This window comes from Pectinatus haikarae (assembly GCF_015732185.1).
Taxonomy (GTDB): Bacteria; Bacillota; Negativicutes; order Selenomonadales; family Selenomonadaceae; genus Pectinatus; species Pectinatus haikarae.
On sequence record NZ_WIQM01000016.1, the window covers coordinates 230,686 to 288,356 of the forward strand.

A 57,671-nucleotide genomic window follows, 5' to 3' on the forward strand; every position below is an offset into this window, starting at 1 on the left:
GCTTTAACCCACGCAGAGTCTTATTTGTAGCACACCGTGAACAGATATTGCGCCAGGCTGAAAAAAGCTATAAAAAGATTTTAGGCAATAATATTTCTACCGGTTTTCTGACAGGAAAGCAAAAAGACATTCATGCTGATTTTACTTTTGCCAGTATAAGCATGCTAATGAAGGAACATATTATAAAACTTTTCTCTCCCATAGATTTCGACTATATAATTATTGACGAAACACATCGAGCCGGTGCAGATGGATATAAGCATTTTTTAGCTTATTTCAAACCTGCTTTTTTGCTTGGCATGACAGCCACCCCAGAACGCACGGACGATTTTGATATATATGGTTTGTTTGATAATAATATTGCTTATGAAATACGACTTCAGGAGGCAATGCGTGAAAACATGCTCTGTCCCTTCCATTATTTTGGCATAACCGATATTCAACTGAACGGAAAACCTGTCAGTGATGATATTTCCTTCAGTAAATTAACCTGTCACGAACGCGTCAATCATATAATAAAAAAAGCTTCTTTTTATGGCTGCAGCGGTACACGCGTGAAAGGACTCGTGTTTTGCCGCACCAGAGAAGAAGCTTATACGCTTTCCTGTTCATTTAATGAAAAAGGCTTCCACACACTCGCGCTTTCTGCAAGAGATTCGCAGAAAACCAGATCTGATGCAGTAAAAAAATTAGCCCAGAAAGACAGGATGACCGGCATAGACTACATTTTTTCCGTGGACATCATGAATGAGGGAATTGATATACCTGAGGTAAATCAAATAATTTTGCTGCGTCCTACCCAATCTCCCATTATATTCGTTCAGCAGCTGGGCAGAGGCTTAAGAAAATGCACAGAAAAAGATTATGTGGTTATTCTTGATTTTATAGGTAACTATACTAATAATTTTATGATTCCGATAGCTCTTTTTGGCGATAATTCTTACAATAAAGATAATCTTCGCCGTTGTATAAACTACGGTAAAAACCTTTTGCACGGTCCTTCCACTGTCAGCTTTGATCCGATAGCACGAAAAAATATTTATGCAGCTATTGATACAGCACGCTTCAATGATACAACCCTTCTCCGCAAAGCTTACGATGATTTGAAAAATAAGCTGGGGAAAATTCCGTTGCTCAGCGATTTCAGCGCTTTCGGAACGATTGACATATTGAAATACATGGAAAAATTTGGTTCATATCATTTTTTTCTGAAAAAATATGAAAAAAAATATACAGTGAATTTTTCCACTGAACAGGAAGAAATTCTTCTTTTCATTTGCAAACGTTTTGCTCATGGTAAACGGATTCATGAAATAGAAATGCTGAACCTTCTTTTAGAAAACACTGGCATCCTCTCTGCCAAATTCACGGAACGATTACGATCAAAATATGGGATAAAGCTAACTATGAACGAAAAAAAATCTGTGATCAGAAATCTGACCAATATGTTTACAATCAGCAATGAAAGGAATAAATATAAGCATTGTGTTTTTATAAAAAGCACAGGCAATAACTATATAATTTCCGATGAATTTTCTTATTATCTGCAAGATAAAATTTTTAAGGACAAACTTAAAATGCTGCTCCATTTTGCAGAAGCACGCTTTGAAAAATATTACACAAACAATTATAAAAATACCTGTCTTTGCCTCTATCGAAAATATACTTATGAAGAAGTCTGTTATCTGCTCAACTGGCCGCAAAAGATTAATCCCAATGCCATGGCAGGATATTTCTATGAGAAAACAACCAAAACCATGCCCGTTTTCATCAATTATGTAAATTCTGACAAAAAACGTGTTGCTTACGCAAATAAATTTACGGCAAATAACTGCATAAATGCTTACTCAAAATCGAACAGGAAAATTGATTCTACAGATGCCTCACACGTTTACGACACCACAGAGGGTAACCATCTTTATTTATTTGTCCGCAAATCTTATGATCAAAAGGAAGGTAAAGAATTTTATTTTCTGGGTGAAATAAAAGCTGCGGGCGGCCCCATTCCTGCACCTCAATTTAATGGCTTTGAAGTTAACTATAAATTGGAGACGCCTGTACGTACAGATATTTTTGATTATCTTACTGATTGAGAATCTATTACAGTCTTTTTTGCGCTATAACTTTTCTCATTTTGCCAATGTTTTTCATATATGAATCATGATTTTTTATTGCTATTCCTGTATATAGAAGATCAATAATCGCCATATGGATCAATCTGGATGCCACAGCCTCAGATCTGTAATGCACTTCGCGTCCCATACCATTCAATGATATATCGGCAAGCTTTGCCAGCGAAGAACGCGCGTAACTTGTTACAGCAACAATTTTTGCCTTGCTTTTTCTGGCTATCTTAACTGACTCCAGCAGCTCAATTGACTCTCCCGTATGAGATACCGCTATTACGGCATCATTTTCATTGAGGAGAGACGCCGATGTAAATTGCTGATGCGAATCACAATAAGCCTGTACGGGTATGCCAAAACGAATAAATCTTGTTTCAATATCGCGGCAGACAGTAGCTGAATTGCCAAAACCATAAGTGACTATACGTCTGGCTTTGCTCAGCAGCTCAACGGCACTTTCCACATCTTTGAAATTCAACAGCTTCAGCGTATCCTGCAGCCCATCCGAGATGTTCTTAAAGATTTTACCGGCCAGTATATCATAGTTGTCGTCAACACTTATATCCTGATATACAGTCTCGTCAGGAGAAAATATTTCTCTGGCAAGTGCTATTTTAAGCCCCTGCAGACCACTGAAACCAAGTTTTTTACAGAATCGAGATACCGTTATTTCTGAACTGCCGGTATTGGCTGCTATGTCGGATACCGTTTGTTCTATAAAATTTTTTGCATTGGCCAATATATAATCGGCTATACGCCGCTCAGATTTAGTAAGGTTATCATAGGAACTGCGCAGAATCGGCAATTGTATCTGGTTCTCTTTTTTCATTTATATCTCTCACTTTAAAGTAAATTGTATTTTTATTGTACTATAAAAAATAAAAAAAAAGAAATCCTTAAACAAATAATACAAAATAATTGAATTGCTTAAGGATTTTACATTTTAACCGACTATTATATTTTTATGCTTTTTTATATCTTCATCTACTGCACGCATATCCGGTATGACTGCGACTCTCAATCCGGCGCGTTTCTCAACCAGCTCCATCCCTCTGCAAATATCATCCAGCGCAACTATATGTGTCAAAAGTTTATCAGCATCAATTTTCTTACTTCTTATCATTTCAATGGCCAGTGCATTATGGCGTGGTGCGGATGAAAATGTTCCATACAATGTAATCTGCCGATAATGGATAAAATTAACATCAAAATTCAACAAGGGTTTATCTTTAGGAAGTCCTGCAAACAAACATACCTTTCCCATTTTACCAGATATTCTTATTCCCATGTTTTGAGCATCTGCACTTCCTGCCGTTACTATAGCAGCGTTTACACCTAAACCTTCAGTCAGATCCATTATCTTTGTTGCTGCATCTTCTTTACTTGTATCAATATATGCATCATATTTAAAATTTTTTGCACCTTCCAGTCGCTTGCCGCTGCGATTAATCAAAAAAACTTTTCCTGCTCCGTGTGCTCTGGCAAGTTCCGCATGCATTAATCCTATAGGACCTGCACCAATCACTGCTACTGTATCTCCAAGCTGTATATTCATGGCCTCCTGACCATTTATCACACAAGCCAGCGGTTCCGCTAACGAAGCGCTCAAATAATCCACCTCATCGGGAATAAAATTAACATTTCCCGCTCGTACTGCATTTGCCGGTATCTTCACATATTCGGCAAAACCACCATTATAAATATGAGCAATTGTTTTTCTTGTCGGACATAAGTTTTGGTGACCCGATAAACAATAGGAACAACTGCCACAGCCAATTCCGGGCGCAACAATTACTCTGTTCCCTGTGTGATATCGTTCTATTCCTTCTCCTGTTTCGACAATGGCACCGGCAAATTCATGTCCCAATACAATGGGAGGCTTTATGGAATTATGTCCATGTTTAAATGTTCGTAAATCTCCTCCGCATATAGCGCAGGCTTTGACTTTTACAAGTAATTCCCCATTTCCGACCGATGGTTTTTCAATATTTTCCACACTTATATCATTAATGCCTCTGTATATCGCTGCTTTCATATTTTAAGTCATTCCTTCCGCCTCATTCAATATAATTAAATATTTTTCTGTTGAAAAATTTATTTAAATTCATCGAGAATAACATTCACTTCATCTGAGTTGACAAACCAGCGCAGATCTCCTTGCCCGGCCGCTCTTTTAATTTCCTGCAGCAATATATATGGTGTTCTATTGAATGTATCTTTTGTAGAACCCGCCAGATGAGGTGTAATGGTTACATTTGGCAATGACATGAACGGATGATCAGCCGCTGGAGGTTCCACCCAATATACATCAATGCCTGCGCCGCCAATTTTCTTTTTTTGAAGAGCATCAATAAGTGCCTGTTCCTCGATCAATCCAGCTCTGGCCGTATTTATAATATAAGCTGTCGGTTTCATAACGGCAAATTGATCGGCCCCCATAAGCTCTTGTGTTTCATCTGTCAAACGTGCATGCATACTGATAAAATCAGAATTTTTACACAAGTACTCCAATGTTACCTTGTTCCCTCCGCAAGCTTTAATATCGTCATCTTTTGCATATGGATCATATACTAAAATTTTCACATCAAATCCGCTGAGTTTTTTTGCCACTAAATGTCCAATATAGCCAAAACCAACGAGACCAATTGTTTTTTCATACATATCTCCTACAAAAGAAACATTAGTATACTCTTTTTTCCAATTACCTTTTTTTAGTTCAGCATGAGCACGTGCTATATTGCGCATTTCAGCAAGCATCAATCCCACCGTATAATCAGATACAGCATGCGCGTTGCGTCCCATTGTTCTTGAAACGGCGATCCCCCTTTTAGTAGCGGCATCTACATCGATATTTTCCACACCGGCACGACATACGCCAATAATCTTGCACTTTTTTGCTGCTTCAATAATTTGTGCATTGATTGGCGTATGCTGCGTAATAATCATATCCACCTCAGACACAAAGTCAAATATCTCCCGGGGCGGTTTTCCTACAGACGGACCTTGCTTTTCTACAATGCTGCGCAAATACCAAAATTCTTCATTACTGGCCGGCTTCCAATCTACACAATGAACCTTTATATTTTTTCCCAAAACATCATAAACAGCTTTTGCTAATTTCTGTGAAGATAATAATGGATCACCTATTACTAAAATTTGCATTAATAAAACCTCCAAATATTTTTATTCAAATCTTATTGTATCTCCGATCATTACACGCGGAAGGCCGTTCCCCTTCAGCATTATATGTCCTGGTTGCTCAACCTTATCCATACCCTTGAAAACCAAAGTACAATGTCCTTTTTCTTTCAAAGTACGCATGGCCTCATCACCAACGGCTGTAACCGCATACTCCATACCTGCTATATGCAGTTTATCACCTGCTGCTATTTCTCCATCTATTTCACCCTTGCTATGTGCTACTACCATATTCATGTATTCATAGGGAACATCCTTATCAAAAAGGATCATACTGTCACGTGTCTGCATAAATTGCAGTACAAATTCACCTATATTAGTGATCACAACTTCATATTTCACTATAAATTCCTCCTCAAGGATAAAAACTTGGTCTGTATTTCAGTAACTTTTTTATTGAATTCTATAAGCGCAGGATACATCTTAGAATTTAATGATTCATAAAGCTGCATATACCTTATATGTTTTTCTGCATCAGGACTATATATTTTTTCTGGGAACGCAACTTTAGAGACCGCATCTTCAGAATTTTTGTAAATCCCCGCTCCAAGACCTGCCAACATAGCCGCTCCCAGTGCTGCAGCTTCAGGGACCTGTTTGCTTTTCACCGGAATACCCGTAACATCGGCTTTCATCTGCAGCCAAAAATCACTTTTTGTTGCTCCTCCTATAGCATAAATAGAATCAATATTTTTACCTGACATTTTCTCAATTTCTATAATGATACTATGCATTTCAAAGCACAGCCCTTCTAATATGGCTCTGACAAAATCTCCTCTTTTAGACGCTCTTGTTACTCCTAGAAACGCTCCTCTGGCACATGGATCACTGCCTAATGAATACCTGCCTGAAAAATACGGCATCAGCATGCATCCATTAGAACCGATCGGTTGTTTTTCAGCTTCCTCAATGAGTTCTTCAAAAGAAGCACACTTAAATTCTTTTTTAAACCATTCAAAAATTCCGCCTGAAGAAACAATCATACCCATAATATAATATTTATCGTCTACAACATATGATACTGAAGTAAAGTTTTTACCAATAAATTCAGGATCATTTTTAGGTTCATCAACAATCGCCACTATTTGTTCACTTGTTCCGGTAGAATCTAGCATTTGACCTGATTTGATTATTCCTGTAGCGAAAGTCCCGCACGCATAATCTATTCCTCCGGCATAAACAGGCGTGCCTTCCGGTAATCCGGTAATATCTTTTATTTTTTTTGTAGTACACCCTACCAATTCTCCAGGACGGATAGGATCAACAAAAATTTCTCTGGGCAGACCTGATGCTTCGATTATTTCTTCAGACCATTGCCGTTTTCGCAGATCAAAAGCCATCGTACGGCAGGCATTTGTCCAGCTTGTTTTAGCTGTCCCTGTTAATTTATAACTGATAAAGCCCTGTATTTGTATATAGTATTTTGCTTTTTTCATAACTTCCGGCCGATTCTTCATAATCCACTGCAGCTTCGTGATTCCGGCCACAGGATTAGGATTGATACCGGTTATATCATAAACTTTATCTACACCAAATCGGCCCCATTCTTCAGCTATTTTATCTGTACGCGTATCAAACCAACGTATCGTCGGATGAACCGGATAACCTGCTTCATCCAACAGCACATCTTCTCCGTTTGCAGCTACACCTATACCTACACATTTATCTTCTGACAATGCATCACTTACATCCTTTATACAGGCAGCGATATTTTCCCACATCTTTTGAGGATCCAATTCGGCCCACCCGTTTTCTTTATAAACCGTATTCCCCGGGCGAGTAGATACGGATAAAAAGTTGCCGTCATAGTCACAGGCAATTACTTTATAATTTGTTGAACCCACATCAATACCCATTAAATATCCCATGGTATTGTCTCTCCTTTTATAACCTTAAGGTTACACAAACATTGAAATCACCAGTACACCGATAAGTCCCATAACTGAAATTATGGTTTCCAGTGCACACCATGTCTTTACAGTTTCCTTAACAGTAAGGCCAAAGAACTCTTTAAAAAGCCAAAATCCGGGATCATTTGGCGGACTTATTATCAAACTACCCGCACCTGTAGCAAGAACCATAAGTTCAGGACTTACTCCCGTCAGAGCCACAAGAGGTGCCGCAATTCCACCGGCAGTGAGTGCTGCTACCGTAGCAGAACCGCAGGCGATACGGATGACAGCTGCAATAAGCCATGCCAGAAGCAGCGGAGACATATTCGAACCCGACAATAATTCTCCTATGTATTTGCCGACACCGCTGTCTATGAGTATCTGTTTCAGCGCTCCCCCGCCGCCGACAATCAAAAGTATCATAGCGATGGCCAGAACAGCGCTTTCCACTGTCTTCATTATTTCAGTCATTGATTTTCCGCGGCTGAGTCCAAAAGTATATATAGCAATACTCACAGAAATTGCAAGTGCCATATCAGGTGTTCCTAAAAATGTCAGAACATTGAACAGTAATGAATCCTTAGCAAGTGTCAATTTAGCTATCGCAGCGGCAGCCATCAAAACAACGGGAATGAGTGCCGTTAAAATACTGGTTAGAAAACTCGGCATTTCGTCATCCTTAAATACTTTTGGATTATATAATCCCTCTGGTATTTCCGGATTCAAACCTTTTACACAATTATAAAACAGCGGCCCGCTTACGATTGCAGTAGGAATAGCTATTATCGCACCGTACACAAGAGTAAGCCCGATATCAGCATTGTAAATAACGGCAATAGCCGTAGGTCCGGGATGCGGCGGCAAAAAACCATGTGTTACGGAAAGAGCCGCTGCCATCGGTATCCCTACTTCCAAAAGAGGGATCTTGGCTGAGGCGGCAATAGTGAATACCAGTGGTATTAACAGTACAAAGCCAATTTCATAAAATAATGCTATCCCTACAATAAATCCTGTAATACATACGGCCCATTTTACGTTCTTCCGACCGAATACATTGATAAGCGTGGTAGCGATTCTCTGCGCTCCGCCGCTTTCTGCCATAAGCTTACCGAGCATTGCGCCAAAGGATACGACTATTGCCAGCCCCCCCAGAGTCCCCCCCAGCCCCTTTTCGATCGTGGGGATGATCTGAGTAATCGGCAGTCCTTCTGCATATCCCACAATGCCTGCTACCAATACTAACGACAAAAAACTATTGAGTTTAACTTTAACGATTAAAAAAAACAAAATGGCTATTCCAATTGCTAAAATAATTAATGGCATAAATTTCACTCCTTTAAAAATGTAAATATCATTAGCAAATAACTGGTATTATATAGAACATAGTAACTCTGAACAAAATTTATATATTTAAAGTAAATACACAAATTTCCAAATATAAAATTAATTATAAATACGATTTTGTATTGCAGTTAATTTCTCTGCAGACTTACCTTACTAATCCGCAGAGAAATTATCCTTGCAATATAACTGCAAAGCTTTCACAGTTTATTTATAGTGCTCCTGCCACTCATGATGAAATACGCCTTCCTTATCAGTTCTTTCATATGTGTGCGCGCCGAAATAGTCTCTTTGCGCCTGAATCAGATTAGCACCGATCTGCGGACTGCGATGAGCATCTAAATATTGCAGCGCATTTGACAAAGCCGGTACAGGAATTCCTTTATTTATGGCAAGACAAATTATATTACGTAAACTTGACTGATTTTCATTTATATTTTCAAGAAAAAATTTGTCAAACATTAAATTCGGCAGATTCTTATTTTTCCCATAAGCTTCCGTTATCTTATTCAGAAACTCAGCCTGTATTATACATCCGGCACGGAAAATAGAAGCTATTTTCCCAAAATCAAGATCCCATCCGTATTCCTTACTAGCCGAATTATATAGAGAAAATCCTTGAGCATAAGCAATTATCTTAGCCGCATACAGACTTTTACGTACTTCCTCTATAAAAGAATCACTCATTTTTTTGTCATATACGGGTGCTTTTATTTCAGCAGAAGCTTTTTTCCGTTCTTCCCGTAAATTGGATAAGACACGTGTATTGCACGCCGCAGTGATCATGGAAATATCAACGCCCTGCTTTAAAGCCTGAATACTGGTCCAGCGCCCTGTTCCTTTTTGTCCTGCACTGTCCAATATTTTGTCTACAAGTTGTCCATCTTGATTGTTTTCGTCATTTTCAGCAAAAATATCTGCCGTTATACCGATAAGATAGCTGTGCAGCTCACCTTTATTCCACTCATGAAATATTTCCGATAATTTTTTATTATCAAAACCACCTACATGACGGAGCAGCAGATAGGTCTCTGCGATAAGCTGCATGTCGGCATATTCTATACCATTATGAACCATTTTTACGTAATGGCCGGCACCATTATCACCGATATAGGTGCAGCAGGGTTCTTCACCCACATGCGCTGAAATAGCCTCAAAAACAGGCTGCACATGTTTATATAGATCTTTATTCCCCCCCGGCATTATGGATGGTCCGAATCTTGCACCTTTTTCGCCGCCGGAGATTCCAACACCAAAATAGTTTATCCCCTTTTCCTTTAGATACGAATAGCGCCGTATAGTATCTTCAAAAAAGGAATTGCCTCCGTCAATTACTATATCGCCCTTATCAAGCTGCGGGATCAATTCTTCAATTACTGAATCAACTGGTTTGCCCGCTTTGATCATAAGCATCACTCTGCGCGGACTTTTCAGCGAATGCAAGAATTCCTGCATACTATAGAATCCTTCTAAATTTTTGTGCGGTGTATTCTTAATTACTTCTCTTGTAAGATTGGCTGTACGATTATACGCAGCTACCTTAAAACCATGATCCGCCATGTTGAGAGCAAGATTGCTTCCCATGACAGCCATTCCGATTATGCCTATATCCATTTCCGGCATTGTCATCACCTGTCCCTTTTTGTAATAAATATTATACTCTTTAATTATATTTCATGATGCGCAAAAAATATCCTTTTAACCAAAATTTTTAATGCAGTTTAGTCTGGTAAGAAACAATATCTGCAAATTCATCCTGCAAATTGAAATATAATCTGCTGAATATGTCATATAATCGCTTGTACACTTCCGTATTTTCGGCAATTGGTGCAAAAATTTTTTTTGAATTAACCAGTGCTGCCGTTTCATTTATATTCTTTAAAGTACCGTCAGAAATAAATCCAAGAACAGCTGCACCAAAGGCGGCACCTTCACTATTGCCCGGTAATATCAGCTTTTGATCGAGAACATCCGCAAGTATTTGCAGCCATAGCGGAGATTTAGTAAAGCTGCCGCTTACTCTTATATCTTTGATATTGCCAAAATCCTGCAAGGCCATAAATACACTATTCAGGCAATAGCAGATTCCTTCCATTGCGGCCCGAATCATATGCGAGCGTCCATGATTTAAAGACAATCCAAAAAATATACCACGCAGTTCCGAATTCCAATAAGGTGCCCGTTCACCTGTGAAAAACGGCATTAATATCAGTCCTTCAGAGCCCGGTGCTACATGTCCCGCTTTCAACGTCATCAGATCGTACGGATCTACATCTATGTTTTCCATTTGATTTTTGCTGTAATGGCAAACCTTGTCACGCAGCCATCGCAATATCATACCGCCGTTATTTATCGCTCCTCCGGCTACCCACATTTCATCTGTCAGGTTATAGCACCAAGTTCTCATATGCTTATCGACCATCGGTTTGGTCGTCAACATACGCAATGCACCGCTTGTACCTATAGTAGCGCTCAATTGCCCCGGATTTACTGCACCTATCCCCACATTGACAAGCACGCCGTCCGTTGCGCCGATGACTACCGGCATTCCACTTTGCAGATGAAGAAATTCGGCTGCCCGCCTGCTTAAAAATGAATGATAAGTGGTAGAAACTATGGCCGGCAGTGCAGTTTTTTTTACACCTGCATACCTTAAAATTTCATCATCCCAATCCATTTTTTTTGCATTGTACATTCCGCTGGTACTGGCGGTAGAATGATCAATAACCCATTCACCCGTCAGATTATAAAATATGTAATCTTTTAATGAGCCTATATATTTAGTTTTTTTGAATATATCTTCAGCATACTTACGCAGCCATAAGATTTTTGCTAAAGGATAACAAGCATGAATGGGGCAACATGTTCTGTTATAAAAGTCCCTTGACAGCTCAGTATCTTTTTTCAATTCACGTACTATATTCAGGCTGCGGCTGTCTGCCCATGTCTGCATATTCATCAACGGTTTTTTAGCCTCATCCAGACCTGCAAAACTATGCATAACTGTACTCAGAGCTATTCCCGATGCTTTTATATTTTTATACCGAAGCTGATCGGCGGTATTTTTTATCACTTCTTGAACAGCCTCATAAATTTGCAGCGGACTTTCCTCAGCCCAATCAGGCCGTGGTGTCAGCAGCGGATAAAATGCCTCCGACGAACCTATATTTGTAGAATCAGCCATATATGCTATAGCACGCACTCCCGTAGTGCCAATATCTACACCTATCCATACTTGATCAGGAGGATCTTTTTTCATTGGAATACCTACCTTCCTTTCGTCCTGAATATATTTTATTTTCTGAATAAATAATACCACATGATTATATTTTTTGCAATAAATAAATCATTTTAAATATTTTTTTTTGATATAAAAATATCATATCTATTATTTCATATGTTTTGAAACATAATAAAAGCCCCTGTTAAAATAACAGAGGCTTCTTGCTTCCCAATCGGAAAACATGTTTTCATTCTTATTTAGTTCAACAATTCTCTGACGACATCATTTACCAATTTTCCATCAGCTTTGCCCTTTACTTCCGGCATTATAAGTTTCATGACTTTGCCCATATCCTTAGCCGTTGATGCCCCGGTCTTTTCCACAGCATCTTTTACTAAAGCACGCAACTCGTCTTCTGATAACTGTTTTGGCAAATAAGGCATTATAACAGCAATTTCTGCTTCAGTTTTTTCAACCAAATCAGCTCTGCCGCCTTTTTGAAATTCAGTGAGTGAATCATGACGCATTTTAAGTTCTTTGCTTATAATGCTGATCACCCCATTGTCGTCAAGATCAGTCTTGCCGTCAATCTCAGCCTGACGCACTGCTGAACGCATTGAACGGATAACAGTAAGACGATCTGCCTGTCTAGCCTTCATGGCTTCCTTCATATCAGCCATAAGCCTATCCTTGATTGACATTTCTTTAACCTCCGCGTTCTTTAAGCTCTGAATCTACGTTTACGAGCAGCTTCAGATTTTTTCTTACGTTTTACGCTAGGTTTTTCATAATGCTCACGTTTTCTGACTTCAGCGAGGGTACCTGCTTTTTGGCAAGTGCGTTTAAAACGACGAAGCGCACTGTCAATTGTTTCGTTTTTTCCAACTTTAACTTCTGACATTTATATCTTCCCTCCCCTCCACACGCAATGGGAGTGTATTGTTCGCTACACCAAGTAATTATAACTGACAAACAGTACAATTGTCAATAATAATTAACCCGGTGGCCATTGCATGGATCTACCGCCGATAAGATGAAAATGAAGATGATCTACAGTTTGACCGCCCTTGACTCCTGTATTCACTACAAGACGAAATCCGTCATCCGCGATCTTAAGCTTCTTTGCCAGCTCTGGAACAACATCAACCATTATATGTGATACGATATCTTTATCTTCCGGTATGGCAGTATTAAGATTTTTGATGTGCTTTTTCGGTACGATCAATATATGCACAGGTGCCTGAGGCTCCAGATCTTTAAAAGAAACGACCATATCATCTTCATAAATGATATCAGCTGGTATATCTCTGGAAACAATTTTACAAAAAATGCAATCTGACATAGCTGCACCCCCGTTCGAGGAAAAATCCTATTTTATAATAATTCGTTTTTTATTTTGCAATACCTTCTTAAATCTCAAAATAAATTCTCAGCCCACAGCCCGTCTTTATATAATTTTGTCATTTTCATAGATTGTATATTTCCTCTGTCTATTTTTTCTCGTGTATATACTTTGATATAATTGCTTGTGTGTCCGTCGGCCGTTCCATCCTCCATAGTCTTTTCAAACAATACTGACAGCGTTTTTCCCAGAAAGCGGCTGCAGTATTGTCGTGATTTTTCATCACTTAGTGCCTGCAGGATGTGCACCCGCTGCCTTTTCACAGCATCGTCCACTTGCTGCGGCATATCTGCGGCAGGTGTTCCTCTGCGTTTCGAATAGGGGAACGCATGTATGCGGCATATGGGCAGTGTTTTAATATATTCTATACTGTTGATAAATTGTTCATCCGTCTCACCGGGGAACCCTGCTATCACATCTGTAGAGACGGCAATATCCGGCACTTTATTTACAATTTTATTCAGCAGTTCCGCATAATCTTTTACCGTATAGTGTCTGTTCATTCTCTTCAAGATAACATCATTGCCTGCCTGAAGCGGCAGATGCAGATGATGGGCAAAATTATCATTGCCCGCCAGCAGTTCCAGCAGCGGTTCTGAAACTTCTATTGATTCTATTGATCCTAATCTCACTCGTTTTACTCCATCGATAGAAAGTACTGCTCTAACTGCATCTGACAGGGAACTCCCATCTTTCATATCCCGTCCATAGGAGCCAAGATGTATGCCGCCAAGAACAATTTCGTGGAAACCATTGTTTATAAGTTTTTGGGTCTCTTTCTTTATACTTTCTATCGGCCGTGAACGCAGCGGCCCTCTTGCATAAGGAATAATACAATAGGAACAAAAATTTGTGCATCCATCTTGAATTTTTAAAAAAGCTCTTGTCCTGGATTGCATGCCAAACATTGGTATATCTTCAAAATCATGGTCCTGCATAACATTTTTTACGCTTGTCACGAACTCATGCTTCTGAGCAGCGCGTTCCACTATTTCCACAATATTTTTTCTTTCATTAGTGCCTATTATCGCCTTTACGCCTTCAATGTTTTCTATTTGCTCCGGTTCCAGCTGCGCATAGCAACCTGTAACGGCGACAACAGCTTTTTCATTGAGGTGTATAGCCCGTCTTATCAGCTGACGTGATTTTCGCTCTCCCAAGTGCGTTACCGAGCATGTATTTATTATATAAAAATCGGCCATTTCCGTAAAATCAACTATTTCATAGTCTTTCTTCCGAAAAAGTCCCATCATTGTTTCTGTTTCAAACTGATTGACCTTGCAGCCAAGTGTAGTAAATGCAACTTTCGACATATAAATCCTTTCTTCGTACAACTATCGTCACTATAGTTAAATATGCAATTTCATATTCAAGTGCCGAGATCACCTTTTTCATACTGCAATATCGTTAACGCGGCTATTGCTGCTGTTTCCGCACGCAATATTCTTTTCCCCAGTGATACGCTTGTTATTCCTGCCCTTCTGCATTTTTGCACTTCTTCAGCAGAAAAACCGCCTTCAGGTCCTATGATAACGGCATACTTACTGCCGTTTTGCTGTTGTAAGTATTGTTTAAATGGTAAAGTATCCTCATTTTCATAACAAATGCAGGTGATATTCTTTTCAGCCGTTTCAACAGCCTCTGCAAAATTTATCACCGAACATATTTCCGGTCGCACATCTCTGGCGCATTGTTTAGCAGCTTCATCCGCAATTTTCTGCCACTTTTTCTGCCTTTTTTGACGCTTGTCAATGTCATATTTTACAACGCAATTTTGACTGGCTACAGGAATTATTTTGCTGACGCCCAATTCAACTGCTTTCTGGACGATATAATCCATCTTGTCAGCCTTCGGCAGACACTGCAGCAGAATTGTCTTTATCGGCGATTCCTGTATATTTTCCATCAGTCCCAGAACATTTAAAATTACTCTCTGCGGTTCGCATGACTCAATCTGTGTATTTGCCGTTTTGCCATTCTTATCGGATATTACTATTTTTTGTCCTGGTTTGGCACGCATAGCATAAAGCAGATGCAGCGCATCTTCACCTTCGATCACAATGCGTTCTGCCAATTCAGCTTCTATAAATAATCGGCGCATCAGTTATTTTCCCTGTACTTTATTATCAATGCTGCCCAACCGCCTTTTTCCTTTATATCAACAATATGCATATTATGTTTTTTTGCCGCTGTTTTTATATCGGGTAAACGCTCTTCTATTATTCCGCTGGCTAAAAGTATCCCTTTTTTATCAAGCTTGCCTGAAATTTCGTCAAATAACCGAATTATTATATCGGCTATAATATTAGCCGATATAAAATCAGCTTTACCTTGAAAGTTTTGCAGCAGATCGCTTTGAAAACAGTTGATTTTATCTGATACATTATTTTTTCTTATATTTTCACTTGCAACTTTTACTGCCACATTATCATAATCTGCCGCCTGTATATCTTCGACACCGAGTTTTGCAGCACATACAGCTAAAATACCGGAACCTGTTCCTACATCAAACACTTTCATATCTTTCTGCAGATATTTTTCCATAAATTTTACACACATAGAGGTCGTAGGATGAGTCCCCGTGCCAAAAGCACATCCTGGATCCAATTCTATTACCAATTCATTTTCCGTTTTCTCATACTTTTCCCAGGATGGTTTCACAACCACTTTTTCACCAATTTTTACAGGATGAAAATATTTTTTCCAATTATTTGCCCAGTCCTCTTCCTTTATATCTGAGTATGTCATTTCGCAGGGAGCAGTATTCACTGTTTTAGACAATTTTTCCAACCGAACATTCAAAGCTTTAATTCTTCCATCAAGCAGCTCATCTTTTGGCAGCCAAGCATCCACTATAACGATTTCGACATTTTGCTGCAGCGGAATATCCGTATAATCCCAAAGCTTAGAATTTATATAATCATTTATGATAGCAGGGTCTTCCATAGCTACCCCATTTGCACCAATATCGTCAAAAACAGAAGCGATAAGATCCATTGCTTCGTGCGAAGTACGAACAGAAATTTGCATCCAATCCATTTTATTGCTCCTCATATCCGAATCATTTTTATTAATTTATTATCCATTATAGCGGATTTCAAAATACTTGTCATTCCAGTCCAGTTTATTTTCACCTTTTATCGTGTCTTTATCCTCAGTCCCTCAGCATACCAGACTGCATTTCACAAAATAAAAAAGAAGAAACTCAGCTGAATCTTCTGCTGGCTCTTCTTTTAAGGAAAATCTACTAAATAATATATCTGCTGATAATACTTCATCCACTGCTAAAAAATCACTCTATCTCATATATACTTTTTGTTTCATTCAGTATCTTATCCCGCATTTCCTTAGCTACAGTAAAATAATCATACAGCTTTTCTCTGTCTTTACTTTCTATCGCTCCTGTCACTTCTGATAATATTTCCTGCAGAATCTGTAAGTTGTTCACGATGGCTGCAGAATTAGACAAGCATATATCCGCCCACATATCCGCATTGGATGAGGCAATCCTGGTCGTGTCTTTGAAACCGCCCCCCGCGAGCTTTATGCACTCGTCAAGATCGTTATAATTACGGTTCAAGAGACTCACTAATGCAGCTGCGGTGATATGAGGCACATGGCTTATCAAAGAAGCGCAGCGATCATGGCTGGCCAGATCAAGTTCAGTTATATTTGCGCCTGTCATCTTGATAAGAGCGCAGATTTTTTCCACGGCATCTTCAGAAACCGGCATAGCCGGGTCTTTAATTATCACGTAGCATTTATTTTTAAATAAATCTTTTGATGCTGCGGACACACCGCTCTTTTCTCTTCCGGCCATCGGGTGTGCCGACACGTAATGAACAGAATCCGGCAGTATCTTGCGCAAAGCATTTGCCAAATATTGCTTGGTGCTGCCCGCATCCGTTATTACAGCCCCGTTTTTCAGATAAGGTCTTATTTGTTTGACAATAGGAACCATCTGCAACACAGGTGTGCTCAGATAGATTATATCAGCATCCTTAACAGCCTCCGCATTGCTGAGAAAGCATTTATCCACTGCCCCTATTTTTTCGGCAGTCAGGCAGGATACTTCGGTACGGGTAGTCCCCGTTATATAAATATCATCTTTAAGCTTATCTTTTATTGCCATTCCAAAGGACCCGCCGATAAGTCCCACACCCAAAATCGCCAGTTTCATTTTTGCCATGTCATCTTTTTCCCATCATGGCTGCTATTGCCTTGACTTCAGTCATAGTCGATTCAAAATTCTGCGGTGTCAAGGATTGATCTCCGTCACTTAAAGCACATTCCGGATGCGGATGAACTTCTATTATAAGTCCGTCTGCTCCTGCTGCTATTGCCGCCCTTGCCATAGGCCGCACCATCTGCCATCTGCCTGTTCCATGACTGGGATCAGCAATAACGGGCAGATGCGACAGCTCTTTAACGGCAGCTACAGCACTCAGATCCAAAGTATTTCTGGTAAAAGTTTCATATGTCCTTATACCGCGCTCGCACAATATAATATTATAATTTCCTTCATTAGCTATATATTCAGCAGCATTGAGCCACTCGCTTATAGTCGCTGACAATCCTCTTTTCAAAAGCACAGGTTTGTGTGTTTTTCCCACTTCCTTGAGCAATTGGAAATTCTGCATATTTCGCGCACCAATCTGCAATACGTCCGCGTAATTACTGATCATATCTATATCATTTTGATTTACCACCTCAGTAACTACACGTAAATCAAATTTTTCACCGGCTTCTTTTAGCATAGCCAGGCCTTCCTCTGCAAGCCCTTGAAAATCATACGGAGAGGTGCGCGGTTTAAATGCTCCGCCGCGCAGGAAGGCCGCTCCTCCTTTTTTTACACATTCTGCGGCTTCCATAAGCTGTTCTCTGCTTTCCACTGCACAGGGACCAGCCATCACTGCCAAATGAGGACCACCTATCTTTACTCCATTGACATCGACTATAGTATCTTCCTGCCGAAATTCACGGCTTACTAATTTATATTTTTCTGTAATACGAATCGTTTTTTCCACCCCTTGAAAAGCATTCATCTGCAAACCAGAAATAATTTTCTTGTCGCCTATCACACCCACAATCGTCCTTACAGCACCTTCAGATAAATGATAAGATAATCCCTCTGCCTCTATTTTTTCCTCAACTTTGTTCAAATCTTCCCGCGAAGCGTCAGGACTCATTACAATAATCATCTTAATTCCTCCAAAATCATCAAAATATAAAATATGCGATGAATGCAAACAAAAAAACCCGTCCCCAAAAAGGGACGAGCAATTACCCGTGGTACCACCCTACTTGCTTATGCAAGCCGCTTATTTCAGATACTAACATATCCTAGCCCAAGATAACGGGGGCAATCCGGCACAGCCTACTGCAATTTCAGCCTGCTGCTCACAAGTGTATTTCCACCGGCATATTTATCATGTTTCACCACCCCATGACTCTCTGCAAAATACCATCCAGTGTACTTTTCCTGCTCACTGCATTTCATCTTGTATAGCAATATACCAACATTTTTTATATTTGTCAAGCAATCTTTTTGTAAAACTGTTATATGCAACGATCTTATTTAGCCGCAACAAAAAACACATTCTGTTTATTTTTACATTACAAAAAGGCAGATAAATATCTGCCTTTTTTATGCCAGTCTATCACAATATCAGCGGCTTGGCTCTATCAAACCATAGTTGCCATCTTTACGCCGATATACTACATTTACTTCTTCTGTTTTTGCATCCCGAAATACAAAAAATTCATGATTTATCAAATTCATCTGCATGATAGCTTCCTGTACATCCATCGGTTTTACTGCGAAGCGTTTTGTTTTGACGACAGGATACTCATCTTCGCTGCCGGCTGATTCATCTGCCGATATCGGCGGTACTGCTTCAATTTTAAAGCTGCCATTTCTAAAACGGCGTTCTAATTTTGTTTTATGTTTGCGTATCTGACGTTCCAATTTTTCTATAACAAGATCTATAGACGTATACATATCCATTGTCGATTCTTCGCCCCGCAGTAATATGCCCTGCACAGGAACAGTGACTTCGACAATATGCCTGCCTTTTATTACCGTGAGCAAGACTGTTATTTCTCCAACGGTGTCAAAATATTTCGTTACCTTGCCGACCTTTTTTTCCACGTAATCGCGCAAAGCTGGAGTGATTTCAATATTTTTTCCTCTAATAGTAAATGTTGCCATATAGCTTCAACACCTTTCTTATGATTCGTGGATCTTTATATACTATATTCTCTGACAATAATCAAAAACCTTTAAAAAATAATATTTTTAAATATTTTTTAATAACAAGATCGTAATTTTATAAATAGCAAAGCTTACTTTACAAATTTTTTTATGATTATCGATATTTTTGCAATTATTCTTTTACGTGTGAGAAAAATCACAAAAGTTTGACAGTTAAATAAAAAGATCATATACTGAAAATGTTTATATTCATTTTTTAGAGGAAGTTATTATGAAAATGCTCTTTAAAACTCATCTGCCTCTGTATAAAAAACGAAAAATAATACTTTTTTCATTTCCGGCAGCAATTTTTGCTGTCTATCTTTTCCTTGAAATGGACACGCGGGAATTACCAACACAGCCATTTCAATCAAGCTATGACGCAAATGCCGCTGAAAAGCTTCCACTTTATAATTATCCTCTTCATCGCACAGAGCCGCTTCGTGATCCTTTTTCTGCCGTCCACTCTGAAAAGCACACCATTTCCAAAGCTTCAAAGGAGCTTGACTCAGCTATTGTCCCTAAAGAAGAAATTACAATTTCTTCTTCGCCTGCTGTCGCCTCCCCTCCTCCGCTGCCATTACTGGCAGGTACTTTTCTTGATCAAGATAAATATTCAGCAATCATTATCCTGGATAATAAATACTCTACAGTGACCGCAGGCAGCCATTTTTCAAACTATGAAGTAGTATCTATTGACAGAAACAGCATACATATAAAAAATATCAACGGTGAAATATTTATTTGTCGCTTAAAAGGGTTTTAATATAATTATGCGGGTGAAGATTATGATCCACAGACTATTTATATTTATTATTGTATTCATCATATGCAATTTTCCCTCCCGCGCATCAGCCATATCATTGCACTTAGCCGATGCGGATGTACGCTATATTTTAACTGTTCTTGCCTCATCAGATAATATAAACCTTATTATGGATGATAATGTATCAGGTTCCGTTTCAGTCAATATTAATGATGTACTGCCTATAGACGCAATAAAAATGATTGGTAAAATAAAAGGATTAGCTTTTGCAGAAGACAAAAATATTCTTTTCATCGGCAGTCCTAAAAATATACGCAGTAATTACGGGCAATTGCATATTTTCAAAGTGCAGTACTGCGATCTTAATACGTTGGCCAACGCCATACGTCTTTCTTTCAACACACAGCCGCCATCTGCAAATAACAAAAAAGAGAACGCTGCCGAAACAGATCAGGGAGAAAAGAATATTCTTACCGATCAAGAAAATAATACACTGCTTTTTTACGGCACCAGCAATGAAGCAGAAAAAATATCAAATTTTATCCAAAATTTTGATATTCCCAGCAAACAAGTGATGCTGGAGGCAAAAGTTATAGCCATTCAGAAAGACGCTTCTGAAAAGTTGGGCATTGAGTGGAATTGGTCACAGCTGCCCCAGTACCCTGATTATGAAAAATCCTACGAAACGATAAAAAGCACTGTAAAAAATGACGACGGCAGCTACGCAGCTGTCAGCGAAAACATACCAGTTACTAAAATAAACCGAAAAGCAGCCGGTTTTGATAATATTCCAGGTATAATCCAATTTGGTAAGGGGCCCGAGGGAATACCATTCGAATTCTATTACGGAGCAACATTAAATGCCCTTATAACAAACGGCAAAGCCAATGTTTTAGCCAAACCCAATATTATGACACTTAATAATCACAAAGCCATCATTCGTATAGGCGGCAGTGTTCCCGTTCCCAAGACAAGTGTCACTGACTCCACGACAACAACGGCTTATGAATATCATGATACCGGCATAATTCTTCAATATACGCCTTTAATAAACGATAATGGTGATATAACGGCTGATGTCCACACAGAGGTAAGCAGTCCTCTATACGTAGAGGATCTGAAAGCCTACAGATTTCAAACAAGATCAGCAGATACTGTCGTTCGTCTCAAAGATGGAGAAACAATGGTTATAGGCGGACTTATCGGCAGTGAAGAATCAAAAAGCATGAGCAAAATTCCTTTTCTTGGTGATCTTCCTATTCTGGGGAATTTTTTCCGCAGTATAAAAAAAAATAAAACTGACAGTGAAATAATTATATTTCTTACAGCCCATGTTATGGAAAATTAACTATGACATTATACCAATATTTAAGCGGACTGCATTTAATATTTATCTTTCATTTCAAAAGCTTCCATTTATCTTTTCTATTTGTTTTCTATGTTACTTAAAAATATCGAAATAATTAAAAGGAATTTCTTTATTTTATATTGAATTAATAATAATTATAAATATAAGTCTTTTATTATCTTTTCCTGTGTAGATAACTGCTTCCGATGCTTTTGATAAAAAACTGATCCGTCATCAGTTCCTAAGGGAGGTTAAAATGGATATTATAGTAGATTTACCCGCCTTAAGAATACTTTTGATCACAATAATAATTTTGTCCGTGCTGATAGAAATAAAAACAGGCGGAACGGGATTTGGCGCATTGCTTGGTATAACGGCGGCTGCTGTATTCTGGGGAAGCGGTTATATAAGTGGACTTGTGAATATATATCATATTGCCCTTTTTCTCGGCGGCATATTGTTTATAATAATAGAAGTGTTCACTCCTGCTACCGGAATATTCGCAGCACTTGGTATAGTGATGATGCTCTACAGCATAATTTTAGGATTGGGCGGAGATATCGGTGCCGTTTATATGCTGGCAGGTTCGCTGATCATTGCCGTTTTTTTGTTTATCCTTATTGTGAAAAAACTGCCTTCAAGCATTTTTTGGCAAAAAATGATTCTAAAGGATTCTTCCAGTTCAGCTAAAGGCTATATATCAAGTACAGACAGATCTTTTCTTCTGAACAAAGAAGGTGTCGTTTTGACCGAGCTTCGTCCTGCCGGGACCATTCTGATTGATGGTTCACCAATTGATGCAGTATCGGAAGGGTCGTATATAAGCAGAGGAGAAAGGGTCCGCATAATAAAGACAGAGGGCAATCGTATAATTGTCAGGCAAGTTTAAAATCCACTTATCTCGGAGGTTATAAAAATGGAACCAGTGTTAATTTCAGGCTTTATCCTCGTTCTCGCGGTCATAATCATTATGATGTTTCTTTACTTTGTACCGCTCGGCTTGTGGATTTCAGCTCTTGCCGCCAATGTTCCTGTGGGAATATTCACGCTGGTAGGCATGAGAATGCGCCGCGTAATACCGCAAAGAATTATTCTTCCTCTAATAAAAGCCAACAAAGCAGGACTTACAGTTAATTCGAATCAATTGGAAGCACATTATCTTGCGGGCGGTAATGTTGATAAAGTGATTGATGCGTTGATTGCCGCCCACCGTGCACAAATTCCTCTTCCTTTTGAACGTTCTGCCGCCATAGACCTTGCCGGCCGTGATGTCTTGGAAGCCGTGCAAATGAGTGTTAATCCAAAAGTTATAGAAACTCCTATAGTTTCTGCTGTAGCGCGAAATGGCATAGAATTAAAAATCAAAGCTCGTGTAACTGTTCGTGCCAATATTGACCGCCTCGTGGGCGGTGCGGGAGAACCCACTATAATTGCCCGTGTCGGTGAAGGTATTGTTACTACTGTCGGTTCTTCTGAAACTCATGCTGATGTTCTTGCAAATCCCGATGATATTTCTAAAACAGTTCTGGGTAAAGGACTTGATGCCGGTACCGCATTTGAAATATTATCTATCGACATCGCAGATGTCGATGTCGGCAGAAATATCGGCGCACAATTACAGACGGATCAGGCGGAAGCCGATAAACGCATAGCACAGGCCAAAGCTGAGGAACGGCGTGCAATGGCTGTGGCAAAAGAACAGGAAATGAAAGCCTATACTCAGGAAATGCAGGCACGTGTGGTAGAATCGGAATCTGAAGTTCCGCATGCACTGGCTTCGGCTTTGCGTGAAGGGAAAATGGGTGTTATGGATTATTACAACATGAATAATATCAATGCTGATACAAAAATGCGTGAGACTATCGGTAAAACCGGAGATGATGAAGCCCAAATATCCCAGCCGGTGAAATAAAATGAATACACTTATTATAATTGCTGCGATCGTTTTTTGGGTAGTCTCCAGCATGGGCAAAAAGAAAAAAACTACTTCTTCGAAGCGTCGCTTGCCTCCTATCAAGAATCCCCAATCAGAAAAGAATTCTTCTGCCGGTAAAATTACACTTGACCATATGATGAAGCACCCTCACACTGCAGCGCCCCCTGCTCCTGCTGAACGGCAGAATTCTTCCCCAGCACCTGCAGCAGCCAAAGAAATTGAGGTTCCCCCTCTGTTTTCTTCGACCATGCTTCAGAGAAATTCTACTAGTATACCACTTCGACAAGTACTGCCCCCCATGCAGGATAACAGCACTTCAATAACGTCAGCGCAGATGGATATAGACAGCAAAACAATATTGCGTGCCATTACTTATGCTGAAGTGCTAAATCCGCCCAAATCTGTAAAATATCTCAGACAATACGGCATAAAAAGATTTCCTTTAAAATAACATACGGATATTTTCTGTACTAACATCAGAGCGCAGCTTATCGGGCCATTTCTTGTGAGTGCAATTCACGGATGAAACATTTTTTATACTAACTAAATTGCAAGGTGACGATATGTTATGATTATATTACCTGTGGAAAGATTGCGCCCAGGGATGACAATTTGTCAAAGTGTCTTCGATGATAATGGTCTTTTTCTATTGCGCCGCGGCACAAAACTCAGTGAATTTTATATATTCAAGCTGAAACAGGCCGGTATCAAAGAGATTGCTGTGGTGTCAACAAACACTTATTCAAATTTCACTATTTCACAGGATATTGTATGCGAGGCAACGCGTGCTGCCGCTATAAAAAATCTTTCCAATACTATGGAGCAATTAGAAAAAAAGGGTGTTCTTCTGGTCGATAAACTTCAGCGCTCCATCTTATCAATAATAAGAGAAGTTTCTGCCAATAAGCGCACTCTTGTCCAATTAAACGACATCCGCTCACATGACGGCTATACATTAGTGCATTCTGTCAATGTAGCAATATTGTCGGCTTTGATCGGTTCATTACTTGCTTTGCCTCATAGGGATATGGAAGATCTGACCCTTGGCGCTATCCTGCATGATATAGGCAAAATAGCCATTCCGGTAGAAATTCTTAATAAACAAACTGCTCTCACGCAGGATGAATTCGAGTTTATAAAAAAGCATCCTATATTCTCCGTGCAAAAATTACGTGATGCTTCCTGTTTTAATACCAACATAATTAATATTGCCGGTCAGCATCACGAAAAAGTCAATGGTACAGGTTATCCTTACAAGCTGCACGGCAATCAGATCCACTTATTCGCAAAAATAGTCGCTATAGCAGATGTTTATGACGCCCTTACGAGCGTACGTTCGTATAAAAAGGCTTATAAGTCACATATTGCATATAATATTATGGCATCTCATTCTCCTGGTCAGTTCGACACAAATATACTGCGAAAATTTTTTGATCATATAGCGCTTTATCCCAACGGCACAATTTTAAAAACTAATTTAGGTTCCGCTATAGTGAAGGAATCTTCTTTTGGTAAAGTGCTGACGCCTGTTATATATCTTTTCACCAATACACGCGGTAATGTGCTCAAAGATCCTATTTTAGTTGATATGTCGCAAAATGACAGCTGCGTTATTGAATATGTCTATGATGATTATGAAGCGTTGAATCTGATCAAATTGATGCAGATAGATCCTGCCAGCCTTATTGATAACGATGAAACAACAAAATAATGCATCCGGTCCGTAAAACGAATTTAAAAGGCTGCAATAAATACACAAACACCCTCATATACAGAAACTATATGAGGGTGTTGTGTATTTGCGGAGACTGCAGCTTGTTGAAATACAAAACTAGAAAATGTCTCTTCACTTCCTGATAAAACTATAAATTACGGACAGGCAGCCAAGGACAAAGCCGGCAGCTGCCGGAACAGCCCAGCCCATACCGATATCAAAGAATGGTAGAAAAGAATAATAGAAGTGTATTACAGACTGGATTACATCAATATTTTTCACCACTGCCGGTGCACTATTCAAGACATCACCAAATGCTGCAAAAACAGTAAATATTGTTGTACACACATATACGGACTGCCTGTGTCCAAAAAGCGGAGACAAAAGTGACAGCAATATTAAGGTTATACATAAAGGATATAAAAACATTAAAACAGGAACGGCTAGATTAATTATTTCAGTAAGACCAATATTGCTGATAATAAAAGATATTATTGTAAATATAAACACATATTTTCTATAGGAGACCGAATCGGGGAACATAGTGCAAAATATGTCAGAACAGGCAGTTATGAGTCCGATAGCTGTTTTTAAACAAGCCAGAGTAACTATTACAGCAAGCAATATGTCCCCTGCTGTTCCCAAATAATAATCGGCTATCTGTGCCAGTGCGATACCGCCATTATCTGATACGGGAAATTGGTTGGCGCTGAAAACACCTATATAGGAAAGACAGCTGTAAAGGATACTCATAAGTATCAATGTGATTATTCCCGCCTTCAACGCACCGGCGGCTATTTCTTTTGGCTGGGAGAGCCCAAGCCCATGCAGAGTATCTATGACGATAACCCCAAATACTAATGATGCCAGTGCATCCATGGTATTATAGCCTTCGGTAAAACCACGAAAAAATGGTGCAGAAGCAAAGCCAGCCTGAGCAGGTGGGATAGCACCGTTGCCCATAGGATTACAAAAAGCAATGATAATAAGTATTGCCAGAAATACCAAAAACAAAGGATTGAGTATTTTCCCTACCCACAACAATATTTTGCTGGGCCGCAATGACAAGATCAGCGCTGCCGAGAAAAACAGCAGCGTAAAAATAAACAGTGCGATTGCCTGATGATTCGCTGCTATATAAGGTGCCAAGCCGATCTCGTATGACACTGAACCAGTTCTGGGTAAAGCAAAGACAGGTCCGATAGTCAAGTTGAGCGCTACCGTGAGCAAAAGAGCATAAAAAGGATGAATGCGTCCCGCCAATTCGTATAGGTTAGCACTGCCTGATACACCAAGTGCCAGTACCCCCAGAAAAGGAAGCCCCACACCAGTCAGTAAAAAACCGATAATAGTCGGCAGAATATCGGTACCGGCTTCCTGTCCCATATGTACAGGAAAAATCAAATTTCCTGCGCCAAAAAATAAACCAAACAACATTGAACCAACAAATAGGTATGAAGACAGTGAAAGTTTGCTGCGGATCATTAAATTGAACACCTCTCTGATAAAATGTTTCTTCGTACAGGATACATCTTATCATATTGTAAACCTTAGAGCAAAGTCATCAGATTCTCCATTCTGTATTTGTCGATCCTATATCTTCTCTATTTTTATTAAAACTATTTCAGGAGGCGGCCCAAGTCTCACCGGCGTGCCCCAAAAACCATAGCCATTAGAGACAACAGCAGTCATTTTATCAAATAATTTTGTACCATAGTCTAAGGCATATATTCTTCTGGTTACTAATCTGTCCGGATAAAACTGCCCCGCATGTGTATGTCCTGCCAGATACAAATCATATTTGGCCGCAGAAGCAGCTGCAATTTGATACGGTTCATGTTCCATTAATATTTGAAAGAGATTATCCTCCTGTACAGGCGGTATGGGCGTGGGATGGTATATATAATCATCAAGACCGGTAATTTTGAGACAATCATCCAAAACAACTGATTCATTTTTTAGAAATCTTATATCAGCGGACTTTAACAATGATTGTTCCTTCACCAGACTGCCCCCAAAATAATCATGATTGCCATACACAGCATATTTGCCAAGAGTTGCCGTAATTTTTTTAAAAGGACTGCTGCTATTATCCCTTATGACAAACTCAAGATTTCCGTCGATGATATCTCCGCCAAAAAGGACCATATCGGAAACTTGGGCATTTATCTGCGCTGCCAGTTTTTGCGAAAAAGATTTGCCGATTATTGTCCCCAAATGGATGTCACTGACAAAGACGATTGAATAATCGCGTTTGAGCGGTTTATCAGTTTTTACAACGACCCTTCGGCAGACAGGATGAAACACATTCCACGTTCCTTTTATAATAAGGCATATAATGAGCAGCAATCCCGCCATTATAATTTTTGCCGAAATCACCTGCCAGTATTCATTCAGGCCAAAAATGTACACTATTACGTATAAAAGAAAGTAAATCAGCATCAAATATATGGAATAATAAAAAAAGATAAGCCAATACCCGCCAACAACAGAAAGCAGCTTAGCTAAAGCAAAGGGAAGTTGATTCTTTATTATATTTGGTAAAGTAAAAATGACAGGCAATAATACAAAAAATATAATCGTCCATGTATCAAAAATATTCGGCAGCATTTCATTATATATGAACCACTGTCCGATACCGATGCCCATTCCGACAAGACAAATAAAAATAAAAAAAGCTGAACGTTTTTTCATACTTAGTCATAGTCTCCCTAAAAAATACAATTGTAAAAAATGCTACCGGATAATAAATAAAGCACTATAGGAAATTATACCATAGATAAAAATAATCGCATTATTTGTCTGCGGTTCATATATAAAAAATTACGCCGGTAAAAACCGGCGTAATTTTTTATATTATCTTTTCTCCATTATATTTCTCACCATCGGCATCCGGTAAAATACCATAGCCTTCCGTCCACGCTGTTTTATATTTTACAGCCTGAGAATGTATGCTGGCAAATGCCTTTTCATCAAGTGTTTTCACGATTTTTGCCGGTACGCCGAGAACAAGTGAATGAGGAGGCACTATCGTATTTTTGGTGACGAGCGCTCCCGCACCTACGATAGATCCCTCCCCTATGACCGAGCCATCAAGCACTGTAGCACTCATGCCGATAAGGCAGTTATTTTCAACTGTACATGCATGCAGTACAGCACTGTGTCCCACCGTAACAAAATCCCCCAAAACACAAGGCAGATCATCAGCAACATGAAGTACAGCATTATCTTGAATATTAGTATATCGGCCTATTTTTACAGGTGCTATATCGCCTCGCACGGTGGCATTGAACCAGACACTGCTGTATTCAGCCATCTCTACCATGCCCACTACACATCCTTCTTGAAAAACATAAGCCTTACCGTCAATAACAGGTTTTTTCCCGTCAAAATCTCTGATCATATATGATCACCCTTTCCTCATCGTTGACCAAACACATGTAATATTAACACAATTTATCTTATAATTCTATTTTTCTGCAGGGAAATTCTCCGGCAGAAAGCGATCTCTAAGCAATTTTATCTCTGCGGCATATCCGTCATGATCGTTGGGTGTCTCCAGAATAAACGGCAGTTTGCGCAATTCAGGATGGTTTATAACTTTAACAAAAGTATCCAAGCCTATATACCCTTTTCCTATTTTTTCATGGCGATCTTTGTGTGACCCCATGGGATTTTTACTATCATTCAAATGCACCGCCTTAAGCTTTTCTAAGCCGATAATGTCATCGAAGTCCCTGATAACATTGTCCAAATTATTCACTATGTCATAACCTGCATCAAAAATATGGCAGGTGTCCAGGCAAATGCCGACTTTGTCCTTAAATTCCACCTTATCTATAATTGATTTCAGCTGCTCAAAGCTGCTGCCTATCTCCGTTCCCTTTCCCGCCATTGTCTCAAGGAGAATTGTAGTATTCTGCTGTGGCGTTAAAACAGCATTCAGACATTCGGTAATTTGCCCTATTCCCTCTTCCACTCCCTGGCCGACATGACTTCCAGGATGAAAATTATAATAATTTCCGGGAATATATTCCATTCTTTTCAGATCATCAAGCATTGTTTCTTTGGCAAATAAACGCAGGTCTTCTTTATTGGAGCAGGCATTGAGTGTATAAGGCGCATGTGCTATCAATTTTCCCATATTATTCTCTGTGCAAAAAGCATTAAATTTATCAATGTCGTCCTGATCTATTTTCTTTGCTCTTCCTCCGCGCGGATTGCGTGTAAAAAAAGCAAACACATTGGCATCAAGAGAAATGGCTTCCTTCCCCATAGCAGAAAAACCGCCGGCCGACGAAATATGATTTCCGATATTGAGCATTATATAACCTCTTTTAATTTCTGTTCATCAGTATTATATAACAAAAACTGGCTGCCGCAGCAGGTTGAGCTGTTGACTAAAATAGCTGCAATTTCCATGGCATAAATATATTAAGAAATACTTCAAAAATTTTGGGGGAATGTTTCAGACCCGTTCGCTTTACATAAATAACCAATCAATTGCAGGCAAGCCACAAAATTTTTCTAACGGAACTATTTATGTTATGAAAAGTATAACACAAAATAATCATCTATAAATTGACAGCTAAAAAAATATATGTATTAATCATTTTATGTCATTATGTTTTTTAATTTTGAGAAAAATGTCTTGATTTTTGTCTCAAAATGATATAATATGAAAAAGCCCCAAAATTTAATAATTGGCAATGATGCCATAACTGAAATTTGCATTTCAGTTATGGCATTTTTTTAATTTTGGTGACATTTTGACTTAAAGGGGAGTAAATATGGAAATTATATGGGGTATTTTTATTTTTTACATGATAGCCAATCTGGCCATCGGGATCTACAGCCAGTCCAAGGTGAGCAGCAGTGCTGATTACCTACTGGCAGGAAGAAGAATAGGTTTGCTGATGACAGCCGGAACTTTAGCTGCCACAGAAATAGGCGGAGGAAGCACTGTAGGTGTTGCCGCCAAAGCTTATGGCAGCTGGGGGCTTTCAGCTGGATGGTATGTAACAGCAGCTGGATTAGGGATTATACTTGTTTCTTTTATCGCTCCGAAATTAAGAAGAGCGATGGCTACAACAATGCCCGAAATCATAGGCCGCAGATTTGGGAGGCCCAGTTATATAATCACTTCGTTGCTTTCACTTTTCGCTAACCTGGCTTTAGCCGGAGTACAGATCACTGCATCTGCAACAATTATCAGTGTTTTGACAGGACTTTCCCAAAATACAGGCATTTTAATTTCCGGCATCATTCTGGTTCTGTATACAACTGTAGGCGGTATGTGGAGCGTCACGCTGACGGATATCATCCATTTTTTTGTATTGATTATCGGTTTTGCACTTGCTGTTCCATTCGCAATACATAATGCAGGCGGCTGGACACATATAGTCAGTCAGCTACCACCCGAACAGCTGGGCTTTACAAAAGTAGGCTGGAAAACTATCATCGGGCTTGTGATTATGTATTTTATGACTTTTTCTACCGGACAGGAAGCAGTGCAGCGATATTATGCAGCTAAAAATGAAAAAACAGCTGTATGGGGCTCTGTATTATGCGGTGCCCTCATGGCGTTATATTCTTTTGTTCCGGCAATTTTAGGATTAGTCGCACTGGCCGTGTATCCTCAGATAAATCCCAATGATGCCATAGCAACGGTTTCCATTCATCTTACGCCTTCCTTAATAGCCGGTTTAGTGATGGCGGCTGTCATCTCCGCAACATTATCAGCCGGTTCGGGAGATCTTCTGGGTGCGGCTACAGTATTTACCAAAGACATCTGGCAGCAATATGTGCACAAGAATATGACAGACAAAGAAATCGTCAAATTCAGTAAAATTACAGTTTTTATCTTTGGTATAATAGCTATTGCTGTTTCCATGTACAGCAAACAAATAATACCGATGCTCGTTTTTGCTTTCACTATGCGGTCAACAGGACCATTCGCCGCATTCATACTTGGTCTGAACTGGAAGGGAGCCACTCCTTATGCCGGAATCTGGTCGATCATCCTTGGTACCGTGGCCGGATTATACTGGCAGTATATAAATGAACCATATGGCATAATGGCCATTATTTTTGGTTCGATAGTAAGCTGTGTAACATTTATCATTGTAGTATGGATAGAAAAAATGCTTCATCACGACCCCGCCCCTCCGGCATTACGCTGACATACAGCGCCGAATTTCGTAAACAGTGCTCTGCTCATGAGAAACCTATATCAGCCACAGGCATCAGAAATATATGCGTTTTTTTATCCATCCCAATAGATATTTTTTATGCCGGTCATAAAGAATCACAGAATTTTTTCTGCTGAAATTTACAACAGCTATAAAAGATGTTATTATTGTCCCCAACAGATAATCTTATCAATCAAGTGGTGAATACAATGAATAAATTTTCTCATTTCGATGAAAACGGCAAGGCAGTCATGGTCGATATAAGTGATAAGCCTGTTACAAAACGTTCGGCAGTGGCAGTAGGACGCATTTATGTCAGTCCGGAAATATTCACCGCCGTGAAAAACGGCACTGCAAAAAAAGGTGATGTTTTGGGGACGGCCCGCCTTGCCGGAATAATGGCTGCAAAAAAAACCAGTGATATCATTCCGCTGTGTCATCCCATACCCATAAGCAATATTTCTGTCGATTTCACTTTGGAAGCGGACAATCTTTCTATATATGTTCAGTCCGAAGCAAGAACTACGGGCCAGACAGGCATTGAAATGGAGGTTCTCCATGCCGTTTCCGTCTCTTTGCTGACAATTTACGATATGTGCAAAGCAATCGATCACAGCATGAAGATTGCCGATATCCATCTGATTTATAAGGATGGCGGGAAAACCGGAATCTACGACACGGGAGAAAGATAGCATGGGAAGAATAAAAGCTATATGTATAAGTCCCAAACGGGGCACGGTAAAAAACGCGGTGAGCCTGGCAAAAATGCTGCCTGATTTTGGACTGGAAGACGATGCCCATGCCGGTACATGGCATCGGCAGATAAGTCTGCTCGCCAATGAAGCTGTCAGAAAGTTCTCTGATGCATACGCACTTGATCTTTCTGCCGGAGCTTTTGGGGAAAATTTACTCATCGAAGGCATTGATCTGAAATGTCTTCCCATCGGCACAAAACTAAAATGTGCCACAGAAATTTTGTTGGAAGTAACCCAGATAGGAAAAACCTGTCATCTGGGCTGCGATATCCAAAAGCGTACAGGCAAATGTATAATGCCAAGTGAAGGTATATTTGCCAGAGTTTTGTGCGGCGGTACAATACAAACCGGAGATTCTATAACAGTGCTGTCCCGTTGACAGATTTTCAGGAGATGACATAATATGTTCAAAACAGCCATAATAACCGCCAGTGACAAGGGCTTTGCAGGACTCAGAGAAGACTTGAGCGGACCTTTAATAAAACAACTGCTGGCAGATACTGTTTATGATATTGTCAGCTATGAAATTCTATCTGACGATAAGGATTATCTGACAAAACGTTTAAAAGAATTATGCGATACTGATATATCCCTTATCCTTACCACCGGAGGCACCGGATTTTCGCCGCGTGACAATATGCCCGAAGCCACAAAAGCGGTCATAGAAAAAGAAACCCCCGGCATACCGGAAGCGATGCGGGCCTACAGCATGAAAATAACTCCGGCCGGTATGCTGAGCAGGGCAGCGGCAGGAATAAGGAAACAAACACTCATAGTCAATCTTCCGGGCAGCCCCAAGGCTGTGAAGGAATGTCTCGGCTGTATCCTGCCTTCATTGGAACACGGCTTAAAAATAATGTACGGTCTGGACAGTGAATGTGCCCGTACCTGACTTTTAAAATAAAAAAATCTGCAGAAATGATATGAGTTCGAGAGTTCTCCAAGTTTTATGTAAACGCTAAAAGCTAATATAAATTTAATAGTAATATATTTTAAGGGTATTGCTTGTAAAAGTGATGCCCTTTAAACATTTCTTTCTAAAAGGCGTTCTTCAAAATAGATATCTAGCTGTGCCCTTATTTGACTCCAGTCTTGTCGCCGTCCAGTCCATTTTTTAGTAATGTCCATCATTGCTAAATACAACATTTTTAGGAGGCTGTCGTCTGAAGGGAAAATCGTCCTGGATTTAGTGACTTTTCTAAGCTGCCTGTTAAAGCCCTCTATGGTATTTGTAGTATAAATGAGTCGCCTAACGGCGAGTGGATATTTAAAATATGTTGATAAAACAGCCCATTTTCATGCCAGGATTTGAGACTTATTCATAGTCTGTTCATCAGCAAGATCGCCGTCAAAATAATCATTATATTGTTTATCTATGATGCAGATCTTAACATCATTATTTTTAAATGAATCAGCAATTATTTTTCCAATACCATTTGCTGCACCAGTTATAATCGCAATTTTGTTTTGTAATATGATGGCAGTAATCTCCTCTTTTATTTTACTTTTTAATTTTAGAAAAAAAGCTACAGATATCGTTTGTATAATATCATGACTTTTCGGGTGGACGGCACAGACACGCCAATTACAACATCTAGGTTAGGGGAGCCTTGCATCACAGTAGCAACTGAATGAAAATGTGATCAGCATTTAGGATGAGAAGAACGCGGGGCGCGGGGCGATCCAGCAACTAAAAAAGCAAGGATAGTTTTTTGCCATCCTTATTTCTTATGGAGGCGTCCGGTAAGTGACTCGGCTACTAGACACCAGAAGTAGTATTCGACGTTTTTCTCGATAACTTTGATATCGTTTGATATCGCTGGTATTTTACTAAGGTATTCAATTTGCTATTGCAATTTAAGAAAATGTACTTTATATTAATATTTTTAGAATGTTTTGCATTATTAAATTAGCAAGATAGTAGACCAATCTAAGCAAATATATTATGTATAAATTGTGCTTAATAGAAAAAGAGGAATATTTATGAAAATTGCATTGGTTACAGGTGCTTCTAGTGGTCTTGGTAGAGCATTTGTTGAATTGATTGATAAAAAACATTTTGTTGATGAAATATGGGGAATTGGGCGTTGCGAAAGATCTTTGCAACAGATACGTATATGTACTAATTTTCGGCCAATTGTATGTGATATTACTAAAATACAAGATATTAAGAAATTAGATCAAATACTACAGATGGAAAAACCAGAAATTAAAATTCTTATTAATTCTGCTGGGGCAGGTAAATTTGGCTTATGGAAAAACATTTCCTTGCAAGACAGTATAAATATGATTGATCTTAATTGTAGAGGAACTGTACTGGTTACACAAATTAGCATTCCTTTTATGGTGAGAGGTGGACATATTTTAGAAATTTGTTCTACCGCTGCATTTCAGCCATTGTCGTATTTTAATATTTATGCAGCAACAAAAAGTTTTTTATATAGTTATAGTTGTGCTTTGCATAAAGAGTTGTCTTGTAATAATATATCAGTCACCGCAGTATGTCCATATTGGATAAGCGATACTAATTTTATTAATGAAGCAAAAAAAAATGGAGATAAAAATTGCATAAAAAATTTTCGCTTTGCTTTAAATACAAAAACGGTAGCGTCAAAAGCATTAAGAGATGCAATGCAAATGAAAATCGTTTCGACTCCGGGTGTTATAAGCAGTTGGCAATATATTTTAAGTAGGGTCGTTCCAGATAAAATAATTATGAAATTTTGGGACTGGTTTCGTAAATTATAAATAAAATAGTAATTATTATAAAATTAAAAGTTGACAAATATATTAAGTGAATATAAAATTAATTTGTCAATGACAATAAATTTAAGTGTACCTGTTTAAAAGTAAAATTAGTTTGAAAGTTATTATAATAAATATATGGAGATTTTACAATGTTATATGAAATAGATACAATTGGTTTTTTTATTAGTAGAGCGCAGGCAAATTTGAGAAAAAGATTTCTTAAAAATTTACGGTCTTACGATATTACCCCTGAAGAATGGGTTTTGTTTGTGAGGCTTTCAGAAGAAGTGGGGATTTCGTTAACGGATTTATCTAAAACATCATTAAGAGATAAGCCGTATACAAGTCGCCTTATTGATAAAATGGAAAAAAAAGGTCTTATAAGAAAAGAAGAAAGTCAAAATGATAAACGTTCGTCTTTAATTTATCTAACTGAAAAAGGAGCTATAAGTAGAGAAGAAATTAATTTAGTTATTATAGAACTGAATCGTTGGGAAATGGAAGTGTTTAGTAAAAAAGAAATTGAAGAACTAAAATTTTTATTAAATAAATTATATGAACACGTAAAATTTTAAGTTATAAAACTTAAAATTTTTTGCCAATATAGTTGTCATAGACAATTATATTGGCAAGGTATTTTTTGATTTTTAGCGAGGTGTTTTGAAGTGAATAATGTGCCTAAAGTGGGGCTGGATATTGGATCGACTACTATAAAATTGGTAATACTTAATGAACAAAATGAAATTATTTTTAAAGACTATAGAAGACATTTTTCTAATATTCTTTCTACATTAAAGTCGTTAGTTGATATGGTTCATATAAAATTTCCCAAAAGGATGCTTGTTGTAACGGCTACAGGATCTGCGGCTATGGAATTAGCAGAAGTTCTCCAGATATCATTTACTCAAGAGGTTATAGCGTGTACCAAAGCAGTAAAAACATTTATTCCAGAAACGGATACTGTTATTGAATTAGGAGGGGAAGATGCTAAAATAACCTATTTGAAAGACTCGTTAGAGCAACGAATGAATGGTGTATGTGCTGGAGGAACCGGCGCATTTATTGATCAAATGGGCATTTTATTGAATACGGATGCAAATGGCTTAAATGACTTAGCTAAGGAATATAAAAATATTCATTCAATTGCATCTAGATGTGGTGTTTTTGCAAAAACAGATATTCAGGCTTTGATGAATGAAGGTGTGACAAAAGAGGATATTGCTGTGTCTATATTGCAAGCTGTGGTAAATCAGACGATTGGAAGTTTAGCACAGGGAAGGCCAATATCAGGTAATGTTGGGGTAATAATCAACTTGTTAATTTATTGGAAAAAGAAAATATGGAAATTATACTGCCAGAGTTATTAAATTTTTTTCAGTACTCAATATACGATAAGATAGTAGAACATGATTTATTGTCTGGTTCCGTAGGAGCAAAAATAAAAGCAAAGATTTTTATTAAAATATTAGATTTTTATCGTAAAAATATACAAAAAGCTCTTTTTAATAGTGAACGGTTTAAGCCTTCGTATACAATAGAAGAATTAGCTGATTTAGCTAAGAAGTATTTATCATTAGAAAATATGACAGGGGAAGGGTGGTTATTAACAGCAGAGATTATAGCATTATTGGAAGAGGGGGTAAGTAATATTATTTGTGTACAACCGTTCGGCTGTTTACCAAACCATATTGTTGCAAAAGGAATAATAAAGAGGCTGCGTAAAGATTATCCTAAAGCAAATATTCTTGCTTTAGATTATGATTCAGCTGTAAGTGAAGTAAATCAAGTAAATCGTATAAAGCTTATGATTGCTATAGCAGATGAAAATTTGAGTTTAGGATAAGAGCTTTGATTGGTTATAAAAATTTATAGATTAGATATTGAATATAGAATGTAGAATAAAATCAAATAAATGAATCTTGAGTTTAAAAAATTAACTTAAAAGAAAAATAGTCTCAAGGAGATTTGAATTAGGAGCTGGATTTAGAAAATTTTTTTTAGATGTATTTAGATAATGTTAAATCTAATAAATGTTTGCTTACCTTGTGGTAAAAATATAGATTGGAAAGATTGACAAATATAATAAGTTTGTATAAAATAAAATTGTCAATGACAACAATATTCTTATCATACTTTATGTGATTTTAAAGTGGTATTTTGATATAGTTGTCATTGACAAAATGTTTTGATGCGTTTACAAAATTATTTGGTAGAATTGGAGGGGAAATGATGAAAATTGTAGCATTTATAGGTAGTCCGCGTGAAAATGGAAATACAGCAAAATTAGTAAATACTATTTGTAAAGAGGCCGAATCTAATGGGCATGAAATCGAAATATATAATTTATCAGCTATTAGTAATAATGGTTGTATAGCATGTAATGCATGTCAATTGAACATGGTGAGGGGGTGTGCTATTGATGATATTATATCTCGTATTTTTTCGAAAATGCAGATAGTAGATTTGATCATTTTAGGAACACCTATTTATTTTGAACAAGTTAGTGGATTAACAAAAAATTTTATAGATAGAATGCGTATGTTTTTGGATTATAATACAAAAACATCAATGCTAGCTGAAAAATATAGCAAATATCATAGCTGGTAATTTAATAGCTGAAAATGATATTTTAAAACGAACAGATTTTTTGTTGGCAGCAAAGCGCTTAGGACATGATTTATAAGATAAAGTACCGTCATTTATTTTAGCAAGTAAAGGACGTAAAAATAAAAAGAGCACTTTTTTTTAAAATATTAGTTGTCATTGACAATTAATACTTAAATATAAAGAAAAAATTATTTTTGATGAAGTATATATTTAAGTTTTATCGGAATGCATGGATTTTAGGAGGATGTAGTAATGGAAGTTACAAAAAAGACAAAGCAAACTTGTATAATTTTTTTCGGATTATTAGTAATAGGCATTGCTGGACTCGTTTTGGAAGGACAAGATGCAATAACGGTTGCTTCAGCAAAAAAAGCAGGAATTCTTACATCAGAGCAAGTGAATGTTGCTTTTCAGAGAGTTGGTGGCCGGATAATAAAAAAAGGTGTTGAAGAATCGCAGCTTGTTAAAAAGGGCGATATCTTAATGGAGCTGGATTCGAAGGATACAGATTTAGCGATACAACAATTAGAAACACAGATCGCAGAATTTGATGCAAAAATTAAACAAAACAGTAATGGCATAGATATTAATTATAAAAAGACAGATACTAAACAACAACAAATGTATCATGAAATTGAACAACAGAAAAATGCATTAAATGCAGCAGAAGCTTCATTTACAGAAAAAAGTCTTAATAATGATCGTATGAAGAGCTTACTGGCATCGGGGGCAATATCGGAAGCGGAATATGATGCAGCATTAATGAGCTATAATGTTACAAAAGCGAGTGTAGGACAGCAGCGTAGTGCATTGGAAAAAATGGTTGCAGGTAGTTCAGAAGAAGAAAAAATGGCATTATTATCAAATGGACGTGCTGATGGAATGCATTTAGATATAATTGATAATGATAGGAGAGATATTGATAATCAACAGAATGTTGTTGCTCAATCAATACATCAAAGAGAAAATTTAATAGTTCAATTGGAAATGAAGAAAGTAGAAAAAGAACGATTGACATTGAGAGCACCTGAAGACGGAAAAATTTTAAAGGTGATTGTGAAGGAAGGCGAACAAATAGCACCAGGAAGCCCTGTAGTTTTGCTGGAAAGTAGCCGTTGGTATTATGATATTTATCTTAGTGAAGATACAATACATAAACTTTCTGAAGGTAGTGAAGTGATTGGACATGTTAAGTCAATTAAAGAGCCTGTTAAAGGCAACATACGTTATATAATGGCTGCACCGGGATTTGCTGATTTAAAAATGAGTCGAGAAAAAGGCCAGGCTGATTTGACTAGTTTTCAGGTAAGAATATATGTTTCGCCAATGGAAAATTTGCTTCCTGGGATGACAATTGAGGTGAATGAAAATGAACTCCATTCGTGATGAATTGGAATTTATTCTTTCTGGTAGAACTATACCATACAACAAAGTGGCAGTTGTTTTGATGTTGGTTATTACATTGATTTTAGGTGCAATGATTAGTAATAATACCATTTTAGAAGGAAAAATTGCTGTTATTGATATGGATAATTCTAAATATAGTAGAGATCTTATTGCAAAAATGAATGCCTCTGAATTTATAAAAGTGACAGAAGTCATTCATTCTCCGGTGGCAGCGGAGAAGCTTCTTTATCATGGGAAAAATTTAGGCGTAATATATCTGCCGCAAGGTTTAGAAGAAGCACGATGGAAAGGTGATAGTTCTATACATATAGGAACTTTATATGATCGGACAAATTCAGCACAATGTGCTGAATTGACAATAGCTGTAAATGAAATTATTCAAGGAGAAAACGGAGAAATTGGCGGTCCGCGTATTGGAAAAATGGGATTAAGTTCAGAGCAAAATGAGGCTATTGTGGCGGGAATTGGAATTAGCGATAGACAGTTGTTTAATCCAACAGGATCTATGGCAGATGGAATTGTAGTAGGCTTGTTATATTTTCTTTCTACCATTATATATACTCTTGTTGCTTTGCAAATTATTGCGCATTTGAAAATTCGCAATAAATGGGAAGAAGAAATTCTTTCCGGGAATCCATTTCGTTTGTTGGGAAGATTAATTCCATATGCAGTAATGTTGATCTCTGTATTGATTTTTGGAATGGCAATACTGAGATGGGTTCAGGATTTTAGATTTGCAGGGAATATTTTGGCATATATGTTTAGTCTGATTATTTTTGCAATGTCTATGGGGATGGTTGGATTGATATTTGGATGGTCAGCCAATGATCCTAGTGATGGATCTAGTAAAATGATTCTGTTAGTTCCTCCTGGATTTATTTTTGGTGGGATGACATTAGCAAGAGCTTATTTGCCTGATTGGGTTGCAATTGTTTCTAAACTTTGGCCTCTTACATGGCAATTTGATTTTTTGAGAGATTTTGCTATTCGAGGGGCATTACTGCGTGATATGTATATTCCATATTGTGAATATATTTTATATATGTTGGTGATTGCAGCAATTTTTTTCGCAAAATACTTTAAGGAGTACAACCGACTTATAGAAAACAAAAAATGTGAGAATCCAATTTTATAATAATACGGAACGTATAATTTTTGTTAAAGTATTTAGTAAGAAAAATTAAGCTTAATTACGAAAAAATGAATGCAGGTGAAATGATGTTAAAGAAAAAATTTACTACAATTTGTTTGATGGGATTGTTTATAGGGTGCTCAGTACACGGGTTTGCTGCTGAAAAAGGCACTGCTTTAAACTTAAATGAATGTATAGATAAGGCGTTGAAACAAAACGAACAAATAAATGTGGCTGCTCATGGATTGGAGGCGGCGAAATGGCAATTAGCAGAAGCGAAGGGAGCTCGAGAATTCAACTTAATTTTTTCGCATACAAGTTCGAAAATTGGTGGAGCATACTGGAAAGTTTTTTATATTGAAGATGATCCATCAAGTTACTTTATCAATAGTTTTACTGCTTCTATGCCGATTTATACAGGCGGGCGTATAGAAGGTGGGATTGATCAGGCGAAACTTGGTGTTGAAATTAGCGACTTGAGTTTGCAAAATACAAAACAGCAAATTAAGTATCAAGTAACTCAGGCTTATTACATGATTTTGGCTTGTGGAAACTATGAGGACGCCAAAGCAGAAGCGGTAAAACAATTGCAGGAACATTTAAAAAATGTAAATGAACAATTTGCGGTGGGGGGTGTTGCAAGATCAGATATTCTTCGTTCAGAAGTTGCATTGGCAAATGCACAACAAGAACTTGTAACAGCAAAAAATAATACAAGGATAGCGAAAGCTTCATTTAACAAATTGCTCGGAAATCCTATACAAAATGATGTATCAATTATAAATGATATGCAGTATGCACAATGTGATTATGTATTGGACGATTGTATAGTATATGCACTTGAACATAGGCCAGATTATTGTGCAGCAAAAAAAGGGATTTTACAGGCGAAAGATGGAATAAAAATTGCGGCTGCAGGAGAGAAGCCAAGTGTTGCGCTTATAGGGAGCTATGGAACTTATGATACGAAATTCAATGAATTTGATACAAAAGAATGGCAGGCTGGTATTAATATTAGCTTGAATATATTTGATGGAAATATTACAAAGGCAAAGAAAAAAAAAGCAAATGCTAAGTTAGCACAGGCAGAGGCGGGAGTAAAAGATGAGACAGCTTCGGTAGAATTTGAAGTGCAACAAGCATATCTTAATATGAGAAAGGCAGAAAGTAATATTACGACCAATAAGGCTGCCGTAGCAAAAGCTCAAGAAGATTTTGTGCTTGCAGGAGCAAGATATAGTGTTAATTTAGGAACTAACTTAGATGTTGTTGACGCACAAGTTGCCTTGACAAATGCCAAAACCTCATACATAGGGTCACTTTATGACTATAATGTTAGTAAAGCAGCGCTCGAACGTGCTATGGGAAAAATTTAATGATAATAGAATAAAGTAGATCGCTTGAAAAATAAAGGAGAATTTTTTATGAAAAACATAAAAACTCTTAGTATTAAGCGACAGACGCAGGATAGTGTCAAATGAAGTTCGCAAAAACCATCGGCCGTTCCAACATCAGGTGTTCCGCTGTCGTTCTTCCTGAATCAGTTGAAGAATCTCCGGTTTTATATAGCAATGGCCATCGGACTATTCTTCACCATACTCAATCATATAGGTCGTGACTAAACGAATATACGAGTCCAGGCTAGGAAAAATGCCAACGACAGCTGTACGCCGCCGGATTTCCCTGTTCAGTCGTTCAAGGATATTGGTCGAAGCAATTTTTCGCGAGTCGATCCGCTTGAAGTGATAAAACTGAAGCGAACTTTCAAGACCGGATTCTAATATGCCGACAGCTTCCGGAAAGGCAGGCTCTTGTTCGTCCATAAGCGTGTAAGCATAGGCTTTGGCGCTGTCATAATCCGGCTGTAGCCAGATTTGCTTTAGTCGCTCGGCAAACTTCGCTTTTGTCTTTGATGAAACTTTTGCCAGGATATTTCGCATGAAGTGCACTTTGCAACGTTGCCAACTGCAACCGATAAACGATTCTTGCACTGCTTTCACAAGGCCTTTGTGAGCATCTGAAACAACTAACCAAACGTCCTGTACACCGCGTTGTTTTAGATCTTCAAATACGGTCTTGTATGTTGCTTCGGATTCTTCTTGCATCGGCTCGATTGCCAAGATGTCACGTCGGCCGTTTTCGTCCAGTCCAATAACCACCGATACCGCCATGTTTTGCACGCAACCGCCATTGCGAATTTGCTCATATAGAGAATCCACCCATAAAACCGGATATGTCTTATTAAGCGAACGAGTGCGAAAGGCCGCTACTTGATCATTTAGTTCTTTGGTGATCTGCGATACTTGACCCCGTGAGATTGAATCAATGCCGAGACCTTTCGCTAGTTTTTCAATCTTGCGCGTGGATACGCCGTTGATGCACGCTTCTTGAATCACGTTTAATAGCGCTGCTTCAGAGCGCTTTTTCTCACTGACAAAGAACGGAATGTATCCGCCTCAGCTTCGGGACAAACAGATACATCGTTCCCATTCGCGTATCATACCGTCGAACTCGATAGCCAGATTGGTAGCCGCAACGCTCGTCCGTACGCTCAGATTTTACTGCATTGAGCTTGGCGCCGACTTCAACCTCCATCAGTTTTTCACAGAGCCATTTCAGCATGGAAAGCATCGGATCGTCTTCGGACATGAATTGTAATAGCATTTTTTCTAGCGGTAGGTTAGAATTAGGATAAATCATCGATTTCAACTCCTTTGAGGTTTGCTCAGCACTTACCTTCCTCGGAGAGAACGATGGTTTTCCTTTTGCCTTTTTGCGAACTTAATTATATGCTATCGCTTTTAGTGTTTACACAAAACTTGAAGAACTCTCGCAGATTTTTTTATTATTGTCCCTCAACAAACGGCTTCAAACAGGACTTTTACATGCCCGCCGCATATCATCCCCAAATCACTCGTGTTCTGCAGACCCAGATCATATTCAATGACAGCCGCCTGTTTGCTGACCGCTATTTCGGCGCATTTTTTCTGAGCGGCAAATTCGACAGCACCGCCGCCTATCGAGCCGAACACTTCTCCGCTTTCGGTCACCAGCATCTTGCTGCCTGCGCCGCGCGGTGATGAACCGTGCTTATCTATTATAGTTGCCAACGCGGCGTTCTGCTTTAACTGCCCGGCGGATATCTTTTCCATGGCAGCAAATACATTATTCTGCGATCTGTCACCAATAAATGCGCTTTTCACTTCAATAATTTCTGCCAAAATACTCACGGCTATTTCTTCCGGTGTAATTGCGCCTATCGGCACTCCTATAGGTGCGTGCACCTGCGCCAACACCTCCTTTGAATATCCTTCCTGCTCAAGTTTATGCATGGTGATGCCGACTTTTTGCCTGCTGCCTATCATTCCCGCATAGCGATAATACTTCTTGGCCAAAACCGCTGACAACGCCCGGAAATCATCTCTGTGTCCTTTTGTCACAATTACATAATAGGCATTATCGCCAAAATCGCGCTGTAAGGCAGCTTCGACATCCTCGACATATCTTTTGGCATGCGGGAATCTTTCCTGTGTAACAAATTCGGCCCTGTCATCTATCACTGCTGTATCAAATTCAAGGAATTTCGCCAGCCTGGCAATAGCGCAGGATACATGCCCTCCTCCCGCAATAACGATTATCGGTATATCATTTATACTTTCTATAAAATATTTTTCTTCAGCTTCGGTAAAAACAAACGGCAATTTCTTTTTTCCGGCTTTAAGCTCCATTTTTTTTAGTTGCTCTCTGCCGATCAATTTTTTCTCGCCTATTTGTGTACTGAGCGAAGTCATTGTATAAAAGATTTTTTTCTTTTTATATAAAGCTAAAATTTCTTCATAAATTGCTTTCATTAAGAACCTCCGTCACAGCTTCTCAGAATATCCTTCCGTTTCCAGTAATCGCCTATATTCCTCGGGAGTGTCAACGTCCACGTTCAGTCCGTCATCCGATATTTCTATGAGAAATGCTTTTTTTTCGAGTTTATTCAGTATGCCGCGCATGCCATTTTCTCCCGAAAAGGATATGATATCCGCGAAATATCTTCTGCCGATCAGCGGCGGATGTTTCCAGCGGCCATTTTGAACGGGAATGATCAGCTCTCCTTTATTCGCCTGCCATGCATTAGTAATATCGGCAAAAGTCTGCAGCGAAATAGCCGGCATATCTGCCGGCATAATGAATGCCGCAGCTGCTTTTTTTATATTTTTTATACCGCATTGCAGAGAATAAAGCATATCTCTTTCCCTGTAATGCGGATTATAGACAATTTTTAAAGAACTGTCCTTAAAGTATTTCCTGATTTCCTCATGACGATGTCCTGCCACAATTACTATTTCTTTCGCACCGACTGCCCGCAGTTTTTCCACGGTCGCCGCTAAAATAGTCTTTCCCCTGTACGGAAGCAGCGGTTTGAAATCTCCCATGCGGCTGGACAGTCCGGCCGCCGCAATTACTGCACCCAGCATAATATACTCCTTACTTCTTGTAATATGTCTGCCTCAAAGGAAGCGATGTCCTGAATTTTTTATCGAAGCGATAATAAGCATGCGAGCATGCCGGCGATGTCGGTATGAGACAAAGCTCACCCACACCCTTTGCGCCGTAAGCATAGGGTGATTTTTTCCCCTTTGCCTGTACGAGTTTAACATCTATAGGCGGCACTGCCGTTGCCCGCATCAGATTAAGTGCGGCCATATTCATCTTGGGATAGCCGTCTTCCACCACAAAATCCTCTGTCAGCGCAAAGCCCAATCCCATAACGATACCGCCTTCGATCTGACCTTCGACGGAAGGAACATTGACCGGAGTCCCCACATCGTATGCCGCTTCGACCTGCTGCAGTTTTCCGCCGTCATCGATAACCATCACCTGTGCCGCATAACTGTAGCTTACATGACTTACAGGAAACGGCTTTGGCGAGCCCATCGGATCGGTCTTGGCCGAAAATTCTCCATAGAAGCTTTTCCCTTCCAAGTCGTCCAATGTTTTTCCTTCTAAGGCTATCTTCAATTTTTCTGCCGCTCTGTGCACCGCTTCTCCGGTAACTACTGTTTGCCTTGAAGCTGTACTCGTTCCGGAATTGGGCGTTCTTATTGTATCCGGTGCTTCATGTATCAGTAATGAAGGTGCTATCCCCGCAGTCTGATATACCATCTGTGTGCACATGGTGGCAATTCCCTGTCCCATGCAGGCTGCCGATGTACGTATATGAACGCTGCCTTTTTCAACGGACAGGATACATCTGCCTATATCCTTCAAACCCACACCGGTGCCGCTGTTTTTAAAAGCACAGGCGATGCCTGCATAAGGGTTTTTTTCGTATATTTCCCTCACCGCTTCAAGACATTCCCGCATGGCACAGTTTTCATCGGCTATCTGCCCGTTAGGCAGAACCTGCCCTGGTTTTATGGCATTGCGCCAGCGTATTTCCCAAGCGGATATACCGACCTTCTCCGCCAGAAGATTTATATTGTTTTCTATGGCAAAGCAGCTTTGCGTCACTCCGAAGCCTCTGTACGCTCCGCTTACCACATTGTTTGTATATACGGACATACCTAATATATCTATATTCTGGTAATTATATGGTCCGCCGGCATGAGTACATGCTCTTTGCAGCACCGGCCCGCCCAGCGACGCATACGCTCCGGTATCCGCTATAATAAACGCACGCATGGCCGTGAATATTCCATTTTCATCGCAGGCCAGTGTAAATTCCATATCCATGGCATGACGCTTTGTGTGATAGTCAAGGCTTTCCTGTCGGGAGAATTTTACCTTGACCGGTCTTTTCGTATACCACGCTGCCAAAGCGGCATGATGCTGCACACTCATGTCTTCTTTTCCGCCAAAGCCGCCGCCTACCAGCATAGAGTGGCAGTGCACCTTTTCAGGAGAAATGCGAAGCATATTCGATATTTCCCGCTGTTCGTCATACACGGACTGTCCGCCCGTATAGAGCAAAAGGCCGTCTTCTCCTTCCGGCATGGCGATGGCGCATTCCGGTTCCATGAATGCGTGATCATTGAACGGAGTATGATATTTTTTTGTTATCACATATTTGGATTCTTTCAGCGCCCCGGGCACATCGCCGCGTTTTAAATGCTCCTTGCTCATTATATTTCCTGTGGAATGAATCAAGGGTGCCTCTGCCCTTAAAGCATCCTGCGGTGATATAACAGGTTCCAGAACGGTATAGTCAACATTGATCAGTCCGATTATTTCGTCAAGTGCTTCCTTCGTACCGGCAACCACAAGTGCCAATGCATCGCCGATATACCTTGTAGTATCTCCTTCCGCTATCATGACGTCCCAGTCCTGCACTATATGTCCGATTTTATTATTGGGAACATCACCGGCTTTGAGGATTTTTATACAGCTTTTATGTTTTAATGCTTCTGTTGTATCTATTTTATTTACAACTGCACGCGGATAGGCCGAACGCAATGCTTTTGCATACGCCATTCCAGGCAGAACAACATCATCCGCGAATTTCCCCTCTCCCAAGACCTTCTGATATGCATCAACACGTTGAAAAGCTGTATTGAGAAAGGCTTCCTGCTGTGGTTCCGGCAATTGTTTTTGTTCACGAAAAAACTCGGCGGCCATCATAATCGCTTTTTCGATTTTTATATAGCCCGTACACCTGCACAAGTTGCCGTTAATTGCTTTTTTTATTTCCGGCACTGTAGGTGCAAGATTTTTATCAAGCAGACTCTTAGCCGATATGACCATACCCGGGATGCAAAAACCACACTGTACTGCGCCGCACTGGGCAAAAGAATACGCATATACATCTTTTTCCCGTTGTGTCAGACCCTCCACTGTCACAACTTCCGCATTATTCAGCTGAGAAAGTTTCAGCACGCAGGATTTTATCTTTTTCCCGTTTGCCAAGACCGTGCATGTTCCGCATATCCCCGAACCGCAGCCATTTTTAACTGAGGTGATACGGAGATCATCACGCAGGAAATCTATAAGTTTTTTATCCGATTCACATTCAACATTGTTTCCGTTAACTTTTAGAAAAAACATCACATGCTCCTTTTAATTCCATTTTATGCAGTTATCATACACATGATGCAGCAGATTTCTGGCCGTCTGTCTGCGGTAATCCGCCGTGGACCGTACATCATCTATAGGCTGTATGAACTTATCATATTCGCCGTAAATGGTTTTAAGCAATTCGGCATTCAATACTGTCTTTCCCTCCGCCAGCCGTTCGATTTCCGGCAGTCTGACAACGGTTGGTCCCACAGCACCTATGGCAACAGCTATTGTTTTAACATAACCGTTCTTTTTGCTGCCTCTCATTGCCAGCGATACTTTGGCTATCGCCGCGGCCCTGCGCACAGCAACTTTTTTATAAAAAACCATATCATTGTCAGGAGCCGGAAAAAACAGCTTTATACCTATAAGTAATTCGTCTCTTTTTAATACGGTCCTGCCCGGTCCCGTGATAAAACTGCTGACCGGTAATTCACGTATTCCCGCCGCTCCCTGCAGACATACAACTGCGTCAAGTGCATATAATGGCGGCAGTGTGTCACCGGCCGGAGAGGCATTGCAGATATTGCCTGCGATCGTCCCTACATTGCGTACCGCAGGAGCAGCCATTTCCAGCAGTGCCAGCCGCAAAAGGCGTGGCGTCCATTTCCATTCGATCAATTGCGCCAATGTCGTATTGGCACCTATATACAGACATGTATCTTTTTTCTGCAGAATATTCATTTCGGCAATATTTTTCGTGAACAGCATATCACCGGAAAAAGCCGGTAAAATACCGGCAGGACGACGCCAGCGGACCATAAGATCAGTACCGCCGGCAATAGGGCGTATTTCTTTTTTCTGACGCAGTTCCAATGCTTTTTCCAGATTATCCGGAAAAAAAGATTCTACCATAATCCTGCGCCCTCCCTTGCTGCCGTTCTGATCGCCTGTACGATCATATTATAACCGGTGCAGCGGCATAAATTTCCTGATATTGCCCTCCTGATCTGCGATTCATCAGGATGAGGCACTTTGTTCAAAAGAGCCTCGGCAGCTAAAATCATTCCTGGCGTGCAAAAGCCGCACTGCACGGCACCTGCTCCTGCAAAAGCATCCGCCAGCTTTTTATAACGCATTTCACCGCTGAAACCTTCGATGGTGAGTACCTCATGCCCCGCGACATTTCCCGCCGGCATTATGCAGCTGTTCACCAATTTATGATCGACAAGTACAGAGCATGCCCCGCATTCACCTTCACCGCATCCTTCCTTTGGTCCTGTCAGCCCGAGAATATCACGCAGGACATCCAGCAGCCGCATCGTCGGATCTATATTCACCGATATATTTCCTCCATTCAGAAGAAACTTTATTTCACTCATTTTCCGATGCCTCCCTCATAATATATTCGGGAGTAACCGGAAGTTTTGCGATATGGATGTTCATAGCCTGCGCAACAGCAGAAGCGTACGCCGGAGCTGCCCCCAGCAGTGTAAGCTCTCCCGCCCCCTTTGCGCCGAACGGCCCGTCTTCATAGTAAGTTTTCATAAGATGATTTTCTATCGGAGCAAAATCCATAGCCGTGGGAATCGTATAGTTGGTCAGATTATTCTGACGTGATCTTCCGTTTTCGTCATTTGCCATAACTTCCATTGCTGCATAGCCCAACCCCTGAAACATACCGCCCTGTATCTGTCCCTCGACGATCATTTCATCAATCGGCTGTCCGATATCAAAAACAGACCATGCACCTGTCACGGAGGTCTCACATGTCAGCGGATCGATTTCTACCTCTACAACATTTACTCCCCACGAATAAGCGGGATAGGCATCCCCCGACGATTCTCCGCCCTTCCACTTTATCCGCTCCGGTGCTTCATAGTCCTGTATTATTTCGATATCGTTATTTTCCTGCCATCTTTTTTTCAGACGCTCGGCGGCCTTTTGCAGCAGCCGGCCCACTATCATTATTGAACGCGATGCTACAGTCGGGCCCGAATCGGGTACTCTGTCCGTATCCGGATAAGCAAAAATCACATCAGCGACAGATATATCCAATACGCTTGCCGCAATCTTCCGGAAAGTTGTCTGCAAGCCCTGCCCCATGTCGACATTTGCCGCAAAGATTTCCACCCTCTTGGAATCTTTCTTTCTGCGCAATTTCAGCTGTGCTTTGATTATGTCCCGTTCACCGCTGCCCGTAAAACCACAACCGTGCAAAAAAAGAGAAATGCCTATTCCCTTGTGCAATTCCGGGTCTGCTTGATAAGCCGCCCTTTTCGAGGTGTAGAAGGAAACCTCCTGTGCCTTTTCAATCATTTCCGGCAATTTTATTTCATCATAGAACAAACCGTTCGTTGCCGTTCTGTCTCCTTGTTTTGCCATATGCCGTTTTTTATAATCAAGCACATCGTACGAAAAGATTTTTGCCAGACTTTCCATATGCATTTCTATGGCAAAAATGACCTGAGGTGCACCAAATCCACGAAAAGCACCGTTTGGTACAGTATTCGTTGCCACTGCCGCACCCGTCACACGCAGATTTTCTATATTATAAACACCGCAGATATTATAGATGCTGCGCTGCAGCACAACTTCAGATATTCCCGCATAGGCACCGCCGTTTAACTTTATATCAGCCTTCATGCCCAATATCCTGCCTTCTCTGTCCAGAGCCGTTTCCAATGTTACCTCTGCCGGATGGCGCCGCGGTGTATAAGCGGTATCTTCCTCGCGTTCATAAAGTACGGCTACGGGACGCCGCGTTTTCAAAGCCGCAAATGCGGCATGCCCGGCCAATAAAGAAGGATAATCCTCCTTGCCCCCAAAGCCGCCTCCTGTAAAAGCCTGTACTATGCGGACTTTTTCTTCGCCGACTGCCAATGCCTGAACTAAGGCATTTTTTACATAATAAGGACACTGCATCGAACCATATACAGAAATCTTACCGTCATTTTCCGGAACTGCTATCATTCCCTGATTTTCCAGATAAGCCTGTTTCTGGTAACCTGTGGAATATTTTTCTCTTACAACCTTGAATGCTGCGGAGAACCCCCTGTCCACATCTCCTTTTTCGTAATTATAAGAGGCAAATTTATTATCACTGCCGAATATCGGCGTAAAGTTATTGCTCAAAGCATCTTTTATCGTTAATATTGCCGGTATCATCTCATACTCTATATATACCCTGCCAGCCAGTTCCAATAGTTTTGCGCGATCCGGACCGACTATAAGCAGTATGGCTTCACCAAAATAATTCACTCTGTCCTTTGCCAGAAATGGCCAGTCATCTGCCAAAAATTTTATGATATTTTTACCGGGGATATCATCGGCAGTCACTGAAAAATATCCTTCCGGTAAAACAGGAATATCTATTCTTTTTATTATGCCGCGCGGACAGTCCGCTCTGACTGTTCTGGCATAAAGCATACCGTCAATATGGAAATCGGCAATATATTTTGCCTGCCCCGAAAGCTTAATGTCATTATCTACTTTCCGTACAGGTTTACCAATATCAAAATCACTCATAAAAATCGGCCTCTCTTCAGTAAAACATGAACTACAACAAATATACGCCATATTCTAAAGCATCATACGCATATCTTTCTTTGCGGCTTTGATCAGTTCCGCCTGATCTCTGCTGTCTTCTTTTTTTGCAGCCATAATCCTTATTTTCCAATCGTCTTCTGCCTTAACCATGCCGTCATTTATTCCTGTCATATATGCCTTCAATGAGTGATAAACTGTAAACTTAGCCCTATACGGTTTACCTTCATATGGACAGAATACCGCACAGCTGCCGCACTCATTGCAAAAAGCATCAATATGCACTACTTGTTTCTTGCCGCCGGCATCAAGCATGATATTTGCTCTGTTCGGGCACACCGTTATACAAAGGCCGCAATTTTTGCAATTCAGCAGAGGAAGTTTTGCCCCCTTTTTACTGCGGACCATCTGCTTCTTGCAATAATATGCATCATTCAGAGATATTCCGGTCAAAAAACTGATCTTATCTTTTTGCGGTCTGGACACAGTCTTTTCTATTCTGCCGAAGAGATCGGCATATTCTGATAAACAGCGATACCCTTTTCCCTTCAGTAAAACAGTGGCCATCGTCAGCGGATAAATGCCGGTTTCAAATATCTGGCTGATATTATGCCCGTCCAATCCTCCCGAAAATGATACAGGCAGCTCATCCCCAAATTTTTCAGCCAACTTTTCAGCTGCCGCCAAGGATAACAGAAAGAGCGGCTTGCCCGAAAGATACATCTGTTTATCGGGCAGCTGTCCGTCTGCAGCCACCGGTAATGTATTTGTAAGCTTCACACCAAAAAAGCCTTTTGCTTTTTCTGCCTTTTTGAGCAGACGCCTGAGCATAGCTTCAGCATCGTCTTGACTCAGATCATTGACAAAATTGCTTTCGATAAGCTTTATATAAGCATATCCTCTGTCTGCCAAAATTTTTTTTGTTTCTGCCAGTCCATTCAATGTAGGATTTAATTTGATATATACAGGCAGCTTCTTTTCCGCCATTAAATATTCAGCTATTTTTTCTATTTCCTCCGCAGGACAGCCATGCATAGTGGATACTGTTATAGATTGGGCTATCTGCGGCTTTATTCGTTCAAGATCAGTCAATGAAAATTTTGAAAAGGAATCAGTCTCTTCTGCCAGGCATGCGCAGCATTCTCTGTAAACAGCAGTATTTTCCGCGTTTTTCATATTTTCGATAAAGGTATCTACTTTTTTGCTTTTTATTCCCTGCAAATCATAACCGACACTCATATTGAAGCTGAACCCGTCAGGACGACCCAGTTCAAATTCCACGGACATAAATTTCAGAAGCAGATATGCTTTCACATATTCCGCGAAAGCCTGTGCTGTTGTGAGCTCGGTAGACCATTCGATATTGTAGCATTCACATTCATCAGGCACACTTATGCAGGGTTTATTTATATGCAGCTCTTCGCCATCGATCACCTGCACTGTTTTCAGTTCAAAGAACCGCGCTCCCGCGGCATAACCTGCCGCGATATTCTGCGCCAGCTGTGTATGCGGCCCCGCCGCCGGACCGAAGGGCATTTCAATATCCATATATTCATTTTTATAGGATATTTTTCTGCTGATAATTTTTGCGGGCACACCATATACAGTCTTTTTACTATTATATTCATTTCTTATATTTTTCAGCATGACGGAAAAATCCGCCGGTATCATTTTATCACTCATATCCGCTTTCAGCGAAGCTTTTGCCAAAGCTCTGCCGCTCCCCGTCTGCAATTTTCGATTATTTTTTCTTCGTCCAAGGCGGTCAGCTGTCTGTTCTTCATCACTATCCGCCCCTGAGTCATTGTAAAGGAAATATTTCCGCCGGCAAGGCCAAAAAGCAGATGTGCCTCTGCATTTTCCTCAGTGAGCGGCGTGAGAGGCTTATAATCGGCAATTATAATATCAGCCGCAGCGCCTTTTTTTATGATGCCTGTTTCCCTGCTGAAATAACGCCCGGCAATTTTTCTGTTATTGTAAAACATCGCTTCAAACAGTTCCCTGCCCCCTGCAGCCGCATCATTCAGGACATGTTTCTGTAAAAGGGAAGCTGTTTTCCATGACTCGAGCATATCATGTGTATAACCGTCCGTACCCAGTCCGAGCAGAATATTCTGCTCCATCATCTTTATGACCGGCGGACAGCCCGCCGCATTATTCATGTTGGATTGAGCATTGTGCACTACCGCCGTACCGCTGTGCCGCAGCAGCTGCATTTCTTTTTCATTCACATGAATACAATGGGCAGCAATAGTTTTTTTCCCCAGTATGTCGAACTTGTCGAACCGTTCGACTACTCTCATGCCATGCCTTGCCAAACACTCATTCTGATCAGCCTCTCCTTCGGCAACATGCACATGATATCCCGCGTCACCGCCGTGCTCGGCACAATACAGCAATGTTTCATCCGAGAGGGTAAAGGATGCATGCAGTCCCATAATTCCCGTCAGCAGCTCAGATTTTTCTGTTTTCTTTATAAAACGTTCATTTTCTCTGACAGCTTTTTTCATTTTATCCCTGCCGGAACGATCAGATACCTCATAACAAAGACATGACTTTACAGAGAATGCTTCGGCAGCAGCAGCAATGGCCGATAAGCTGTCCTCAATTTCACCGTATGCGGCATGATGATCAATAACTGTAGTAACACCGTTTTTGACCAATTCCATATATGCAGCCATAGCACTTTTATAAACCAATTCATTGGTAAGCGCCGCATCAAGTTTCCACCATAATTTTTGCAATATCGTATTCAAGTCTGCCCGTTTCGGCAGCTCAACCGCCATGCCGCGGGCCATCATGCTGTATATATGTTCATGCGCATCAATGAATCCGGGTAATATTAAACCTCCTTCAGCGTTTACGAAGGAGGCTTTATCGTATATACTGCGCATTTGAGCAAGAGTTCCGCAGTCGATGATGGAATCCCCAGCCGTAACGACAGCACCGTCCCGCAGTACCGTATTATTATCATGTGTTATTACGGTGCCGTTTCCTATAATAAACATATGTTATATTTTCCTTAAAAATTATTTATATTCTGCCTGTCCGGCCTTTTCCTGCACAGCATTCTTTTCAATGCCCTTGTTTAAAACCGCATTCAGGATTATTGCCGTCAGACTTCCCACTGTGATGCCGCTGTCAAAAATAACCTGCATGGTCCCTGTAAGATGCGAATAAAAATTGGGCATGGCCATAGGTATCAGTCCCATCGCAAGGCTTACACCTATTATCAATACATTATAATTGCCGTTGAAATCGACCTTGCTGAGTGTTTTTATGCCGTTAGCCGCAACCATGCCGAACATTGCCAGCCCCGCACCGCCCAATACAGGCGCAGGTATTGAAGCAATCAGCGCCGCCAGCTTCGGAAAAAGTCCCAATGCTATCAAAATGACACCCGACGCGGCAACAACAAAACGGCTTTTAACATTGGTAAGGCTGATCAAGCCTATATTCTGGGCGAATGCAGTATACGGAAAAGCGTTGAATATACCGCCTAAAAAAGTAGAAAAACCATCCGCCCTGAGACCGCGTGTCAATGTTTTCTTATCGATCTCTTTATCGACTATTTCGCCGACAGCGATAAAATCCCCTGTTGTTTCTGTCATAACAACCAGCATGACCAGTATCATAGCGGCTATCGCCGAAATATCAAAGGTCGGCAGCCCAAAAGAAAACGGTGTAGTCATGCCGACCCACGCAGCACTGCCTATAGCGGAAAAATCCGTTCTTCCCAAAAATACTGCTATCACCGTTCCGGCGACAAGTCCCAGCAGGACTGAAATATTGCGCAAAAAACCTGTGAAACAGCGATAAAAACCGATAACTATAGCCAGTACCAGCAAAGCCAGCAGCAGCGAAGAAACATCACCAAAATCTTTGGCTGCCGGATTGCCGCCTCCGGCCCATCTCACTGCCACCGGCAGCAGAGATAAACCAATGATCGTAATAACCGAACCGGTCACTACCGGAGGAAAAAAACGAATCAGTCTGCTGAAATACGGTGCGATCAAAAAAACTACCAGCCCCGAGACTATCACAGCCCCATATATATCCGTCAGCCCGCCATTCTTGCCGATCATTATCATCGGTGTCACGGCAGCAAAAGTCACTCCCTGAATAATCGGCAGCTTGCTGCCGATCCTGCACGGTCCCAGTGTCTGTATCAAAGTGGCTATACCACAGGTAAACAAATCTGCATTTATTAAATAAATAAGATGTTCCGTATCAAGTCCCAGTGCATTAGCAAGAATCAACGGCACTGCCACAGCACCTGCATACATTGCCAAAACATGCTGCAGGCCGTATAAAAAAGTCTGCCCCAAAGGCAATTTTTGATCTACGGGATGTAATAATTTCTCCATCGTCATTCCCTCCAATTGATTCGGACTTAAATCTTTTTGCCAAGACAATATAAAAAGCCTGCAGACAGCTTTATTAAGCTTATCTGCAGGCTCCCTTGCCTTTTTTATATTATGAGACATATGATAACTCATTTTGAGACAGTTGTCAATCTGTAAATTTCTTTCCGTCCCGGCTGACAATAAACAGATCAGCCGCCGATTTCCGACATAAAGCCATGCTTAATATTAAAGAAAATCTTCTTCTGCATAGCGTGCTGTTCGGGCTTCCCATAAATAATTTTTTTTATTGCCGCCGTTATTTCTTTGCTTGAACAATTTTGTTTAAGCATTTGTTTTAAATCATATTCCTTATCGGAATATAAACAAGGACGCAGACAACCGTCAGCCATTAACCGGACACGATTGCAGCTGCCGCAGAATTTATGCGACATAGCTGATATAAAACCGATCTTACCGCGTTTGTCGCTGAAGTTATAATAATGAGCGGCACTTTTTCCTGATTTTTCAGCATACAATCTGCCATATCTGTCAGATATTATTCCTTTTATACTTTCTTCAGACATTCCTTCATAATCTTTTGTCTGTGAAAAAGGCATCAGCTCGATAAAACGCACCGGTATATCATATTCGCGTGAAAAATCCGCCAAAGGAATAATTTCCTGTTCATTTATATTCTTCATAATAACGCTGTTTATTTTTACAGAAATATGGTTCCGTACCGACTCGATGCCTTCAATAACTTCATTTATATCGGCACCGCGTGTCATCACCGAAAAAACAGCCGGTGTCAACGCATCTATGCTGACGTTGATACTGCTCAGTCCGCTGTTTATGAGAGCAGCACTGTTTTTTCGCAGCAATACCCCATTTGTCGTCATAGCAATTTCTTTAAGATCGGGAAAAGTTCCGAGGCACTTTATAAAATTAATGATTTCAGGAAAAAGAAGCGGTTCGCCTCCCGTAAGACGAATTTTTTTTATACCGGTTTCAATAAAAATAGAAAGCAGATATAAAAGATCGTCAGACTGAATCGGCTGCACAGCAGAGAGAGCGTCCCCTTCCTTTGCCGGACGGCAGTACAGGCAGCGCATATTGCATTTATTTGTCAGAGAAACACGCAGATAATCTATACTGCGCCCCAGTTTATCCAGCATAAAAAACATCCTTTACCGAAAATCAATGCTGATCGATGGCCTCTCCGCCTGTCAACAGTTCAGCCTCTATTTTATCACCGGCTGTTATTTTTTGTCCTGCCGGCAGATATATATATGAATTGCATTTTTGCAGCAAAAACGGCCGCGTGACCGCTTTCGGGTTTATTATTGCCGCATGATACTCACCGTTTTTACTGCAGATGTGTGCCTGTACACAAAAATCAAATTCATCGGCAGCCTGAAAAGAAAAATCTGCTTTTGCAGTAATAAGAACCGCCGTTTTTTCTTTTTGTCCGTAATAGACGCTGATCAGTGAACTTAAATAAAACCGTGCGGCAAGCTCAGCGCCATTAGGCGGCCCGGCCATGCCCAGCACCGGTTTTCCGCGGAAAAAGGAAAAACTTGAATGCTTGCCCGGGCGGCACCCCAATTCATAGACCAGCACACGGCCTTCACTTTCCAATATATCCAGTGTAAAGTCCTTCGTTCCTTTTGATGAACCTGCATTTATGAGAATTATATCGGCCTGTTCTGCCGCCTCCTCCAGTGCTTTCCGCAGTGCATCTCTGTCATCGGGAACGATCGGCAATATTATCGGCTCGGCATTATATTCCTGCAAAAAACCATATATCATAACACTGTTTGATTCTATATTTTTACCCGCAGGCAAAAAGCTTTCTCTCCAGGGAGATAATTCATCACCGGTCGGTATGAATGCCACCTTAGGTTTTGCAATTACCGAAACTTTTTCGATTCCGCCGGCGGCCATGAGTCCCATAAGCGGCGGTGTTATCTGCATATTACGGGGCAGCAGGACTTCATTCCTGCCGATGCCGCTGCCCGGAAGATCCACCATTTGTCCTGCCCGCGGTATTTTTTTTATGATCGGATAGCCTTTGGAAAAATCGACGTCCTCTATCATTATCAGTGTATCATAAGGGGGCAATATAGCGCATCCTGTATTAACGAACACATATTCATTTTTTTCCTGCCATGAAGATGTATCAGGTATCCCTCCGGCAAAAGCATCCGCTCTGACACCTATTCCGTCCATCTTCCCCACGGGTACATTTGGCAGTTCTCTCTTTGTCTTTATCTTCTGTGCCGTGACCCTGCCCATACAGTCCAGCAAATCGACTTCTTCTGCACGGCAGGTAAAATCGACAGCACGTCTCAGCAATTCACGCATTGATCGTCGTGAAGGCATGGGACCTTTCTCTATATATCTGCGATATTCCATAAACATCACCATATCATAGCCGGCAAAGCGATAATTACCTGTACAGCACCCTGCCGCAGCGCTTCTGCGCTGTGATATATTTTCCCTTTTCCAGCATTTTACATCCGTTTACAAAAACATACTCTACTCCTGCCGGATATTGGACAGGTTCAATAAATGTACCTTTATCAATAATAGTTTTTTCATCAAAGATCACTATATCGGCATAAAAACCGCTTTTGAGTTCTCCCCGTTTTTTGATGCCCAAAGCAGCGGCCGGTTTTTTCGTCATTTTATAAATTGCCTTTTCCATCGGCATCAATTTTTCTTCACGCGCATATTTTCCCAGCACACGTGGAAAA

The 57,671-nt window shown here is 40.1% G+C and carries 51 protein-coding genes, 3 pseudogenes and 1 other annotated feature (2 of these 55 only partly in view); of the genes and pseudogenes, 19 read left to right on the forward strand and 35 right to left on the reverse strand.

The genetic code is table 11. The features are described from left to right. A protein-coding gene (locus tag I6758_RS11655) for a DUF3427 domain-containing protein (protein ID WP_196605438.1) crosses the window boundary here: on the forward strand, nucleotides 1-2,093 show its 3' portion. 778 nt of this gene lie to the left of the window's left edge; only the last 2,093 of its 2,871 coding nucleotides appear in the window; its start codon lies beyond the left edge, outside the window; its stop codon occupies nucleotides 2,091-2,093. Nucleotides 2,094-2,100: 7 nt separating this feature from the next. Here I6758_RS11655 and I6758_RS11660 read toward each other — a convergent pair whose 3' ends face one another. The 17 genes from I6758_RS11660 to hpf all read right to left on the reverse strand — a co-directional run bounded on the left by I6758_RS11660 (nucleotide 2,101) and on the right by hpf (nucleotide 19,393). Further along, the gene (locus tag I6758_RS11660; RefSeq protein WP_196605439.1) at nucleotides 2,101-2,955 is read right to left on the reverse strand and encodes a MurR/RpiR family transcriptional regulator; all 855 of its coding nucleotides are present in this window, start codon (nucleotides 2,953-2,955) and stop codon (nucleotides 2,101-2,103) included. A 114-nt stretch (nucleotides 2,956-3,069) separates the two neighbouring features. Beyond that, nucleotides 3,070-4,161 carry a zinc-dependent dehydrogenase gene (locus I6758_RS11665; RefSeq protein ID WP_196605440.1) on the reverse strand — a complete coding sequence of 364 codons (1,092 nt, stop codon included), beginning with the start codon at nucleotides 4,159-4,161 and terminating at the stop codon, nucleotides 3,070-3,072. Nucleotides 4,162-4,220: 59 nt separating this feature from the next. Continuing rightward, nucleotides 4,221-5,288, reverse strand: coding sequence for a 2-hydroxyacid dehydrogenase (locus I6758_RS11670; RefSeq protein WP_196605441.1), 1,068 nt, complete (start codon nucleotides 5,286-5,288; stop codon nucleotides 4,221-4,223). A 21-nt stretch (nucleotides 5,289-5,309) separates the two neighbouring features. Further along, complete coding sequence (locus I6758_RS11675; RefSeq protein WP_196605442.1) at nucleotides 5,310-5,666, reverse strand: PTS glucitol/sorbitol transporter subunit IIA; 357 nt, start codon at nucleotides 5,664-5,666, stop codon at nucleotides 5,310-5,312. After that, the gene (locus I6758_RS11680) at nucleotides 5,666-7,192 is read right to left on the reverse strand and encodes an FGGY-family carbohydrate kinase (protein WP_196605443.1); all 1,527 of its coding nucleotides are present in this window, start codon (nucleotides 7,190-7,192) and stop codon (nucleotides 5,666-5,668) included. The genes I6758_RS11675 and I6758_RS11680 overlap by 1 nt, the downstream gene beginning before the upstream one ends. 30 nt (nucleotides 7,193-7,222) lie before the next feature. Continuing rightward, the gene (locus tag I6758_RS11685) at nucleotides 7,223-8,539 is read right to left on the reverse strand and encodes a gluconate:H+ symporter (RefSeq protein ID WP_196605444.1); all 1,317 of its coding nucleotides are present in this window, start codon (nucleotides 8,537-8,539) and stop codon (nucleotides 7,223-7,225) included. 225 nt (nucleotides 8,540-8,764) lie between these two features. Then, nucleotides 8,765-10,186, reverse strand: a complete 1,422-nt coding sequence (gene gnd / locus I6758_RS11690; RefSeq protein WP_269140351.1) for a decarboxylating NADP(+)-dependent phosphogluconate dehydrogenase — start codon at nucleotides 10,184-10,186, stop codon at nucleotides 8,765-8,767. Between the two features lie 82 nt (nucleotides 10,187-10,268). Next, nucleotides 10,269-11,816: a gluconokinase gene (locus I6758_RS11695; protein ID WP_196605446.1), complete on the reverse strand. Its 1,548-nt coding sequence runs from the start codon at nucleotides 11,814-11,816 to the stop codon at nucleotides 10,269-10,271. 221 nt (nucleotides 11,817-12,037) lie between these two features. Beyond that, nucleotides 12,038-12,481 (reverse strand): GatB/YqeY domain-containing protein, encoded by a 444-nt coding sequence (locus tag I6758_RS11700; protein ID WP_196605447.1) that lies wholly within the window; start codon nucleotides 12,479-12,481, stop codon nucleotides 12,038-12,040. A gap of 20 nt (nucleotides 12,482-12,501) precedes the next feature. Next, complete coding sequence (gene rpsU, locus I6758_RS11705; protein ID WP_132550575.1) at nucleotides 12,502-12,681, reverse strand: 30S ribosomal protein S21; 180 nt, start codon at nucleotides 12,679-12,681, stop codon at nucleotides 12,502-12,504. Between the two features lie 93 nt (nucleotides 12,682-12,774). Next, nucleotides 12,775-13,122 (reverse strand): histidine triad nucleotide-binding protein, encoded by a 348-nt coding sequence (locus I6758_RS11710; protein WP_196605448.1) that lies wholly within the window; start codon nucleotides 13,120-13,122, stop codon nucleotides 12,775-12,777. 74 nt (nucleotides 13,123-13,196) lie between these two features. After that, the gene (gene mtaB / locus I6758_RS11715) at nucleotides 13,197-14,495 is read right to left on the reverse strand and encodes a tRNA (N(6)-L-threonylcarbamoyladenosine(37)-C(2))-methylthiotransferase MtaB (RefSeq protein ID WP_196605449.1); all 1,299 of its coding nucleotides are present in this window, start codon (nucleotides 14,493-14,495) and stop codon (nucleotides 13,197-13,199) included. A 56-nt stretch (nucleotides 14,496-14,551) separates the two neighbouring features. Continuing rightward, a complete protein-coding gene (locus tag I6758_RS11720) occupies nucleotides 14,552-15,283 on the reverse strand; it encodes a 16S rRNA (uracil(1498)-N(3))-methyltransferase (RefSeq protein ID WP_196605450.1) in 732 nt (243 codons plus the stop codon). Further along, the gene (gene prmA, locus I6758_RS11725; RefSeq protein ID WP_196605451.1) at nucleotides 15,283-16,221 is read right to left on the reverse strand and encodes a 50S ribosomal protein L11 methyltransferase; all 939 of its coding nucleotides are present in this window, start codon (nucleotides 16,219-16,221) and stop codon (nucleotides 15,283-15,285) included. The genes I6758_RS11720 and prmA overlap by 1 nt, the downstream gene beginning before the upstream one ends. Nucleotides 16,222-16,474: 253 nt before the next feature. After that, nucleotides 16,475-17,371: a prephenate dehydrogenase gene (locus tag I6758_RS11730; protein WP_196605452.1), complete on the reverse strand. Its 897-nt coding sequence runs from the start codon at nucleotides 17,369-17,371 to the stop codon at nucleotides 16,475-16,477. 1 nt (nucleotide 17,372) lies between these two features. After that, nucleotides 17,373-18,383: a 3-deoxy-7-phosphoheptulonate synthase gene (gene aroF, locus I6758_RS11735; protein ID WP_196605453.1), complete on the reverse strand. Its 1,011-nt coding sequence runs from the start codon at nucleotides 18,381-18,383 to the stop codon at nucleotides 17,373-17,375. A gap of 67 nt (nucleotides 18,384-18,450) precedes the next feature. Beyond that, nucleotides 18,451-18,681, reverse strand: a binding site (T-box leader). Between the two features lie 169 nt (nucleotides 18,682-18,850). Beyond that, nucleotides 18,851-19,393, reverse strand: coding sequence for a ribosome hibernation-promoting factor, HPF/YfiA family (hpf, locus tag I6758_RS11740; RefSeq protein WP_196605454.1), 543 nt, complete (start codon nucleotides 19,391-19,393; stop codon nucleotides 18,851-18,853). A gap of 274 nt (nucleotides 19,394-19,667) precedes the next feature. Here hpf and I6758_RS11745 point away from each other — a divergent pair, with 274 nt between their 5' ends. The 6 genes from I6758_RS11745 (at nucleotide 19,668) to I6758_RS11770 (ending at nucleotide 25,196) form a co-directional block, all read left to right on the forward strand. Continuing rightward, on the forward strand, nucleotides 19,668-20,201 hold the full coding sequence (locus I6758_RS11745; RefSeq protein WP_196605455.1) for a hypothetical protein: 534 nt from the start codon (nucleotides 19,668-19,670) through the stop codon (nucleotides 20,199-20,201). A gap of 22 nt (nucleotides 20,202-20,223) precedes the next feature. Next, nucleotides 20,224-21,549 carry a type II secretion system protein GspD gene (locus I6758_RS11750; RefSeq protein WP_196605456.1) on the forward strand — a complete coding sequence of 442 codons (1,326 nt, stop codon included), beginning with the start codon at nucleotides 20,224-20,226 and terminating at the stop codon, nucleotides 21,547-21,549. Between the two features lie 256 nt (nucleotides 21,550-21,805). Continuing rightward, nucleotides 21,806-22,438, forward strand: coding sequence for an NfeD family protein (locus tag I6758_RS11755; RefSeq protein WP_196605457.1), 633 nt, complete (start codon nucleotides 21,806-21,808; stop codon nucleotides 22,436-22,438). Between the two features lie 27 nt (nucleotides 22,439-22,465). After that, nucleotides 22,466-23,461 (forward strand): flotillin-like protein FloA, encoded by a 996-nt coding sequence (floA, locus tag I6758_RS11760; protein WP_196605458.1) that lies wholly within the window; start codon nucleotides 22,466-22,468, stop codon nucleotides 23,459-23,461. Nucleotide 23,462: 1 nt separating this feature from the next. Beyond that, complete coding sequence (locus I6758_RS11765; RefSeq protein ID WP_196605459.1) at nucleotides 23,463-23,936, forward strand: hypothetical protein; 474 nt, start codon at nucleotides 23,463-23,465, stop codon at nucleotides 23,934-23,936. A gap of 117 nt (nucleotides 23,937-24,053) precedes the next feature. Then, a complete protein-coding gene (locus I6758_RS11770; RefSeq protein ID WP_196605460.1) occupies nucleotides 24,054-25,196 on the forward strand; it encodes an HD-GYP domain-containing protein in 1,143 nt (380 codons plus the stop codon). Nucleotides 25,197-25,331: 135 nt separating this feature from the next. Here I6758_RS11770 and brnQ read toward each other — a convergent pair whose 3' ends face one another. The 4 genes from brnQ to I6758_RS11790 all read right to left on the reverse strand — a co-directional run bounded on the left by brnQ (nucleotide 25,332) and on the right by I6758_RS11790 (nucleotide 29,523). After that, the gene (brnQ, locus tag I6758_RS11775) at nucleotides 25,332-26,684 is read right to left on the reverse strand and encodes a branched-chain amino acid transport system II carrier protein (RefSeq protein WP_231038655.1); all 1,353 of its coding nucleotides are present in this window, start codon (nucleotides 26,682-26,684) and stop codon (nucleotides 25,332-25,334) included. Nucleotides 26,685-26,792: 108 nt separating this feature from the next. Continuing rightward, nucleotides 26,793-27,893, reverse strand: a complete 1,101-nt coding sequence (locus I6758_RS11780) for a metallophosphoesterase (RefSeq protein WP_196605461.1) — start codon at nucleotides 27,891-27,893, stop codon at nucleotides 26,793-26,795. Nucleotides 27,894-28,050: 157 nt separating this feature from the next. Continuing rightward, on the reverse strand, nucleotides 28,051-28,602 hold the full coding sequence (locus tag I6758_RS11785) for a gamma carbonic anhydrase family protein (RefSeq protein ID WP_196605462.1): 552 nt from the start codon (nucleotides 28,600-28,602) through the stop codon (nucleotides 28,051-28,053). Nucleotides 28,603-28,668: 66 nt separating this feature from the next. Then, nucleotides 28,669-29,523 (reverse strand): deoxyribonuclease IV, encoded by an 855-nt coding sequence (locus tag I6758_RS11790; RefSeq protein WP_196605463.1) that lies wholly within the window; start codon nucleotides 29,521-29,523, stop codon nucleotides 28,669-28,671. Between the two features lie 466 nt (nucleotides 29,524-29,989). On the opposite strand from I6758_RS11790, the gene I6758_RS11795 reads away from it, so the two are divergent. From I6758_RS11795 to I6758_RS15085, 4 genes are all read left to right on the forward strand, one after another. Then, a complete protein-coding gene (locus tag I6758_RS11795; RefSeq protein ID WP_196605464.1) occupies nucleotides 29,990-31,381 on the forward strand; it encodes a sodium:solute symporter family protein in 1,392 nt (463 codons plus the stop codon). A gap of 218 nt (nucleotides 31,382-31,599) precedes the next feature. Next, nucleotides 31,600-32,082 (forward strand): cyclic pyranopterin monophosphate synthase MoaC, encoded by a 483-nt coding sequence (gene moaC, locus I6758_RS11800; RefSeq protein WP_196605465.1) that lies wholly within the window; start codon nucleotides 31,600-31,602, stop codon nucleotides 32,080-32,082. A gap of 1 nt (nucleotide 32,083) precedes the next feature. Further along, nucleotides 32,084-32,524, forward strand: coding sequence for an MOSC domain-containing protein (locus tag I6758_RS15080; protein ID WP_196605466.1), 441 nt, complete (start codon nucleotides 32,084-32,086; stop codon nucleotides 32,522-32,524). A gap of 24 nt (nucleotides 32,525-32,548) precedes the next feature. Beyond that, a complete protein-coding gene (locus tag I6758_RS15085; RefSeq protein ID WP_196605467.1) occupies nucleotides 32,549-33,037 on the forward strand; it encodes a MogA/MoaB family molybdenum cofactor biosynthesis protein in 489 nt (162 codons plus the stop codon). Between the two features lie 131 nt (nucleotides 33,038-33,168). On the opposite strand, the pseudogene I6758_RS11815 reads toward I6758_RS15085, so the two are convergent. Beyond that, nucleotides 33,169-33,420, reverse strand: a pseudogene (locus I6758_RS11815) (transposase); the annotation flags it as partial. Between the two features lie 708 nt (nucleotides 33,421-34,128). On the opposite strand from I6758_RS11815, the gene I6758_RS11820 reads away from it, so the two are divergent. The 8 genes and pseudogenes from I6758_RS11820 to I6758_RS11855 all read left to right on the forward strand — a co-directional run bounded on the left by I6758_RS11820 (nucleotide 34,129) and on the right by I6758_RS11855 (nucleotide 41,415). Beyond that, on the forward strand, nucleotides 34,129-34,893 hold the full coding sequence (locus tag I6758_RS11820) for an SDR family NAD(P)-dependent oxidoreductase (RefSeq protein ID WP_196605468.1): 765 nt from the start codon (nucleotides 34,129-34,131) through the stop codon (nucleotides 34,891-34,893). Nucleotides 34,894-35,042: 149 nt separating this feature from the next. Then, the gene (locus tag I6758_RS11825; protein WP_196605469.1) at nucleotides 35,043-35,468 is read left to right on the forward strand and encodes a MarR family winged helix-turn-helix transcriptional regulator; all 426 of its coding nucleotides are present in this window, start codon (nucleotides 35,043-35,045) and stop codon (nucleotides 35,466-35,468) included. A 90-nt stretch (nucleotides 35,469-35,558) separates the two neighbouring features. Beyond that, nucleotides 35,559-36,200 (forward strand): annotated as a pseudogene (locus I6758_RS11830) (BadF/BadG/BcrA/BcrD ATPase family protein); the annotation flags it as partial. Nucleotides 36,201-36,232: 32 nt separating this feature from the next. After that, on the forward strand, nucleotides 36,233-36,736 hold the full coding sequence (locus I6758_RS11835) for a hypothetical protein (protein WP_196605470.1): 504 nt from the start codon (nucleotides 36,233-36,235) through the stop codon (nucleotides 36,734-36,736). 386 nt (nucleotides 36,737-37,122) lie between these two features. Then, a complete protein-coding gene (locus I6758_RS11840) occupies nucleotides 37,123-37,500 on the forward strand; it encodes a flavodoxin family protein (RefSeq protein WP_196605471.1) in 378 nt (125 codons plus the stop codon). A 252-nt stretch (nucleotides 37,501-37,752) separates the two neighbouring features. Further along, complete coding sequence (locus I6758_RS11845) at nucleotides 37,753-38,886, forward strand: HlyD family secretion protein (RefSeq protein ID WP_196605472.1); 1,134 nt, start codon at nucleotides 37,753-37,755, stop codon at nucleotides 38,884-38,886. Then, a complete protein-coding gene (locus I6758_RS11850) occupies nucleotides 38,870-40,042 on the forward strand; it encodes an ABC transporter permease (protein WP_196605473.1) in 1,173 nt (390 codons plus the stop codon). Before I6758_RS11845 ends, I6758_RS11850 begins: the two co-directional genes overlap by 17 nt. A 20-nt stretch (nucleotides 40,043-40,062) precedes the next feature. Next, nucleotides 40,063-41,415: a TolC family protein gene (locus tag I6758_RS11855; protein ID WP_196605474.1), complete on the forward strand. Its 1,353-nt coding sequence runs from the start codon at nucleotides 40,063-40,065 to the stop codon at nucleotides 41,413-41,415. Between the two features lie 135 nt (nucleotides 41,416-41,550). Here the strand turns inward: I6758_RS11855 and I6758_RS11860 are convergent. The 13 genes and pseudogenes from I6758_RS11860 to I6758_RS11920 form a co-directional block, all read right to left on the reverse strand. After that, a pseudogene (locus tag I6758_RS11860) lies at nucleotides 41,551-42,739 on the reverse strand (IS256 family transposase). Between the two features lie 155 nt (nucleotides 42,740-42,894). Further along, nucleotides 42,895-43,890, reverse strand: a complete 996-nt coding sequence (locus I6758_RS11865; RefSeq protein ID WP_196605475.1) for an XdhC family protein — start codon at nucleotides 43,888-43,890, stop codon at nucleotides 42,895-42,897. A 12-nt stretch (nucleotides 43,891-43,902) separates the two neighbouring features. Next, complete coding sequence (locus I6758_RS11870) at nucleotides 43,903-44,505, reverse strand: nucleotidyltransferase family protein (protein ID WP_196605476.1); 603 nt, start codon at nucleotides 44,503-44,505, stop codon at nucleotides 43,903-43,905. Nucleotides 44,506-44,515: 10 nt separating this feature from the next. Then, nucleotides 44,516-47,071 (reverse strand): selenium-dependent xanthine dehydrogenase, encoded by a 2,556-nt coding sequence (gene xdh, locus I6758_RS11875; RefSeq protein WP_196605477.1) that lies wholly within the window; start codon nucleotides 47,069-47,071, stop codon nucleotides 44,516-44,518. 12 nt (nucleotides 47,072-47,083) lie between these two features. Beyond that, complete coding sequence (locus I6758_RS11880; RefSeq protein ID WP_196605478.1) at nucleotides 47,084-47,938, reverse strand: FAD binding domain-containing protein; 855 nt, start codon at nucleotides 47,936-47,938, stop codon at nucleotides 47,084-47,086. Beyond that, entirely contained in the window at nucleotides 47,932-48,405 is a 474-nt protein-coding gene (locus tag I6758_RS11885; protein ID WP_196605479.1) for a (2Fe-2S)-binding protein, read from the reverse strand. The genes I6758_RS11880 and I6758_RS11885 overlap by 7 nt, the downstream gene beginning before the upstream one ends. Continuing rightward, nucleotides 48,398-50,551, reverse strand: coding sequence for a xanthine dehydrogenase family protein molybdopterin-binding subunit (locus tag I6758_RS11890; RefSeq protein WP_196605480.1), 2,154 nt, complete (start codon nucleotides 50,549-50,551; stop codon nucleotides 48,398-48,400). Before I6758_RS11890 ends, I6758_RS11885 begins: the two co-directional genes overlap by 8 nt. Before the next feature lie 54 nt (nucleotides 50,552-50,605). Continuing rightward, nucleotides 50,606-52,279 (reverse strand): 4Fe-4S dicluster domain-containing protein, encoded by a 1,674-nt coding sequence (locus I6758_RS11895; RefSeq protein ID WP_196605481.1) that lies wholly within the window; start codon nucleotides 52,277-52,279, stop codon nucleotides 50,606-50,608. Further along, nucleotides 52,261-53,577 carry a putative aminohydrolase SsnA gene (gene ssnA, locus I6758_RS11900; RefSeq protein WP_196605482.1) on the reverse strand — a complete coding sequence of 439 codons (1,317 nt, stop codon included), beginning with the start codon at nucleotides 53,575-53,577 and terminating at the stop codon, nucleotides 52,261-52,263. The genes I6758_RS11895 and ssnA overlap by 19 nt, the downstream gene beginning before the upstream one ends. Nucleotides 53,578-53,598: 21 nt before the next feature. Next, nucleotides 53,599-54,936 carry a nucleobase:cation symporter-2 family protein gene (locus tag I6758_RS11905; protein ID WP_196605483.1) on the reverse strand — a complete coding sequence of 446 codons (1,338 nt, stop codon included), beginning with the start codon at nucleotides 54,934-54,936 and terminating at the stop codon, nucleotides 53,599-53,601. Between the two features lie 188 nt (nucleotides 54,937-55,124). Continuing rightward, the gene (moaA, locus tag I6758_RS11910; protein WP_196605484.1) at nucleotides 55,125-56,090 is read right to left on the reverse strand and encodes a GTP 3',8-cyclase MoaA; all 966 of its coding nucleotides are present in this window, start codon (nucleotides 56,088-56,090) and stop codon (nucleotides 55,125-55,127) included. A gap of 22 nt (nucleotides 56,091-56,112) precedes the next feature. Then, nucleotides 56,113-57,330 carry a molybdopterin molybdotransferase MoeA gene (locus I6758_RS11915; protein ID WP_196605485.1) on the reverse strand — a complete coding sequence of 406 codons (1,218 nt, stop codon included), beginning with the start codon at nucleotides 57,328-57,330 and terminating at the stop codon, nucleotides 56,113-56,115. Between the two features lie 34 nt (nucleotides 57,331-57,364). Next, nucleotides 57,365-57,671, reverse strand: the 3' end of a protein-coding gene (locus I6758_RS11920) for an N-acyl-D-amino-acid deacylase family protein (protein ID WP_196605486.1). Its footprint extends 1,280 nt past the window's final position; the window shows 307 of its 1,587 coding nt (coding positions 1,281-1,587); its start codon lies off the right edge, out of view; it ends in the stop codon at nucleotides 57,365-57,367.

Coding starts and splice junctions, on each gene's coding strand:
- I6758_RS11835 (WP_196605470.1), top strand. CDS start 36,233: ATGGAAATTATACTGCCAGAGTTATTAAATTTTTTTCAGTACTCAATA.
- I6758_RS11755 (WP_196605457.1), top strand. CDS start 21,806: ATGGATATTATAGTAGATTTACCCGCCTTAAGAATACTTTTGATCACA.
- I6758_RS11825 (WP_196605469.1), top strand. CDS start 35,043: ATGTTATATGAAATAGATACAATTGGTTTTTTTATTAGTAGAGCGCAG.
- aroF (WP_196605453.1), bottom strand. CDS start 18,383: ATGATTATTGTAATGAGTCCTGACGCTTCGCGGGAAGATTTGAACAAA.
- hpf (WP_196605454.1), bottom strand. CDS start 19,393: ATGGCAACATTTACTATTAGAGGAAAAAATATTGAAATCACTCCAGCT.
- I6758_RS11880 (WP_196605478.1), bottom strand. CDS start 47,938: ATGGTAGAATCTTTTTTTCCGGATAATCTGGAAAAAGCATTGGAACTG.
- I6758_RS11780 (WP_196605461.1), bottom strand. CDS start 27,893: ATGAAAAAACGTTCAGCTTTTTTTATTTTTATTTGTCTTGTCGGAATG.
- I6758_RS11685 (WP_196605444.1), bottom strand. CDS start 8,539: ATGCCATTAATTATTTTAGCAATTGGAATAGCCATTTTGTTTTTTTTA.
- I6758_RS11785 (WP_196605462.1), bottom strand. CDS start 28,602: ATGATCAGAGATTTTGACGGGAAAAAACCTGTTATTGACGGTAAGGCT.
- I6758_RS11765 (WP_196605459.1), top strand. CDS start 23,463: ATGAATACACTTATTATAATTGCTGCGATCGTTTTTTGGGTAGTCTCC.
- I6758_RS11890 (WP_196605480.1), bottom strand. CDS start 50,551: ATGAGTGATTTTGATATTGGTAAACCTGTACGGAAAGTAGATAATGAC.
- I6758_RS11665 (WP_196605440.1), bottom strand. CDS start 4,161: ATGAAAGCAGCGATATACAGAGGCATTAATGATATAAGTGTGGAAAAT.
- floA (WP_196605458.1), top strand. CDS start 22,466: ATGGAACCAGTGTTAATTTCAGGCTTTATCCTCGTTCTCGCGGTCATA.
- I6758_RS11695 (WP_196605446.1), bottom strand. CDS start 11,816: ATGAAAAAAGATCCTCCTGATCAAGTATGGATAGGTGTAGATATTGGC.
- I6758_RS11840 (WP_196605471.1), top strand. CDS start 37,123: ATGAAAATTGTAGCATTTATAGGTAGTCCGCGTGAAAATGGAAATACA.
- I6758_RS11795 (WP_196605464.1), top strand. CDS start 29,990: ATGGAAATTATATGGGGTATTTTTATTTTTTACATGATAGCCAATCTG.
- I6758_RS11870 (WP_196605476.1), bottom strand. CDS start 44,505: ATGCTGGGTGCAGTAATTGCGGCGGCCGGACTGTCCAGCCGCATGGGA.
- I6758_RS11915 (WP_196605485.1), bottom strand. CDS start 57,330: ATGGAATATCGCAGATATATAGAGAAAGGTCCCATGCCTTCACGACGA.
- I6758_RS15085 (WP_196605467.1), top strand. CDS start 32,549: ATGTTCAAAACAGCCATAATAACCGCCAGTGACAAGGGCTTTGCAGGA.
- I6758_RS11885 (WP_196605479.1), bottom strand. CDS start 48,405: ATGAGTGAAATAAAGTTTCTTCTGAATGGAGGAAATATATCGGTGAAT.
- prmA (WP_196605451.1), bottom strand. CDS start 16,221: ATGGATTGGATGCAAATTTCTGTTCGTACTTCGCACGAAGCAATGGAT.
- I6758_RS11745 (WP_196605455.1), top strand. CDS start 19,668: ATGAAAATGCTCTTTAAAACTCATCTGCCTCTGTATAAAAAACGAAAA.
- I6758_RS11670 (WP_196605441.1), bottom strand. CDS start 5,288: ATGCAAATTTTAGTAATAGGTGATCCATTATTATCTTCACAGAAATTA.
- moaC (WP_196605465.1), top strand. CDS start 31,600: ATGAATAAATTTTCTCATTTCGATGAAAACGGCAAGGCAGTCATGGTC.
- I6758_RS15080 (WP_196605466.1), top strand. CDS start 32,084: ATGGGAAGAATAAAAGCTATATGTATAAGTCCCAAACGGGGCACGGTA.
- I6758_RS11680 (WP_196605443.1), bottom strand. CDS start 7,192: ATGGGATATTTAATGGGTATTGATGTGGGTTCAACAAATTATAAAGTA.
- ssnA (WP_196605482.1), bottom strand. CDS start 53,577: ATGTTTATTATAGGAAACGGCACCGTAATAACACATGATAATAATACG.
- I6758_RS11720 (WP_196605450.1), bottom strand. CDS start 15,283: ATGCGCCGATTATTTATAGAAGCTGAATTGGCAGAACGCATTGTGATC.
- I6758_RS11710 (WP_196605448.1), bottom strand. CDS start 13,122: ATGTCAGATTGCATTTTTTGTAAAATTGTTTCCAGAGATATACCAGCT.
- I6758_RS11730 (WP_196605452.1), bottom strand. CDS start 17,371: ATGGCAAAAATGAAACTGGCGATTTTGGGTGTGGGACTTATCGGCGGG.
- xdh (WP_196605477.1), bottom strand. CDS start 47,071: ATGTTTTTTCTAAAAGTTAACGGAAACAATGTTGAATGTGAATCGGAT.
- brnQ (WP_231038655.1), bottom strand. CDS start 26,684: ATGATCCGCAGCAAACTTTCACTGTCTTCATACCTATTTGTTGGTTCA.
- gnd (WP_269140351.1), bottom strand. CDS start 10,186: ATGACAATGCCGGAAATGGATATAGGCATAATCGGAATGGCTGTCATG.
- I6758_RS11770 (WP_196605460.1), top strand. CDS start 24,054: ATGATTATATTACCTGTGGAAAGATTGCGCCCAGGGATGACAATTTGT.
- I6758_RS11865 (WP_196605475.1), bottom strand. CDS start 43,890: ATGAAAGCAATTTATGAAGAAATTTTAGCTTTATATAAAAAGAAAAAA.
- mtaB (WP_196605449.1), bottom strand. CDS start 14,495: ATGTCGAAAGTTGCATTTACTACACTTGGCTGCAAGGTCAATCAGTTT.
- I6758_RS11850 (WP_196605473.1), top strand. CDS start 38,870: ATGAACTCCATTCGTGATGAATTGGAATTTATTCTTTCTGGTAGAACT.
- moaA (WP_196605484.1), bottom strand. CDS start 56,090: ATGCTGGATAAACTGGGGCGCAGTATAGATTATCTGCGTGTTTCTCTG.
- I6758_RS11750 (WP_196605456.1), top strand. CDS start 20,224: ATGATCCACAGACTATTTATATTTATTATTGTATTCATCATATGCAAT.
- rpsU (WP_132550575.1), bottom strand. CDS start 12,681: ATGTCAGAAGTTAAAGTTGGAAAAAACGAAACAATTGACAGTGCGCTT.
- I6758_RS11660 (WP_196605439.1), bottom strand. CDS start 2,955: ATGAAAAAAGAGAACCAGATACAATTGCCGATTCTGCGCAGTTCCTAT.
- I6758_RS11790 (WP_196605463.1), bottom strand. CDS start 29,523: ATGCTCAATATCGGAAATCATATTTCGTCGGCCGGCGGTTTTTCTGCT.
- I6758_RS11905 (WP_196605483.1), bottom strand. CDS start 54,936: ATGGAGAAATTATTACATCCCGTAGATCAAAAATTGCCTTTGGGGCAG.
- I6758_RS11845 (WP_196605472.1), top strand. CDS start 37,753: ATGGAAGTTACAAAAAAGACAAAGCAAACTTGTATAATTTTTTTCGGA.
- I6758_RS11700 (WP_196605447.1), bottom strand. CDS start 12,481: ATGTCAATCAAGGATAGGCTTATGGCTGATATGAAGGAAGCCATGAAG.
- I6758_RS11820 (WP_196605468.1), top strand. CDS start 34,129: ATGAAAATTGCATTGGTTACAGGTGCTTCTAGTGGTCTTGGTAGAGCA.